Consider the following 57,671-nt stretch of genomic DNA (forward strand, 5'->3'; position numbering starts at 1 on the left):
CCTATTCCACCTGGGCCCTCCTCGATGCCGACGCGACGGGCACCCCTCCCATTGGGCGCGCCATCGCCAACTCCCAGGTGTACCTGCTGGACCGCTTCGGCCAGCCGACTCCCTTCGGCGTCCCGGGCGAAGTCTTCCTCGGGGGTGAAGGCCTGGCCCGTGGCTACCTCGGCCAGCCTGCGCTCACTGCGGAGCGCTTCGTCCCCAACCCCTTCAGCACTTCGCCCGGCGCGCGCCTCTACCGCACGGGTGACCTTGCCCGCTGGCGCGCGGATGGCCAGCTGGAGTTCCTGGGTCGCAATGACAACCAGGTGAAGCTGCGCGGCTTCCGCATCGAACTGGGCGAGATTGAGGCCGCGCTGGCCCGCCAGCCTGGGGTGCGGGAGGTGGCCGTCCTCGTCCGTGAGGACGTGCCCGGCGACAAGCGTCTCGTCGCGTACCTCGTCCTTGCTCCCGACGCGCCTTCCGTCAGTGAGCTGCGCCGTGCCTTGCAGCAACTGCTGCCCGGCTACATGGTGCCTGCGCACCTGCTGCCCTTGGACGCGCTTCCGCTCACGCCCAACGGCAAGCTGGACCGGCGTGCTCTGCCCGCGCCGGATGCCCGGCCCTCGCTGGACACGGGCTTCGTCGCTCCGCAGAGCGCTCTGGAGGTGCAGCTTGCCTCCGCGTGGCAGGCCGTCCTTCGCCTCGACAAGGTCGGCGTCCACGACAACTTCTTCGACCTCGGCGGCAACTCGCTGCTGATGGTCCAGCTACACGCGCAGCTGCGCGAGGCTTTGAAGCTCGACGTTCCTCTGGTCGAGCTCTTCCAGGCTCCCACCATCCGCTCACTCGCGAAGCTGTTGAGCCGTGACGGCTCCGAGCAGCCCTCGCTCGAGAAGCATCAGGAGCGGGCCACCAAACAGAAGCAGGTCATGGATCAACAGAAGCGGCTGCTGATGCGCATGAAGGAAGGGAAGAAGAATGGATAGCCTGGTCGAGGAGGGTCCCCAGGATGGCATGGAGACCATTGCCATCATCGGCATGAGCGGGCGCTTCCCCGGTGCGCAGAGCATCGAGGCGCTCTGGGAGAACCTCTGCGCGGGCGCCGAGTCCGTCTCCTTCTTCTCCGACGCAGAGCTGGCCGCCGCCGGTGTCGACGCTTCCGTGCGGGGCCAGCCCGACTACGTGCCCGCCCGCGGCGTGCTCGCGGAGATCGACCAGTTCGATGCCTCGTTCTTCGGCCTCGCTCCCCGCGAGGCCGCCACCATGGATCCCCAGCAGCGCCTCTTCCTGGAGTGCGCCGCCGAAGCCCTCGAGCGCGCGGGCCACGGGGCTCCCGCCGCCGACAACCGCACTGGCGTCTTCGCCGGTGTGAGCATGAACACCTATCTCCTGCACAACCTGTACGGCCACCCGGAGCTGCTGGCCGGTGCCTCGGGGTACCAGGCCGCGCTGGGGAACGATAAGGACTTCGTGGCGACGCGCGTGGCCTACAAGCTCGGCCTGCGCGGCCCCAGCCTTACCGTCCAGACCGCCTGCTCCACCTCGCTCGTCGCCGTCCATGTCGCCTGCCAGAACCTGATCAGCTACCGCTGCGACATGGCGCTGGCCGGGGGCGCCTGCGTCCAGGTTCCGCAGGCCTCCGGCTACGTCTACGAGCCGGAAGGCATCCTGTCGCCGGATGGCCACTGCCGTACCTTCGATGCCAAGGCCCAGGGCACCGTCAGCGGCAACGGCGTCGGTGTCGTCCTCCTCAAGCGCTTCTCGGATGCCCTGCGCGACGGCGACACCGTCTATGCCGTCATCAAGGGCTCGGCCATCAACAACGATGGCGCTCTCAAGGCCGGCTTCACGGCTCCCAGCGTGGATGGCCAGACCGAAGCCATCACCGAAGCGCTCGCCATGGCCGACGTGGAGCCTGCGTCCATCTCCTATGTCGAAGCGCACGGCACCGCCACACCCCTGGGCGACCCCATCGAGCTGGCGGCCCTCAAGCGTGCCTTCCGTTCGTCCTCGCGCGCCACATGCGCCCTGGGTTCCGTCAAATCCAACCTGGGCCACCTGGATGCCGCGGCGGGTGTCACCGGCCTCATCAAGACGGCGCTCGCGCTTCACCACCGCAAGCTGCCCCCCAGCCTTCACTACTCCGCGCCCAACCCGCAGCTTGGCCTGGAGGACAGCCCCTTCTACGTCAATGCCTCGCTGCAGGACTGGCAGCCTCCTGCGGGTGTGCCTCGAAGGGCGGGCGTCAGCGCCTTCGGCATCGGCGGCACCAACGCCCACGTCATCCTCGAGGAAGCCCCCGCGCGGGAGGTCGCTGCTTCCACGAACGCACCGCAGGTGCTGGTGCTGTCGGCGAAGACGGCGTCCGCGCTGGAGAGCGCCACCGCCCAGCTCGCCTCGCACCTGCGGGCCCACCCCGAGCTGCCCCTGGCCGACGTCGCCTTCACCCTCCAGGTCGGTCGCCGCCTGCTGCCCCACCGCCGCTTCCTCGTCGCTTCCGACGCCCTCCAGGCCTCGCAACTTCTCCAGGCCCCCCTGCCTTCTGTCTTCGACGAGTCCGACGACAGGCCCGTCGTCTTCATGTTCCCGGGGGGCGGCGCCCAGTACGCCCTCATGGGCCAGTCCCTCTACGCCTCCCTTCCCCTCTTCCGCGACACCGTCGACCGCTGCGCCTCCCTCCTGCTGCCTCTTCTCGGCCAGGACCTGCGCGCCGTCCTCTACCCCGAGGCCTCCCGCGCCGATGCTTGCGCTTCCCTCCTGCGCCAGCCCCGCCTCGGCCTTCCGGCCCTCTTCGTCACCTCCTACGCGCTGGCCCAGCAATGGCTCGCCTGGGGACTCAAGCCCCAGGCCCTCATCGGCCACTCCCTCGGCGAGTACGTCGCTGCATGCCTCGCGGGCGTCTTCTCACTGAAAGACGCGCTCGCCCTCGTCTGCCTCCGTGGCCGCCTCTTCGAGCAGCTTCCTGCGGGCTCCATGCTCAGCGTCGCCCTCTCCGAGGCTGACGTCCTCCCCTTGCTGGGTGACTCGCTCTCCCTGGCCGCCGTCAACGCTCCCTCCCTCTGCGTTGTCTCCGGCCCTACCGACTCCATCGCCCAGCTCGCTGAGCGTCTTCGCGCCTCCTCCGTCGAGCACCGCGAAATCGCCATCGACGTCGCTGCACACTCCTCCATGGTGGAGCCGCTTCTCGCGGAGTTCACCCGCGCCCTCTCCTCCCTCTCCCTTCAGCCTCCTTCGCTTCCCTTCCTCTCCAACGTCTCCGGCACCTGGATTACCTCCAGCGAAGCCACCAGCCCCGAGTACTGGGCCCGTCACCTTCGCCAGACGGTGCGCTTCGCCTCCGGTGTGCAGACGGCGCTCGCCTCTCTGCCTTCGCCCCTCTTCCTTGAGGTCGGCCCTGGCCAGACGCTCACCCGCCTCGCCCACCTCTCCACTCGCTCGCACCCGGACGCCCTCGTCCTCTCTTCCATGCGTCACCCGCAGGAGGAAGCAGACGACGTGCATGTACTGCTCTCGTCTCTTGGCCGTGCGTGGCTCTCCGGCGTCCCCATCTCCTGGCCTGCCGTCCACGCCACGCCTCCTCGCCGCGCGCTCCTCCCCACCTACCCCTATGAGCGGCAGCGCTTCTGGGTGGAGCCGGGCCACGCCTCCCTGACTGCTCTCGCGGATCCGCTTCGCAAGCAGTCCCGCGTCGAGGACTGGTTCTATCTGCCCTCCTGGAAGCGCTCGCTTCCTCCCGCTGCATCCGTCTCCCCGTCCCGCCGCTGCCTCGTCTTCGTCGACCCGCTCGGCCTCGCCTCCGCCCTCGTCTCGCGCCTCGAAGCACTCGGTCACTCCGTCGTCTCCGTCTCCATGGGCGCGGAGTACCGACGCGAGGGCAGTCACGGGTTCGTCATCGATCCGCGCAACCGCGCGGACTACGGGCGGCTCCTGGGTGAGCTGAGCGCCGGCCAATCCCCACCGGACCTCATTCTCCACGGTTGGGGACTCACGCGTCCGGACGCCGACGTTCTCCAGCGGTACCTGGACCTCGGCTTCTACAGCCTGCTGTTCCTCACCCAGGCACTCGGGAGCCAGCACCTCTCGGAGTCGCTGGGCATCGTGGCGCTGTCGAATGGGACGCAGGAGGTCACCGGCCATGAGCCGCTGAACGCCGCGAAGGCGGCCGTCCTGGGCCTCTGCAGCGTGATTCCGCAGGAGCACCAGAACCTCACCTGCCGGAGCATCGACGTGGAGCTCCCAATGGATGCGGCGGGCACCGCCACGCTCGCGGCCCGGCTCGTGAAGGAAGTGCTCGCCGACGTGAAGGACGCGGAGGTCGCCTACCGCGGCAGCCACCGCTGGGTGAGGACCTTCGAGCAGGTTCCCTCGCGTCCCTCCACCGAAGCCGCCCTCCCGCTCCGGCAGCGCGGCACCTACCTCATCACCGGCGGGCTCGGGAAGATCGGCCTCGAGCTTGCGCGACACCTGGCGCGCACCGTCCAGGCCCGGCTGGTGCTCCTAGGCAGGACCGGCGTGCCGACCCGTGAGGAGGCGAGCACGGCGGACGCGCCGACCCGCGAGCGGCTCCGTGCACTCGACGAGTTGGAGGCCCTGGGCTCCGAGGTCCTGGTGCTCCGCGCGGACGTGGCGGACGCGGGGCAGATGTCCGCGGCGCTCGAAGCGGCCACCGCCCGCTTCGGGCCCCTCCATGGCGTCATCCACGCAGCGGGCACGACGGGTGACCGGGCCGTCCGCCTCATCGACGAGGCCGCGCCCACCGACTGTGACTGGCACTTCGATCCCAAGGTGCGGGGCCTCCAGGTGCTGGCCTCGCTGCTGGAGGGACGCGAGCTCGACTTCTGCATCCTGTGCTCGTCGCTGGCGTCGGTCCTGGGTGGACTCGGCTACGCCGCGTACGCGTCCGCCAACCGGTTCATGGACGTCTTCGCCCAGGCTCACGGCCGGACCTCCACGTACCCCTGGATCTCCCTGAACTGGGAGGGCTGGCGGACGGACGCGCCGCCTGTGCGGGACAACGCGCTCGGCGCGACGCTCCAGGAGCTGACCGTCACTTCCTCCGAAGGCGTGAAGGCCTTCGAGCACCTCCTGGCCCTGGAGCCCGTCGCCCAGGTGCTCATGTCCACGGGCTCGCTCCAGGCCCGGCTCGACCGGTGGACCCGGTTCCAGGAGGACGGCGCCGTCCCGGGCGGCACCACCTCCCGCGCGAACCTCGCGCACGCCCGTCCGCAGCTGCGCACCGAGTACGTCGCGCCCCGCGGCGAGCTGGAACAGACCATCGCGGACCTGTGGCAGACGCTGCTCGGGCTCGACCGGGTCGGCATCCACGACAACTTCTTCGAGCTGGGTGGGCACTCGCTGCTGGCCACCCAGCTCACCACCCGGCTGAAGGCCACCTTCAAGGTGGAGCTTCCGCTGCGCCGTCTGCTGGCAAGCCCCACCGTCGCCAGCATCGCGGACGTCGTCCTCGAGGCGCAGGCCGAGCAGGTGGATGACGACACCCTGGCCCGGATGCTCGCCGACATCGAAGCGATGTCCAGCGAGGACGCCGCGGACCTGCTGTCCGAAAGCGAGGCCTCATGAACGCCGTGACACCGCTCCTTCCCCATCCATCCCAACGAGAGGAATCTCCCGTGAACAAGAACGTCCTTTCGGAGCTCATGCGCAGCGGGACCGAGCTCCTCGCCGAGGAAGATCCCGCGCTCTTCGCGCTGCTCGAAGGTGAGTACGAGCGTCAGCAGGACACGCTCGTGATGGTCGCCTCGTGCAGCATCGCCGACCCTTCGGTGCTCGCGTGCCAGGGCTCGGTGGCGGTCAACGTGACCGCCGAGGGCTACCCGGGCAAGCGCTACCACGCCGGCTGCGAGCGCATCGACGGCATCGAGCAGCTGGCCATCGACCGGGCCAAGGCTGCCTTCGGGGCGCAGTACGCGAACACCCAGCCGCACTCGGCGACGTCGGCTAACTACATCGTCATGTCGCACCTGCTGTCGCCGGGCGACACCATCCTGGGCATGGGCCTGCGCGCGGGCGGCCACCTGACGCACGGGTCCAAGGTCTCCATGTCCGGGCAGTACTTCCGCTCCGTCCACTACGGCGTCGATGAGAACGGCTTCATCGACTACGAGCAGGCCGCGCGGATGGCGCGGGAGTTCAAGCCCCGGCTCATCATCTGCGGCGCCACCGCGTACTCGCGCGTCGTCGACTTCCGCCGCTTCCGGGAGATCGCCGACGAGGTGAACGCCTACCTGCTGGCAGACATCTCGCACATCGCCGGGCTGGTCATCACCGGGCTCCACCCGAACCCCATCGACCACGCCCACTTCACCACCACGTGCACGCACAAGCAGCTCTACGGGCCGCGCGGCGGGCTCATCCTGCTGGGGCGCGACCATGAGGCGATGGGTCCGGACGGCAAGCACACGCTGACCGACCTGATGCGCCGCGCGGTGTTCCCCTACTTCCAGGGCGCGCCCATCATCAACGCCATGGCGGCCAAGGCCCGGGCCCTGGCCGTCGCCGTCACGCCCGGGTTCAAGGCCACCGCGGAGCGCATCGTCGAGGACGCGCGCGCGCTGGCGCAGGCGCTCCAGGAGCGCGGCTACCGCATCATCTCCGGCGGCACGGACAACCACATCGTGCTCGTGGACGTCGCGGCGCGGGGCCTCACCGGCATCCTGGCGGAGCAGGCGCTGGAGGCCTGCGGCATCATCGTCAACAAGAACTCCATCCCGGGCGACAAGAACCCGGCGGAGATCGCCAGCGGCGTGCGGCTGGGCACCAACACGCTGGCGGGCCGAGGCTACGGCCCGCGCGAGATGGAGCTGTGCGCCGACCTCTTCCACCGCGTCCTCTCCGGCATCGAGGTGCTGGGGCCGCGCGAGTACAGCCTCAACCCCACCCTCCAGGCCGGCATCCGCGCGGAGGTCCGCGCCCTGTCCCGGCGCTTCCCCCTTCCCCGCTACGCGGCCGCCCACCCCGAGCCGTAGGCGTCACTCCCTCCCGAGCACGACGGACCTCTCCATGAGCGACCTCTCCAAGCGACTCGCCGCCCTTCCTCCCGAGAAGCGCGCCCTGCTGTCACGGCAGCTCAAGAACAAGACCGAGTCCCCCCGGGGTCCGGCCGTTCCCCGGCGGCCCCCGAACGTGGCCGTGCCGCTCTCCTTCGCCCAGCAGCGGCTCTGGTTCCTGGACCAGCTGGAGCCCGACAGCCCGCTCTACAACGTCCCCACCAACGTGCGGCTCACGGGGAAGCTGGACGCGGAGGTGCTGCGACGCAGCCTGAATGAGATCGTCCGCCGGCACGAGGTCCTCCGCACGACCTTCACGCCCCAGTCCCAGGACGGGCGCGCCGTGCAGGTCATCGCACCGGCGCTGTCGCTGGCGCTGCCGGTGGTGGACCTCCAGGACCTGCCCCGCGCCGAACAGGACGCGGCGGTGGAGCGGCACGCCCTCGCCGAGGCACGGCACGTGTTCGCCTTGCAGAAGGGGCCCCTGGTCCGCGCGACGCTGCTGCGCCTGGCGGAGCGGGAGCACGTGCTGCTCCTGAACATGCACCACATCATCTCCGACGGCTGGTCCATGGGCGTGATGCTCCAGGAGATGGGCACGCTCTACGCAAGCCTCGCCGCGGGCCGCGCTTCGGTCCTGCCGGAGCTGCCCGTGCAGTACGCGGACTACTCCGTGTGGCAGCGCGAGTGGCTGAGCGGTGAGGAGTACGCGAAGCAGGCCGCGTACTGGAAGGCGCGGCTTTCGGGCAGCCTGCCGGTGCTGGAGCTGCCCACGGACAGGCCCCGCCCGGCGGTCCAGTCCTTCCGCGGCGCGCACCACCTCTTCCACCTGGATGCGCCCCTCACGACGGCGCTCAAGGACGTGAGCCGTCAGGAGGGCGTCACGCTCTTCATGACGATGCTGGCCGCCTTCAAGCTGCTGCTCCACCGCTACAACGGCCAGGTGGACCTGCTGGTGGGCACGCCCATCGCCAACCGCACCCAGCCGGAGCTGGAGGGCCTCATCGGCTACTTCGCCAACACGCTGGTGCTGCGCACGAGCCTCGACGGAGACCCGAGCTTCCGCGCGTTCCTGAAGCAGGTCGAGGACGTGTGCCTGGGCGCGTACGCGCACCAGGACCTCCCCTTCGATCAGCTGGTGGAGCTCATCCAGCCGGAGCGGAGCCTCAGCCACATGCCGCTGTTCCAGGTCATGTTCGTGTTCCGCAACGACCCGTCGAAGCCGCTGGCGCTGCCGGAGCTGACGATGGCGCCCATGGAGGTGGAGAGCGGGACGTCGAAGTTCGACCTGACGCTCTATCTCATGGAGGTCGAGGGCCGGCTCCAGGTGTCGCTGGAGTACAGCACCGACCTCTTCGACGCGGCCACCATCCACCGCATGGAGGGGCACTTCCGCACGCTCCTCGCCAGCCTGGCCGCGGATCCCGGCCAGCGCCTGTCGCGCGTGCCGCTGCTCACCGCGCCCGAGCAGCAGCAGCTCCTGCGGGACTGGAACGCCACGGACCTGGCGTTCCCGGAGCGCGCGTGCCTGCATGAGCTGTTCGAGGCGTGGGTGGACCGTGCGCCGGACGCCGTCGCCGCCGTGTGCGGCGAGGAGGCGCTGAGCTACCGGGAGCTCAACCGGCGCGCGAACCAGCTGGCCCACCGCCTGCGCGCACTCGGCGTGGGGCCCAACGTCAAGGTGGGCATCTGCGTGCGGCGCTCGCTGGACGCCGTGGTGGGCCTGATGGGCATCGTGAAGGCGGGTGGCGCCTACATGCCGCTGGATCCCGCCTACCCGAAGGAGCGCCTCCAGTTCATGCTGGAGGACGTCCAGGCGCCGGTGCTGCTCACGCAGTCGCCGCTGCTGGAGCGGCTGCCCGCGCAGCGCTCGCGGGTGCTCTGCCTGGACACGGACTGGGCGGAGATTGCCCGGGAGCCGGACACGAACCCGGCCCACGTGGCGACGCCGGAGGACCTCGTCTACGTCATCTACACGTCGGGCTCCACGGGCAACCCCAAGGGCGTGATGCTGGACCACCGGGGCCGGGTGAACAACTTCACCGACTTCAACCGCCGCTTCCAGGTGGGCCCCGGGGACGCCGTGCTGGCCCTGTCCTCGCTGAGCTTCGACATGTCCGCGTATGACGTCTTCGGGACGCTGGCCGCAGGCTCCACCATCGTGCTGCCCGTCGCGGCGCTCGAGCGTGACCCGGCCCACTGGGCGCAGCTCATGGTCCAGCACCGCGTCTCCGTCTGGCACTCCGTGCCCGCGCTGCTGGAGATGCTCCTGGCCAGCGTGGGCACCGACGGCGAGCGAGTCCCCCGCTGGCTGCGCCTGGTGCTCCTGGGTGGCGACTGGATCCCCGTCTCGCTGCCGGACCGGCTCAAGGCGGTGGTCGCGGGTGCTCGGGTCATCAGCCTGGGCGGCGCCACGGAGATCTCCATGGACTCCACCATCTACGACGTCGTGGAGACCGACCCCGCGTGGAAGAGCATCCCGTACGGCATGCCCATGACGAACCAGCTCTGCTACGTGCTGGACGCGCAGCTGCAGCCGGTGCCCATCGGCGTGCCAGGCGAGCTGCACCTGGGCGGCGTGGGGGTGGCCTGGGGCTACCTGAACCGGCCGGAGCTGACGGCCACGAAGTTCATCCCGCACCCGTTCAGCACGCGCCCCGGCGGGCGGCTCTACAAGACGGGGGACCTGGCCCGCTACCGTCCGGATGGCAACCTGGAGCTGCTGGGCCGCATCGACAACCAGGTGAAGATCAACGGGCTGCGCATCGAGCTGGGAGAGATTGAAGCCGCCCTGCGCAAGCTCCCCGGCGTCGACGAGGTCATCGTCGTCGCCCGGGCCGAGGGCTCGGGCCCCAAGCGATTGGTGGCCTACGTCGTGCCCGATGCGGGCCAGGCGCTGACGGCGGAGGACGTGAGGGCCGCCCTCAAGGCCCAGATCCCCGAGTACATGGTGCCCACGGCCTACGTCTTCCTGGAGGCCCTGCCGCTGACGCCCAACGGCAAGGTGGACCGGCGCAACCTGCCGGCACCCCAGTTGATCCGCCAGGACGCGCAGCCGGTGGTGGCGCCGCGCACGCCCGAGGAGAAGGTGCTGGCGGGCATCTGGAGCGCGCTGCTGGGAGTCGAGCAGCTCAGCGTGCACGACAACTTCTTCAGCCTGGGCGGCGACTCGGTGCTGGGCGTGCAGCTGGTCGCGCGGGCGAGGCAGGCGGGGCTCCACCTCACCCCGAAGCAGCTCTTCCAGCACCAGACGCTCGCCGCGCTGGCGGAGGTGGTGGAGCCCGTCGCCGCGCGGCCCGCGGAGGAGGCCTCGGGGCCCCGGCTCACGGCCCGGCAGCAGCAGGTCGCGGACCGGATGCGCGCGGAGGACGCCAGCATCGAGGCGCTGTACCCCGTCTCCCCCATGCAGCGGAACATGCTGACGCGGGACCGGGGGCCGCATGCCCCAGGGCTCTACGTCGTCCACGCCAGCATGCAGCTCCCGGGTGACCTCCACGTGGAGCGCTTCCGGGAGGCCTGGCAGCGCGTGCTGGCGCACCACCCGGTCCTCCGGACGGGCTTCGTCTGGGAGGGACTGGACGAACCGTTGCAGGTGGTGCGCCGCGCGGTGGACGTGCCGCTCGAGGCCCATGACTGGCGGCACCTGTCCCTGGACGCGCAGCGGGAGCAGCTGGCGGCGCTGCTGCTGGCGGACCGGCGGCGCGGGTTCGAGCTGTCACAGGCGCCGCTGATGCGGCTGCTGCTCATCCACGTGGACGCGAGCACGTACTACTTCACCTGGAGCAACCACCACGCGCTGCTGGATGGCTGGTCCCGGGCCATCGTGCTGAAGGACGTGTTCCTCACCTACCGGGCGCTCCTGGCGAACGAGGCCCCGCCGCTCCAGGCGCGGCGCTCCTATGCGGACTACATCGGGTGGATCCAGCAGAAGGACGCCGCCGCGTCCGAGCAGTTCTGGCGGCAGCAGCTGAGCGGTTTCTCGGGTCCGGAGCCCCTGGTCCTCGGGCCCGCCCCTGCCCCGCTGGCCCTTCAGGAGGACCGGTTCGACAAGCAGAGCCTGACGCTGTCCGCGGCCACCACCGCGGCGCTCCAGGCGATGGGCCGACAGCACCAGCTCACGGTGAACACGCTGGTCCAGGGCGCCTGGGTCCTCCTGCAGCACCACCATGGACAGGGCGGGAAGGACGTCGTCATCGGCGTGACCTCCTCGGGCCGGCCCACGGACATGGCCGACGTGGAGACGGTCGTCGGGCTGTGCATGAACACACTGCCCCTGCGCATCCAGGTGGACCCTGGCACGCTGCTCGTGCCCTGGCTGAAGGAGCTGCAGACCCGTCAGGTCGATGCGCGCCAGCACGAGTACACGCCCCTGCCGCGCATCCAGCAGCTCGCGGGCATGTCTCCGGACACCGTCCCCTTCGAGAGCATCATCGTGTTCGAGAACTACCCGGTGGATCCGGCGCTGCTCGAGGTCGGGAAGGGCTGGGTGGGCAAGCATCCGCTCGCCCGGGAGAACTACGACGTCGCACAGACGGAGTTCCCGCTGCGCGTCGAGGTCATCCCCGGCGCGGAGCTACAGCTGGTCCTCTCCTACTACCGGAGCCGCCACGGCGCGGAAGCCATCACCCGGCTCCTGGAGGAGTTCCAGGCCCTGCTGGAAGGCATGATCGCTGGACCGGAGCAGCCCCTCCGCTCACTGGTCCAGCGCCACCTGTAGCTCGGCCGCGTACCCAGAACTCTCGCTGCTCAGTCGTCACGCGTAAGCGCATGACTACTGAGCAGCGAAGAGCGGCTGTCCCTGGAGCGGCGCACCCGCCGTGACCTGCAAATAGAACGGCGAGGCGGGATTGACGATGGCGGAGTAGATGCGCGTCGCCCACTCCTTGACGCCGCCTGCCTGTGAGAACGCGCCATCAACCGTCAGCTTGCCGGCCACACCGTTCCAACGGCCGCTGGCCTTGGACCAGTCAATACTGCCCAGTCGCTTGAGGATTTCGGCCTGCGGCAGCCTCTTCGTCGAATCCGACTCCAGGTGGACGGCATGCCCCACGGCTCCAAGCGCGGCGAGCACCTGGGGCGTGGACGCAACACTGTCGCGACGGGTGAGCTGCTCACCCAGGGTGGCGGTCAACGCCCGCATCCACTCGGTGGCGCTTTCGCGCAGGCGCTCCAACTCGTCCTCGTCCATGTCGTCGGGGATGTTGGACTTCTGGACGCCGGAGAGGCCCAGGAGGATGCAGGCCGCGAACTGGGAGAGGCTGCCCAGGGTGAGGGGCTTCTCGTCGGTCGCCTGCCGCCGCTTCGGATCCAGTGCGGCCGCGACGGCGGGCTGCTGCTCCAGGATGGACTGCACCGTCGCAATCAGCGGATCATCCTGGTTGTTGAGCGACTGTCCCGAGTGCTTGATGCCCCGCCGGTTGCGGATGAAGAAGCTGTGCTTGGCCCAGGCAAGCGTCGCGTCGAAGTGCAGCTCGTAGGTGATGGAGATGGAGTCCAGCTTCCTGCGCAGCTCCTTGAGCCGCTCCACCTCCTTCTGGTCTCCAACCCGGCTCGCGCCCGCGCTGCGCTCGCTAATCCGCTGCATCAGGAGGAACAACGCAGCGGCCTGGGTCTCCGAGTCGGTGTTGACGACAATGGAGCCGTGGTTGATCCAGGCGGTCGCGAGTCCCAGCGGGCCGTAGCCATCCGGCTCCTGCTCCAGATAGCCGCCGTTCTCCACGTCCACGAGGCGCGTCAGGACGGGATCCGGGGTGTAGAGCGACTGGGCAGGAAGACTGTAGTGCTGCTCGGAGAGCACTCGCCGCTCGATGTAGTCCGCGTACTTCTGGACGTTGGTCAAACGGGCGCCCGTGAACTCGCGCTGGACCTGCTCACGCAACGCTTCGACTTCATCAAGCTGGGCGAAGCTGGCGTCCAGTCGGGCTTTCTTGCTCGCCCTCTCCAGGTCCATCGGGCTTGCGTGAAGGAGCGCCGTTCGGAACACCGAAAACGGAACGGAGCCTACGATCTTCTTGTGCGACCCATTGATCTCCAGGGTGCCATCCAAGCGCACACCCATCCTGCGGAGGTTCATGACCGTCTGTTGCATGGTGGTGGCTGCCTTCTTGAAGTGAGCGGTGCAGGCCGCTCCGATCGCGATTCCGACCGGTCACTTTCAATTAGCGCTCCGCCGTGGGGGCGCCCATCCCCCGTCGGAGGGATGGACACCCGCGCAGATGGCCACCGCGCTCAGTTCGAACGCGCGGGCTCCAGGAGGCCGAACTCCACGCCGGTCGGATCCGTCAGCACCGCGAGGCTTCCACCCGCGGGGCCTGCCCTGCGTGGGACCAGGACCTTCGCGCCCAGTCGCACGGCGTGCTCACGCGTTGCGTCCAGGTTGTCCACCCGGAGGTGCGTGCGCCAGTGCTGCCTTGCGTCCGGGGACTCCTCCGCGCTGGCGACCTGGCCTGCCGGGGTGCTGTCCGCCGCGAAGAGGGTGCCGCCGTCAGCCGAGGACTGCAGCCTCCAGCCGAAGACCTTTCCGTAGAACTCCTTCGCCCGGGCGACGTCGGGGGTGATCAGCGTCTCCCAGCAGAAGGCTCCTACCTCCGCCTTCGGCGGCACCGGGGTGCCCGGCGGGCTCTTCACCGCCGCGAGCATCGCCTCCGCGTAGTCCACCACCCGGGCCACCCTCCCCAGCCCGGGCACTTCCCTGAGCCCCGGCAGCGCCCCGCCCCCGTCCGCGGAGGCGATCACCACCGAGGCGTCCACGTTGTCCACCGAGACGAAGCTCACCCAGCCCGTCCCGAACCCCACCCGCTGGGCCTGGCGGATGGCCCCCAGGGGCTGCTCCGCCAGCCGGATGGTCGTCCCCGCCCCCGGTGCGGCCTCCTGGTACGTCCAACCGAAGAGGTCGGCGTAGAAGGCCTTCGCCTTCTCCGGCTCCGGCGTCGTCAGCTCCCGCCACACCACACGCCCCAAGATGGCCCTTCCCTCACGCATCTGGCCCTGCCTTTCGCTCCGTGAATGGGGTCGTCTTCCACTCTCCGACACTGGTCCCGCCGCCGGGCCGCCAAAGCCGTGCTTTTTCGCTGCGTGGCCCTTAGGTTCCGGATCAGGATGGTCGCGGCCCCTGCATGTGTCTCGGGCGTAAAGGTACCAGGAGGAAACATGGCTGGCACGGATGTACTGGATATCGGGGATTCCAATTTCAAGAAGGAAGTCTTGGAGTCAGACGTTCCCGTGCTCGTGGACTTCACGGCCGCCTGGTGCGCTCCCTGCCGGGCCATTGCTCCCGCCGTCGCGGAGCTGGCGACCCGCTACAAGGGTCAGATGAAGATCGCCAAGCTCGACGTCGACGCCAACCAGGACACGTCCCAGGAGTACGGCATCCGTTCGCTGCCGACCCTGCTGGTGTTCAAGGGCGGCAAGGTCGTGGAGCAGATCGTCGGCGCGGTGCCCAAGAGCCGGCTCGAAGGCGCCATCACGAAGATCCTGTCGCCGCAGGTGTGATTGCTGGGAGCCACGGGCTCCCTGAACTCAAGGCTCCATCGCCCGCATGTTCCGGACGATGGAGCCTTTGTTTTTTCTAGCGGTCCTGGAGCGCGGGCGTCCCCAGCACCTGTCCCAGCGCCGCGTCCAGCTCCGCTCCGGACAGGCCCTCCACATAGGCGCGGATGCGCTCCAGGTCGCCCTCCGGGGTGTCTCCCGGCGGGGGCGGCGGGGCCGGGGTTGGGGCCTCAGGCTGCTTCACCTGGACAGGGGCGGGCTCCGGGGCTTCTTCCTGGAACAGGGTGCGCACCCGCTCCGCGTGCTCCGTCATGAAGTACGTGGCCAGCATGTCGAGCGTCATGTTCTCGAAGAGCAGCGTGGCCGGCAGCTTCCCGAAGTCCTTCTCCAGCTGCTTGATGACCGACAGGTTCACCAGCGAGTCCACGCCGTAGGTCTCGAAGGTCGCCTGCGGATCGAAGCGCTCGGGCGCGATCTTCAGGAGCGTGGAGAACACGCCGGTGACGTGAGCCAGCGTCCGCGCGCGCAGGTCCAGGACCGGCGTGGGGGCCGGCTTCCGCTTCGTGGGGACGGGCTTCTCCCGGCGGGTGGGCTCGGGCGCGGGGGCCGTCCGGGCGGCGTGCACCACCTGCCCCGTGCTCCGGGCGATCACCACGTCCTGCCCTGCCCCCGTGGCGTGCGGGACGAAGGCGGCCTTCGCGAAGCCCGCCTGGCCCAGCAGCGCGGTCCACCCGGCGCCGTCGAGCAGCGGCGAGTGCTCGATGCGGCCCTCGCCCTCCTCGTAGAGCCACCAGCCCTGCGTCATGCCGAAGACGAGCGTCGTGAAGTCCCATACGCGGGTGAGCTCGTTGATGACCACCAGCCCTCCCCTGCGGAGCATGCGCTGGATGTGGCCCAGCGTGCGGCCCATGTTCCGGGTCGCGTGCAGCACGTTGGTGGCGAGCACCAGGTCCACGCTCCCGGGCTCGATGCCCTGCGCGCCGGGGTCCGCTTCGATGTTCAGGACCTTCGGCTCCAGGAAGGCGTGCGCCGTGCCGTACTTCTCCGCTCCGTACCGGACGAACCCCGCAGAGACGTCCGTGTAGACGTAGCGCACGTGCTGCCCCAGCTCCTGGAGCGCGGTCAGGACGTGCTCGCTGGTGCCTCCGGTTCCGGCTCCCACTTCGAGGATCCGGACGACGCTCGTCGGGGCTTCCGCCACCCGGGCCTGCACGTACGCGCGGATCGCGTTCGCCACCAGGCCGTTGAAGAAGTCCGCGATGGGGTTGCCCTTGTAGACGCGTTCGACCTTCTCCATGGACCCCTGCGGGAAGAGCACCGCGGTGGCCTCGCGGCGGCCGGTCAGCACGTCCGGGTAGGCGTCCAGACAGAGAGCCAGCAGGGAGATGAGGTGCCCCAGGTCGGGATGCGCGGTGAGCAGCCGCTGCTTCCACGTCTCCAGCCCGCTCGCGTCGGGTGCCTGGGAGGCTTCCGGCCTCACGTGGATGCCGGTGCCCTGGCGCTCGACGTAGCCGCCCCGCTCCAGCACGCCCATCAGCGCCTGCCAGAGGCGGGAGTGCTCCTCCACCACGCCGACCTTGCGGGCCTGCGCATGGAGGTCCCACTCCTCACCCGCGCTGCCCACGGCGCCCAGGCGCTTCAGCGCGCCCAGCAGCACCGCCCGGCCCCACTGTTCGACGTCGGCGTAGGCCGTGGCCGCGCCGCGCAGGTTCGACTCCGCCCGCCGGCCCCAGGTGCTTGCCTCCTCCAGCGCTCTTGCATCGAGCCTCTTCGCACCGGGCGCGTACACGTCCACGCTCCGGCTGAAGTCCACGCCCAGCCGCTCCAGGAGGGGCCGCGTGGCCTTGAAGAGCATGACCTGCGGCGTCGCTCCCGCGAGCACCGCCTCCATGCCGTCCATGCCCTCCGCGACCTCGATGGGCAGGATGCCTTGCTGGGCCAGCCGCTGCTGATGGTGCGCGTTGGCCACCGCGCCCACGCTGCCCCAGTAGCCCCAGTTCAGGACGAACGCGGGGAGGCCCTTCGCCTCACGCACCCACGCGCCAAACGCGTCCTGGAACGTGCTCCCCGCAGCGTAGTTCGCCTGCCCCGCGTTGCCCCAGATGGACTGGCCCGAGGAGAAGAAGACCGCGCACTCCAGCGGCTCTCCCTCCAGCGCCGCGTGCACCGCCACGCTCGCCTTCACCTTCGAGTCCAGCACCGAGCGCAGCACGTCCTCCGTCATGCGCTCGAGCGCGCAGTCGTGGAGGACCATCGCCAGGTGGAAGACGCCGTGCACGGTGCCGAAGCGCTGCTTCGCTTGCGCCACGACGCGCGCCGCTTCACCCGGCTTCGTCACGTCCGCCCGCACGTACTCCACTTCGGCTCCGGCGGCCTCCAGCCCCTTCAGCTTCTGCGCGAGTTCTCCTGCCGCCTCGCGCCGTCCCACGATGACCAGCCGCGCCGCGTACTTCCTCGCCAGCCACTCCCCCACCGCCAGCCCGATGCCTCCTCCTCCTCCCACCAGCAGGTACACGCCCCGCTGCCTCAGCGGCACCCGCCCCTGCTGCAGCCGCTTCACCGGCAGCAGCCGCCTCGCGTACCGGCGCCCCTGCCTCAGCGCCACGTCCGCTCCCTTGCCGTCCCCTTCCTCTCCCACCACGCCTTCCACCCACTGGCTCCGTGCGATGTCCTCGACACCCACGTCCACGTAGCTCACCCGCAGCGCCGGGTACTCATTCGCCACGGCCTTGGCGAAGCCCTGCACGCTCGCGCCCCAGGGACGCGGGCTCTCGCCCTCCACCACCCGGTGCGCTCCCACCGTCACCACCCTCAACTCCAAAGGCTTGAGCGCCCAGCCATGCGCGCTCAGCGCTTTCACCAGACTGAAGAGGGCCACCACACCCCGCTCCTGGCTGGCTTCCAGTGCAACTTCGTCCTCCACGCTGGCCGTGGGCTTCGCGTCCGCGCCTCCCAGGAAGTACAGCCGCGTCAGGCCTCCGGCCTCTTGCAGCCACTCCTGCGCTCCGGCTTCGTCACGCCGGTTCCACTCCCACTGGCCCGGGCCGTGCCGGTGCGTGCGCTCCGACAACTTCACCCGCACCACGCCCTCCGCCGCGTGCGCCTGCGCCAGGGCCTCTTCAAGCTCCGCACTGCCTTCGTGGCCTACCAGCACCACACGCGCGCCCGATACGTGGCCTGAAGTCCGCGTTTCTTCCGGCTTGGCGCTGCGTTCCTGCCGCACTGCTGACGCGCCCCTCTGTGTGGCTGGAGCCGGCTCCCACTTCGGCACGTACAGGAGTGCTTCGGCCTTGGCTGGCACTTCCGACGCGGACTCTCGCCACTCGCGCAGTGCCACTTCCTTCAGCTCGACGCAGGGTTCGCCATCGCGGTCCAACAGCGTGATGTCGTAGCGCAGCCCTCCCGATGACTGGACGTGGACGTAGACCTCCGGTGGCACAGGGCCGCGCACCGCGACCTCTTCCACCGCGAAGGGCACCGCGAGACCGTCGCTCGCCCTCAGCCCCAGGATGCTCTGCAACGCTCCATCCAGGACGCCGGGGGGCAGCGCCCAGCGGCCCCAGGCCTCTTGCTGCGCGGCGCTGGCTTCCAGGCGCGCGAGGACCTCTTCCTCACTGCTCCACAGCTCACGCACCGTCTGGAAGCCTTCGCCGTAGCGCAGACCCAGGGCCTCGAAACGCGCGTACACCTCGCTGGCTTCTAAATGACGGGCGCAACGGCCACGCACCTCGTCCAGCGACACCGCCGCGTCGTCGCTCTCCTCGAAGCCTTGGGCCAGGACTTCACCGCTCGCGTGCGTCGTCCACTCGGCGGCCCCGGGCTGCTGGCTTCGGACCTCGAACTCCAGCCGGTCCGCTTCGTCCTTGCGGAGCGTCAGCCGCACCTCGCGCCCTGCCCCGTCCACGACCAGCGGCTGTGACCAGCGCACCCGCCGCAGCGTGTACTTCCCGGGGCCCAGCGCCTGACGCGCCGCCGCGGTGGCCATCTCCAGGTAGGCCACTCCCGGCAACATGGCGCGGCCTCGGACCTGGTGCTCCGCGACCACCCAGGCGGAGTCTGACAGGCGCTGCTGGAAGACCAGCCCGCTGCCCAGGCTCGCCTCCGGCTTCAACCGCCCGAGCAGCGGATGCGGCCCCACCAGGCCTCCCTCCATCGCGGCGGCGTCCACCCAGTGCCGCTCGCGCGCGAAGGGATACGTGGGCAGCGACACGCGCCGGCAGGCCTCGTGCCCCGGCAGGCGCCAATCGATTGCCGCGCCTTCCACCCAGGCCTCCGCGAGACTCGACAGTCGTCCTCGCTGCTGCCAGCCCTCCAGCAGGCGCCGCGCGTCCTCGTCCGAGCTCAGCAGCGCGGACTTGCGGCCCGCGCCCCGATACAGCCCGTCCGCTGCACGACCCTCCAGGAAGGCCTCCAGCTTCGTGAGCAGCGCCGCCTTGCTGTCGGCCACGATGGCCAGGCGCTCCTCCATCGGCTCGCGTCCGACCTGGAGCGTGAAGGCCACGTCGCAGGGACGGACGCCTTCCGGCTCCATGCGCTCCCGCACGTAGCGGACCAGTCGCTCCGCGGCTTCCCGCAGCCGGTCCGGTCCCTTCGCGGACAGCGGGAACAACCACGGGCCTTCCGGCGCCTGTGCCCCGGTCTTCTCCTCGCGGAACTCCTCCAGCACCACGTGGGCGTTCGCGCCTCCCGCGCCGAAGGAGCTAACGGCCGCCCTTCTCGGGCCGTGTGCCTTCACAGGCCACGGGGCCAGTTCCTTCTGCACGACGAGGGGCGCGTCCGCGAAGCGGATGTTCGGATTCGCGGGCTCCGAATGGAGCGAGGGCACGAGCTGCCCGTGCTTCAACTGCAACAGGACCTTCGTCACCCCCGCGATGCCCGCCGCCGCCTCCAGGTGGCCGATGTTCGACTTCACGGAGCCCATGGGCACGCGCCCCTGATCCGCCGAGGGTGCTCCGAAGGCGCGCGTCAGCCCGGTGACTTCGATGGGGTCCCCGAGCGACGTCCCCGTGCCGTGCGCCTCCAGGTAGCCCAGTTCCCGCGCGTCGACCTTCGCACGGCGCAGCGCCTCGGCGATGACGTCGCCCTGGGCGTTCGGGTTGGGCACCGTGTAGCCATTCGTCTTGCCGCCGTGGTTGAGCGCCGAGCCCTTCACCAGCGCGTACACCCGGTCCCCGTCCGCGAGCGCCTTGCGCAGGGGCTTGAGCAGCACCGCGCCCACGCCCTCGCCGGGCACGTAGCCGTCGCCCCCTGCTCCGAACGAACGGCACCGTCCGTCGCTGGAGGCGAAGCGGCCCTGGCTCAGCAGCGTGTACTTGTGCGGATGGATGGACAGGTTCACCCCGCCCGCCACCGCCACGTCACACTCGCCCGAACGCAGGGACTGGCAGGCCAGGTGGATCGCCGTGAGCGACGACGAACAGGCCGTGTCCACCGCCAGGCTGGGGCCCTGGAAGTTGAAGAAGTAGGAGATGCGATTGGCGATGGACCAGTGCCCTGACTGCGCCCGCGAGGCCTGGCCCCGGAGCGCGGCCTCCACGCCCAGCCATTCGTACTGGCCGTACATCACTCCGACGAACACGCCCGTCCTGGGCGCCTTGGGGGCCAGGGTGCGCCGCGTGTAGCCCGCGTCCTCGAACAGCGACCAGACCGTCTGCAGGAAGAGGCGCTCCTGCGGATCCATCCCCTCCGCTTCCCGCGTGGATATGTTGAAGAAGAGCGCGTCGAACGCCGCCACGTCCGACAGGAAGCCGCCCCACTTCGAGTAGCTCCGGCCCTCCGCGTCCTTGTCCGCGTCGAAATAGGGCGGGTACTCCCAACGCCCCAGCGGGATCTCCGTGATGCAGTCTCGCCCCGCCTTCAGGTTGTCCCAGAAGGCCCAGAGGTCGTCCGCCATCGGATAGCGCCCGCTCACGCCCACGATGGCGATGGCATCCTCCATCGGGTCCGCGCGCTCCCACGCGGCCGGGCGCACATCGCGTTTGGCCTCTTGCACCGGGGCTGCCGGGGTCCGCGCCTCCGTGACGGCGGCGCCCACCAGCTCCTGCATCCGGGGGCCGTGCTGACGGACGAAGTACTCGGCCAGCTCGCGCGTGGTCTGGTACTCGAACAGCAGCGTCCGGGAGATGTCACCGAAGTGCTGCTGCAACGCCGTGTTGACTCCGACGATGACCAGGGAGTCCACGCCGTAGCGCTCGAGTGGCTCGGTCGGATCCAGCTGTTCGACGGGGACCTTCGTCTCCCGCGCGATCAACGTCTTCAGGAAGGACTCGGTGCGCGCCAGCAGGTCACTGGATCCGGCGGCGGGCTCCGGCTCCACGGGTGCACGCGGTGCGGGGGATTCCGCGCCGGGCAGCCCGAGGGTGCGGCCTGCCTTCTGCCGGTCTCCTTCCACGACCACGAACTGGGACAGCGGCGAAGCCAGCCCGTCCATGAACGCCTGGATGCCGGTGGCGGTGTCGATGGGGTTCAGCCCCATGACCTGCGTCATGTACTTCTCGGACGCGGCATCCAGCGTCATGCCGCCCTCGCGCCAGAACGGCCAGTTCAGCGACAGCGTCCTGCCGGTGCGCTCGCCCCGGGCGCGGAGCCGTTCACGGCGCTCCGCGAAGCGGTCCAGGAAGGCGTTCGCGTATGCGTAGTCCGCCTGCCCCACGTTGCCGATGACCGCCGACAGCGACGAGAAGAGGACGAAGAAGTCCAGCGGCTCGTCCTTCAGCGCCTCGTCGAGCGCCATCACGCCCTGTACCTTGGGGGCGAGCACGGCGCGCATGTCCTCGCGCGTCTTCTTGATCAGCAGCGCGTCGCGCAGCACGCCCGCGGAGTGGATGAGTCCGTGCAGGGGCCCGAACCGGGCCTTTGCCCGCTGGATCATGCCCTGGACCTGGGCCCGGTCCGACACGTCCGCGCGGAGGTACTCCGCCTCACCGCCCAGGCCTCGCAGGCGCTCCAGCAGCTCCGCCGTGCGCGCATCCGAGACGGAGCGGCCCACGAGCACCAGCCGCGCATGGACCTGCTTCGCCAGGAACCCGGCGAACAGCCGGCCGATGCCCGCGGCTCCGCCGGTGATGACATACGTCCCTCGCTCACGGAGCAGGGACTGCTGCGAGACACCGTTGCTCGTCACCGACATGGCTCAGCGCTTCTCCCGCAGCACGCCCAGGCTGCTCACGTAACGACGCCCTTCCCGGTACTGGATCTCCACGTCCTGCCCATCCACGCTGCCCAGCTCCCGTAGGAGGACCGCCAGACTCCGCGCGGCGGTCAGCGACGGACGCTCGGCGTCCGCGAGTTCCACGCTCCGGAGCGCGAGGGCCGGACTCTCCATCCTCGCGGTGCGCAGCAGCCCCGCCACGGCGGCGTGGAGCGGTTCGCTGCCGTCCCGCCCGGAGGCGTGGGCATGCAGGAGCTGGATCCGCTGCTTCGGCTTGCGGCTCGCCAACGCCCGGCAGAGCGACGCCACCGAGTAGAAGCCGAGGAGCAACTGCTGCTCCAGGTCCTCCGCGTCCGTGCCCACGGGAGGCTCGGACCAGAGGTGGAGGAGCCGCCCCGGGAGCCGTCCTTCGCCCAGCGCGTCCAGCAGCCGGTCGAAGTCCTCCTCGCGTCCTGGCGCCACCGTGAAGACGTCCCGCCCGATGCGCTCGAACCGCTCGCCGGGCCGCACGAAGAGGACCTCCGTGCCGTCCACGCCCAGGGCTTCCAGGTGCGTCCTCACCCGATCCACCGAGGCCGCATCCGGACCGAAGACGAGCAGCGGTCCCTTCGTGTCCGGGATGGCTTCGGGCGTCTGCGCGTGCGACAGCTCCCATCGCCGCTCGCAGTAGAACGGCGCCGCGGGCCGCGCGAGGCCTCGCTCCAGCGGCTTGACGGACAGGCCTCGCAGCCGCGCGACGTGACGGCCTTCCAGATCGAGGACCTGGAGGTGGAACGTCCGGAGGCCGTCGGCGGGCGGCGCCGCCACCTCCTCGGCGCGGACGTAGCAGTCGGGGGGCAGCGGGCCGAACAGCTCCAGTTCCTCCAGCGTCACGGGCACGTAGACGAACGCTCCGGGCCGGAGCAGGCCGGCGAGCGACTGGAACGCACCATCCATCAGCGCCGGGTGCAGCACGAAGTCCTGGCGGTGCTCCCTCAGCGAATCGGGCAGACGCAGCCGCGCGATGGATTCGTGATCACCGCACGCGAGCTCCTCGATGACTCTCAGGCTGGGGCCGTAGTCGGAACCTGACTGGCGGAGGGCCTCGTACCATGTGGTCCCGGGCTTCCGGTCATGGCACCTGCTCAGCACCGAAGCGACGTCGATGGGCGCGGGTGGCGCACGGTGCGTGCCGAGGAGCAACCGGCCTCGGGCGTGCTCGCGCGCGCCCTCCCCGTCCATGGTGACCTCGAAGTCCAGGCCGTCTTCTCCGCCACCGAATCGCAGCGAGACCTCTCGCGGTGCGTCGACCACCACCGGCCTGCGCCAGCTCACCTGACGCAGCCCCCGCACGGTCGCCGTGCCCAGCAGCTCCACGGCCGCCGCTCGCGCCAGCTCCAGCGACACCGCTCCCGGCAGCAGCCGCTGGCCCTGGATGACGTGGTCGCGCACGAAGAACTCATCCCCCGACAGCTTGTGGGTGAAGCGCGTTCCTTCCGCGCTGGAGGCGCGCGTTCCCAGCACGGCAGGCGGGGCGTGGGGGGTTCCGGCTTCGGCCCAGTAGCGGGTGCGGGCGAAGGGATAGGTCGGCAGGGGCACCCTTCGCGGTGGGGCCTCCGCGTACCAGCGGGACCAGTCCACTTCGGAGCCCAGGGCCCAGGCTTCGGCCAGGGGCGCGGCGTGGTGGTGCTTCAGGTGGCCTTCCAGGGCCGGGGCTTCCGCCTTCGCGCCCAGGGCCTTCAGTGCCTCCGCGCTTCGCTTGCGGTGGCCCTGGTACAGTCGGCCCGGCAGCGCCTGTCCGTGCAGGTAGGCGTCCAGTCCTTCGCGGGCCTCGCTCGCGTTTGATGCCACGAGCGCCAGCCGCTCGTCGTGGGCATCCCTTCCCACCTGCAGCGTGTAGAGCACCGACGCGAAGTCGTCCGGGGTGAGACCTTCGGACCTGACCACTGACACGGCCTGCGGACGCTTCCGGGCGATGCGTTCGACGAGCGCACCCAGTCCTTCCACGCCCACGAACTCCGAGGGCAGCAGGAAGACGTCCCACTTCTCCTCGATGCGCTCCACCAACCTTCCGATGACGTTGCGCTGGAGCAGCGCGCCGAGGATGGAGTCGTCCGCGAGGACCTCCGCCGCGTCCACGCCCAGCAACTCCGCGCACAGCGCCGCCACGTCCTCCCGCAGGCCTTCGGAAGACGCTCCAGCCCGTGGCACCGCCGAGCTTCCCAGCGCGTCGCGCAACAGCGTCGCGTAGGCCCGCAGCCGCTCCGGATCCCTCGCCGAGAGGACGAGCACTCCGGGTTCGCTCCGTCGCGCGGGTTCACGCTGGGGCGGCGGGAGGTATTCCTCCAGGACGACGTGCGCGTTCACGCCGCCGTAGCCGAACGAGTTCACACCCGCGCGCCGGGGCACGACGTTCCCCTTCGCGTCGCTCAGGCGCTGCCAGGGACGGGCTTCCCGGTTCAAGTAGAAGGGGCTGCCTTCCAGTTGGATGCGCGGGTTCACGTCGCGCACGTGGAGGGTGGCCGGGAGGACTCCGTGCCGGAGGGAGAGCAGCACCTTCACCAGGCTGGCCATGCCCGAGGCGGGCTCCAGGTGGCCGATGTTCGTCTTCACCGAACCGAGTCCGCAGTGCGGCTGCGTCGCGGGCGGATGATCCCAACGCCGATACAGCTCCGCGAACGCCTTCTTCAGCGCGTTAAGCTCGATGGGGTCTCCCAGCGCCGTCCCCGTGCCCATCGCTTCGACGTAGGTGACGGTGGCGGGATCGATCCGTGCCTCGGTGTAGGCCTCGACCATGGCCTCCGCCTGGGCCACGGGGTTCGGTGCCGTCAGCGACGTCGAACGGCCGCCGTGGTTGATGGCGACGCCACGGATGAGGCCATGGATGGTGTCGCCGTCCTTGCGCGCCTTCCGCAGCGGCTTGAGCACCACCACCGCGACGCCCTCTCCTCGCACGTAGCCGTTGGCGCTCGCGTCGAAGGTCTTGGAGCGTCCATCCGGGCTCAGCAGTCCGCCCTTGTCCGCGATGACGAACAGGTCCGGGTCGAGCATCACGTGGACGCCCCCCACCAGGGCCTGATCACATTCGCCTCGCCGCAGGGCCTGCACCGCGCGGTGCAGCGCGACGAGGGCGCTGGAGCAGGCCGTGTCCACCGCTTCGCTCGGGCCACGCAGGTTGAGCAGGTACGAGAGGCGGTTGGGCAGGATGGAGCGCGACGAGCCCGTCACCGACTGCGGCACGACGGGTGAGCCCTGGCGCGCGAGCACGCTCGGGTAGTCCGTGGCGGCCATGCCCACGAAGACGCCGGTCCTGGAGCCCCACAGCTCCGCGGTGCGGTGGCCGGAGTCCTCGATGGCCTTCCAGGCGGTCTCCAGGAAGAGGCGCTGCTGCGGATCCATGACCTCGGCCTCCTTGGGGGAGATGCCGAAGAACAGGGCGTCGAACCGGTCCACGTCGTCAATGAAGCCGCCCCACTTCACGCGCGTCTTGCCGGGCTCCTTCGCGGGGTCGCCGAAGTAGGCACGCCAGTCCCAGCGCTCGGCGGGGACCTCCGTCACCAGGTCATCGCCCGCGAGGAGGTGCTCCCAGAACGCGTCCACCTCCAGGGATTGTGGGAACCGGCCCGCCATCCCGACGATGGCGATGGGCTCATCCGTCGGCGCTTCGGTGGGCACCTGAGACAGGTCCGTGGCTTCGGCATCACGCGTGGGCTCAGCGCTGGCTTCCGCGATGGCAGCCTGAGGCTCGGGGAGTGTGTCACCGCGCAGGGCGGACTCCGGCAGCAGGCCGTGCAGGTGATCCGCGAACGACAGCAGCGTCGGGTGCTCGAAGAAGACGGTCGCGTCGAGCTCAACGCCGTAGACCCGCTTCAGGGTGCTTACCAGCTCCGTGAACAGGATGGAGTCGAAGCCGTAGACGCTCAGCGGCTTGCGAAGGTCCAGCTCACGCGGATCCAGCTTGAGGACCTCCGCCGCGAGCCGCGCCAGGTCCTTGCGCAGGCGCTCCCTTGAATCGTCCTTCGGGGCTGCTGCCGCCGGTGGGGCCTTCGCGGCGAGCACAGGCGCCGCGCTGCGCTCCGTCACGGGCTTCCCTGCGCTGGCGATGGGGCCACCCGGGGTACTCCCCGGCGTCGGCGACACGGAGTGCGCGGCACTCCCCGTCATCGGTGACGGATGCGGGCCGGGCAGGCCGTAGCGCTCGCCCTCGAACGGGTACGTGGGCAGGGACACGCGACGGCGTCCTCCACCATGATGGAGCGTCTCCCAGGGCAGCGCATAGCCCTGGAGGTAGAGGTCCTTCAGCGCGAGGAGCCCGTTGCGGCAGGCGGTCTCCGCGTCCGGCGCCAGCGCCGCGGTCTCCGCGAGCAGCGCCTCTCCGCGAGACTGCCGCGCGGCATCCCATGGGACCGGATTCGACTCCAGGTTGGCCGAGCCCGCTCCCTCCACCGCCTCGCCCCGGAGGACGGCCTGGAGCTGGGCCTTCAATTCGGCGGCATCGCGCGCGACCAGCGCGCAGCGGACGGGGAAGTGGCTGCGGCCCACCTGCAAGGTGTACGTGACGTCCTCGAGCGAGCGCTCCGACAACCCCTCCGGCAACCATGCCAGGAACCGCTCCAGCACCCGGCGCAGGCCGGAGTCCGTCTTCGCGGAGAAGAGGGCCAGGTGGACGGGCCACGGGCGGCCGTCCTTGCGCGCCGGGGCCTCCTCCAGCACCAGGTGCGCGTTGGTGCCGCTGAAGCCGAACGAGCTGATCGCCGCGCGCCGGGGCCGGCCTGCCTCCGCGGGCCAGTCCCGCGTCTCCGTGGGGACGTAGAACGGGGTCTGCGCGAAGTCGATGTGCCGGTTCGGCTTGTGGAAGTGCAGCGAGCGCGGGATGCGGCGGTGCTTCAGGCACAGCGCCGTCTTGATCACCCCGGCCACCCCCGCCGCCGCGATGGAGTGACCGATGTTCGTCTTCACCGCGCCGATGGCGCAGAACTGCTTGCGGTCCGTGAACCGCGAGAACGCGCCGCTGAGCGCCTGGATCTCGATGGGGTCTCCCAGCTTCGTCCCCGTGCCGTGGGCCTCCACGTAGCCGAGCGTCCCCGGGTCGATGCCGAAGCGCGTGTAGACCCCCGTCTCCAGCGCGAGCTGCGAAGGCGCGCTGGGCGCGGTGATGCCGTTGGTCTTCCCGTCCTGGTTGATGCCCGTGGCCTTGATGACCGCGTGGATGCTGTCGCCGTCCGCCAGCGCGTCCTCCAGCGGCTTGAGCACGACGACGCCCACGCCCTCCGCGGGGACGAAGCCGTTGGCCTCGTCGTCGAAGGTCTTGCAGCGCCCGTCCGTGGAGAGCATCCCCATCTTCGACGCCAGCACGTGCACGTCCGGCGTCATGAAGAGGGACACGCCCGCCGCCAGCGCCATGCGGACCGTGCCGCTCCAGAGGCTCTCGCAGGCCAGGTGGATGGCCACCAGCGACGCGGAGCAGGCGGTGTCCACCGTGAGGGCGGGGCCGCGCAGGTTCAGGAAGTACGCGATGCGGGCCGCGAGGATGGCGCCGGAGATGCCGCCCAGGGCGTAGCCCTCCGGCACCAGGTCGCGCTCGGCCATCGCCAGCCGGTAGTCGCTCCAGCCGAAGCCGACGTAGACGCCGCAGGAGCGCTCCGCCAGCCCCGTGTCCGAGTAGCCCGCGTCCTCCAGCGCCCGCCACGCCTCCTGGAGGAACAGCCGCTGCTGCGGGTCCATGAGCTGCGCTTCGCGCGGAGAGATGCCGAAGAACTCCCGGTCGAACCGGTCCACGTCCGACAGGAAGCCGCCCCGGTTGCACGTGCTGCGGCCGGGCACGCGCGGATCCGGATCGTAGAAGGCGTCGCCGTCCCAGCGGTCCTTCGGGATGGACGTGACCGAGTCCCGGCCTTCCAGCAGGTTCTCCCAGAACCGCTCGACGTCCGGAGCGCCGGGGAACTGGCCCGACATGCCGATGATGGCGATGTCGCGCGAGCCGGTCCCGCCGTGCGCCGCGACGGGGGCGACGGGCCGGGGGCCAGGCGCGGTCTCCTTGAGCAGGCGCATCGCCTCCTCGCGCGACAGCTCCCTGCGCGCCACCTTCTCCAGGATGTCCCTGCGACGGAGGGCTTCCCTATCCATGTCTGCGCTCCAGGAAGTCATCGACCTCGTCGATGGACACGTCGCCCGATTCGAGCGCCGCGAGCATCGAGAGCATTTCGTCCTCGCCATTCACGGGGGCCCGTGAGGGCGCGCTCCCGCGCAGCTCCAGGATGTGTCTGGCGAGCTGACGGACGGAGCCGTAGTTGAACAGGTCCGTGCTGCGCAGCGCGACGGACAGGGCCCGGTTGAGCTTGTCCGACAGGTCCACCGCGAGGATGGAGTCCACCCCCAGCTCCGCGAAGGGCAGCTCCGGGAGCAGCTCGTGCTCCGGGATGCGCAGCACCACCGCGGCCACCTGGATGATCTCCCGCTCCACCTGCCGGCGCTGCTCCTCGCTGGAGCCCGTCACGCGAGGCGTGGCGGCCGGAGGCTTCGGCACGGGCGCCGGAGGTGCCTCCGGACGCGGCGGCGCGGGAGGCTTCGGGGGCGCGGACACCACGGGAGCCGGCGGCTGCGCGGACACCATGGCGGGAGCGCCCACGCACCCGTCGCTGACTCCCAGCATCACGTGCTGGGCAAGGCCGTGCCCCAGCCCGCCGGGCTGTCCGCAGGCCACGAGCGGCCGGAAGCCCGTGTCCTGGAGCGCCGCGCTCCAACCCGGGATGCTCAGGAGGGGCGCGTCGGGGAGCCGGTCCGCCACGTCCTCGAAGAGCCACCAGCCCTTGAGGAAGCCGAACGTCAGCGTCGTGTACTCGGGGACATCCGTGAGCTCGCTGATGGCGAGCCAGCCGTGGTGCTTCATCAGCACCTTCACCTGCTCCAGCGTCCTGCGGATGTTCTTCGTCGCGTGGAGCACGTTGGTCCCCATCACGAGGTCGAAGGAGCCCGGCACCAGGCCCTGGGCCTCCGGGCGCTTCTCCACGTCGAGCACCTGGAAGGTGGCGAAGGGATACGCGGCGCCGAACTGCTTGCGGGCCGCGTTGACGAAGCCCAGGCCCACGTCGGTGAAGACGAACTCCACCGCGCCGACGTCCTTGAGCGCCTCCAGCACGAACGCCGTCGTGCTCCCCGTGCCGGCGCCCACCTCCAGGATGCGGACGGGCTCCTGGCTCCCGGAGCGGCGGCGCTCCTCCACGAACCAGCGGCACATGATGGCCACCAGGCGGTTGAAGTAGTCCGCGAGCGGGTGGCCCCGGTAGTAGGCCTCCACGAGCGCGCTGGAGGAGTCCGGGAACAGCACCTCCGTTGGCAGCAGCTCCCCGCGCAACACCTCATGGGCCCGGGACAGCGTCGCCCACATCAGGTCCAGGTGCGGCTTGAACTCCGGATGCGTGACGAGCAGGTGCTCCCGCCAGGCCTCCAGCTCGCGCGCGTCCGGTGACGTCTCCGCGCGGGGCGTGACGCGGATGAAGGTGCCACGGCGCTCCACGTAGCCGCCGCGCTCCAGCACGCCCAGCATCGCCTGCCAGAGGCGCGCGTGGTCCTCCACCACGCCCACCTGCCGCGCCCGTGTCTGGGCGTCCCACTCCTCGCCCGCGTGGACCACGGCGCCCAGACGCTTCAACGCGCCCAGAAGCATCGCGCGGCCCCAGGCCTCCACCTGGGCATAGGCGTCCTCGACACCGGGCAGCCGGCCACCGGCCCGCTGTTCCCAGACCGGCGCCTCCTGGAGCGCTCGGGCTTCGAGGCCAGGGGTCGCCGGTGCGTACACCTCCACGCTCCGGCTGAAGTCCACGCCCAGCCGCTCCAGCAGTGGGCGCGTGCCCTTGAAGATCATCATCTGCGGCGCCGCCCCCGCGAGCACCGCCTCCATGCCCTCCATGCCCTCGTGGGCTTCCATGGGCAGGATGCCCTGGTTCTCCAGCCGCCTGCGCAGCCCCTCGTCGGCCACGAGGCCCAGGCTTCCCCACGAGCCCCAGTTCAGCGCGAACGCGGGCACGTTCTTCACCTCGCGCAGCCACGCCGCGTAGGCGTCCTGAAACGTGCAGCCCGCCGAGTAATTCGACGCGCCCACGTTGCCCCAGAAGGACTGGCCCGAGGAGAAGAAGACCGCGCACTCCAGCGGCTCTCCCTCCAGCGCCGCGTGCACCGCCACGCTCGCCTTCACCTTCGAGTCCAGCACCGTGCGCAGCATGCCTTCCGTCATCCGCTCCAGGAGTTGGTCCTCGATCACCACGGCGAGGTGGAAGACGCCGTGCACGGTGCCGAAGCGCTGCTTCGCCTGCGCCACGACTCGCGCCGCTTCACCCGGCTTCGTCACGTCCGCCCGCACGTACTCCACTTCGGCTCCGGCGGCCTCCAGCCCCTTCAGCTTCTGCGCGAGGTCTCCCTCCGCTGCACGCCTTCCGACGATGACCAACCGCGCTGCGTACTTCCTCGCCAGCCACTCGCCCACCGCCAGCCCGATGCCTCCTCCTCCTCCCACCAGCAGGTACACGCCCCGCTGCCTCAGCGGCACCCGCCCTTGGTGCAATCGCTTCACTGGCAGCAGCCTGCGCACGTACCGGCGCGCCTGCCTCAGCGCCACGTCCGCTCCCTTGCCGTCCCCTTCCTCTCCCACCACGCCTTCCACCCACTGGCTCCGTGCGATGTCCTCGACACCCACGTCCACGTAGCTCACCCGCAGCGCCGGGTACTCGTTCGCCACCGCCTTGGCGAAGCCCTGCACGCTCGCGCCCCAGGGACGCGGGCTCTCGCCCTCCACCACCCGGTGCGCTCCCACCGTCACCACCCTCAACTCCAAAGGCTTGAGCGCCCAGCCGTGCACGCTCAGCGCCTTCACCAGACTGAAGAGGGCCACCACGCCCCGCTCCTGGCTGGCTTCCAGGGCGGCTTCGTCCTCCACGCGAGCCGTGAGCTTCGCGTCCACGGCTCCCAGGAAGTACAGCCGCGTCAGGCCTCCGGCCTCTTGCAGCCACTCCTGCGCTCCGGCCTCGTCGCGCCGGTTCCATTCCCACTGACCCGGGCCGTGGCGGTGCGTCCGCTCCGACAACCGCACCCGCACCACACCCTCCGCCGCGTGCGCCTGGGCCATTGCCTCTTCCAGCTCGGCGCTGCCTTCGTGGCCCACCAGCACCACTCGCGCGCCTTGCGTCGCGGCGTTCCATTCACGGGCTCTCACCGGTGCAGGTGCGGGTTCCCACCTGGGCGCGTACAGCAGCGCTTCGGCCTTCACGGACGGCTCGGGCTTCGCGGCGGCTTGCGGCTTCGTGTCGCGCCACTCCCGCAGCGTCACCTCGTTCAGCTCGACGCAGACCTCTCCCTTCGCGTCGAGAATCGCGACGTCGTAGCGCAGGCGTCCGAGCTGCTTGATGGCGGCGAAGGCCTCGGTCGGGACGGCGCGGCGGAGCACGACCTCCTCCACCGCGAAGGGCATCACCGTGGTCCCGGGCGCCTGCTCCACCACGCCGAGGACGCTCTGCATCGCGCCGTCCAGCATGCCGGGCGGCAGGCCCCACTGGTTCCACTCCTCCCGCTGCTTCCCGCTCACCGCCAGATGCGACAGGGCCTCCGTCGCGCCGCAACGGACCTCCCTCACGCTCCGGAAGCTCTCGCCGTAACGCAGGCCGATTCCCTCGTAGCGCTGGTACAGCTCCGGCGCGTCGAGCCGCCGCTCACACCGCGCCCGCAGCTCCTCCAACGACACGTGCGCGCCCACCTCGGGCTGCGAGCCCGTGTGGACTTCTCCCTGCGCGTGGGTCGTCCAGCCATCGCCTTCGGTCCCCTGGCTCTGCACCAGGAAGTCCAGCCGGCCGGACTCGCCCCGGCGCAGCGTCAGGCGGACGTCGCGCCCCGCGCCTTCCACCGCCAGCTTCTGCAACCACACCACGCGGCGCAGCGTGTACTGCCCGGGCCCGAGTGCCTGGCGCGCCGCTTCGTGCGCCATCTCCAGATACGCGACGCCGGGAAGGATGGCGTGTCCCCGCACCCGGTGCTCCGCCACCACCCAGGCCTCCTCGGGAAGGCGCCGCGTGAAGACGAGCCCCGTGTCCAGCGTGCCTCCCGCCTCCACGGCTCCGAGCAACAGGTGCGCGTCGCGCGCGGGCTCGCCAATCCAGTGGCGCGTCCGGGCGAAGGGATACGTCGGCAGCGATACGCGACGGCGCTCACGACCCGCGAACAGGCGCGTGCCCTCCACGGAGCCGCCCTTCAACCACGCCGTGGCGAGCGCGTGGAGCTGCTCCGCGAAGCGCGCTCCCGAGGCGCGTGCCTCCCGCCAGCGCGCCTCGTCCGCCGCCGCGTCCATCGGCGGACGCGAGGTGACGTTGGCCACCTCCGCGAACCATGTCCCTCGCGCGCCCGTCGGCTGCCGCAGGGCCTCCCGCAGCTGCTCGCGCAGTTCGGCGACGTTCCGGACGATAAAGGCGGCCCGCACCGCGAAGTGGCGGCGGCCCAGGAGCAACGTGTGGCTGACGTCCTCCAGCGAGGCCACCGCGCCCTCCGCCTCCAGCCATCCATCCAGGTCCCGCATCCGGCGCAGGAGGGCTTCCTCCGTCCGGCCCGACAGGACGATGAGGGCGTGGGAGTCCGGCACCTCTCCCGTGGCACGGGCCTCGACGGGCGCCTCCTCCAGCACGAGGTGGGCGTTGGTGCCGCTGAATCCGAACGAGCTGAGCGCCGCCCTGCGCGGACGGCCTTCCTGGCGCGGCCACGGCTGGAGCTGGCGGACGACGTAGAAGGGGCTCGACTGGAAGTCGATGTGCTCGTTCTCGCGCTCCAGCCCGAGGCTTGGCGGCAGCGAGCCGTGCTCCAATGACAGGAGCAGCTTGATCAGCCCGGTGACACCAGCCGCCGCGGCCGTGTGGCCCACGTTCGTCTTCACCGAACCCAGGCCGCAGAAGCGCGTGCGGTCCGTGGATGCTCGGAAGGCGTTCGTCAGGGCCTGCACTTCGATGGGGTCTCCCAGCCGGGTGCCCGTGCCGTGCGCTTCCACGTAGCTGATGGTTTCGGGGTGCACGCCGGCCCGTTCGTAGACGGAGCGCTCCAGTTCCTCCTGCGACAGGGCGCTGGGCGCGGTCAGGCCGTTCGTCTTGCCGTCCTGGTTGACGCCCGTGCCCTTGATGACGCCGTAGATGTGGTCGCGGTCGCGCAGGGCCGCCGCCAGCGGCTTGAGGACGACCGCCGCCGCGGCTTCTCCGGGGACGAAGCCGTCCGCGCCGTCGTCGAACGTGCGGCACTGGCCGCGCGGGGACAGCATGCCGGCGTTGCTGGTCTTGATGTAGAACGACGGCGTCACGGCGATGAAGACGCCGCCCGCCACCGCCATCTCACAGTCGCCCGCGAGCAGGCTCCGGCATGCGAGGTGGATGGCCGTGAGCGAGGAGGAGCAGGCGGTGTCGAGCGAGATGCTCGGGCCCTTCAGGTTGAGGAAGTAGGACAGCCGCGCGGGGATGACGGAGCAGTCGTTGCCCGCCAGCGCCTGCGCTTCGGTCTGCACTCCGGCCTGCTGGAGGTTGAGGGTGTAGTCGCCCGCGTTCACTCCGGCGAAGACGCCCACGCGCAGCCGGGAGGCTTCGTCGGTGGCGTAGCCGGCGTCTTCCAGCGCGCTCCAGCACTCCTCCAGGAACACGCGCTGCTGCGGTTCGGCCAACTCGGCTTCTCGGCCGGTGATGCCGAAGAAGCGCGCGTCGAACTTGTCGATGTCGGTGAGGAAGCCGCCCCACTTGCAGTGGGTCTTGTCGCGCTTCATCGGATCCGGATCGTAGTGCCGGGTCCAGTCCCAGCGGCTCGCGGGGACCTCGGTGATGGCGCTGCGGCCGGACTCCAGCAGCTTCCAGAAGGCACGCGCGTTCGGGGCTCCCGGGAAGCGGCCCGCGAGCCCGATGACGGCGATGTCCGACGACGCCACGGGTGAGGGCTCGGGCGTCGGGAGGTGGGCCTCTAAGACCTGGCGGTCCGCGAGCGCGACCTCGGGAGGCGCGGCCTGCGGCGGCGGCGCCTTCGCGGCGAAGGCCTTCTCCACGGCGCCTGCGTGGGTCTTCAGGAGGAAGTCCCGGAGGCGGAAGACGTTCGGGTAGTCGAAGAGGGTCGTCGTGCGCAGGGACAGGCCCAGGGTCCGGTTGAGGCTGTTGACCAGACCGATGCCCATGATGGAGTTGATCCCGTACTCCGCGAACTGCTGCTCGCGGTCGATGCGGTCCTCCGGCATCCCGAGGATCTCCGCGACGAGGCGCACGATTTCACCCTCGACCGCCCGGCCCAGGTCCACCGGGGGCTGCGCCGCCACGGGCCGGGGCGAAGACGCCGCTGGGGGGCGCGCCGACGCCGTGCTTGCCGGCGCGGTTGCACCAGGTTTCCCGTAGGCGGGCGCCGACGCCGTTCTCGGAGCCTCGACTGCGGGGGGCGCGAACGCAGGCATCGTCGTTGGCGCGAACCCCGACGGCGTTGCCATCGTCGCGGGTGCGAACGCCGAGGTCGGCGGCACTGGCGCGTACGCGGGCGGTGACGCCACCGTCGCTGGCGCGAACACGGGCGCGGGGCCGTGGCCCGAGGGGCGTTCGAACGCCGGAGGTGTCACCTGCCCAGCGCGCGGTGGCGCTGCTTCCGGGGCCATGCCGGCCTGTGCCAGTGGCGACGGGACGTAGGTCCGGGCCACCTTCGGCGCATCCAGCCAGTAGCGCTCCTGCGCGAACGGGTACGTCGGCAGCGGCATGCGCCGGCAGCCCTCGCCCTGCGGGAGGACCGCCCAGTCGATGCCCGCCCCTCCGACCCACAGCTCGGCGAGCCGGGGCAGCTTCCCCTTGCGTGCCCAGCTTCTCAGCATCACCTGCGCGTCCTCGTCGTCGCTCAGGAGAGTGTTGCGGCGGCCCGCGCCCTTCGCGCTGCCCACGAAGGTCTCCCCGTCCTGACGCCCCGACAGGAACGCGCGCAGCCTCTGGAGCAGCTCCGCGGCGCTCCCCGCCACGATGGCCAGCCGCTCCTCCATCTCCTCACGGCCGACCTGCAACGTGTACGCAATGTCCGCGAGCGGAAGCTCCGCCACCGGGCCCTGCGCCGCCTGCGCGGCCGCGCGGCCCACGCCCCGCGCCTCCAGCGCCTGGACCAGGGGCTTCAACGACAGGCTTCCACTCAGCACCGACGAGGACAGCTCCACGTCGCAGGCCTCGTTCACCCGACCCAGCAGCTCCGCCACCCCCGCGGGCCCCAGCGCCGTCGCGCCCCAGTCCTCCTCGCGGCGCAGCTCGTCCACGGCAATCCCGAGCACCGCGGACGCAGCGGACAGCACGATGTCCTCCGCGCTCCCCTTCACCGCGCCAGTGCCTGCCGGGGCAATGCCCAGGCGCTCCTCGATGAATCGGATCAACTGCGCCGCTTGGTCCTTCAGCCGGTCCGCGCTCCGGGCGGACAGGGGGAAGAGCCAGGGGCCGGACGACGACGCGACGCCCTGGGGCCGGGCCGTCACGTACTCCTCGAGCGCCACATGGGCATTGGCGCCTCCGAAGCCGAAGGAGCTCACGCCCGCGCGCCGGGGAATCATCCGTCCCTCGGCGTCCGTCAGGCGCGTCCAGGGCTGCGTCTTGTGGACGATGTAGAAGGGGCTGCCCTCCAGCCGGACCAGCGGGTTGAGCTTCTGGACGTGGAGGCTCGCCGGCAGCTCGCCGTGGCGCATGGCCATCAGCACCTTCACCACGCCCGCGAGGCCCGCGGCCGACTCCAGGTGCCCGACGTTCGTCTTGATGGACCCGATGCCGCAGTAGTTCGCCTGCTTCAGCGCCCGGCCGCGCCGCCGCGCGAGCTGGGTGAAGGCCGCCTTCAGGCCCTCCACCTCCACGGGGTCTCCCAGCTCGGTGCCCGTGCCGTGCGCTTCCATGTACGTGACGGTCTCCGGCTCGAAGCCCGCGTCGTCCAGCGACCCGAGGATGAGCTCCGCCTGGGCCTTCGGGTTCGGCGCGGTCAGCGAGTTGGCCCGGCCGCCGTGGTTCTGCCGGGAGCCTCGGACGACCGCGTGGATGGGATCCGCGTCCGCCTCCGCCTGATCCAACCGCTTGAGCACCACCACCACCGAGCCCTCACCGCGCACGTAGCCGTTCGCCGACGCGTCGAAGGTCTTGCAGCGCCCGTCGCGGGAGAGGATGCCCACCTGCGCGAGGTTCTGCGTCACCTCCGGCAGGGCCAGCACGTTGACGCCTCCGGCGATGGCGATGTCGCACTCACCGGACCGCAGCGACTGCACCGCGCGGTGGAGCGCGACGACGCTGCTCGCGCAGGCGGCGTTGTGGACCTCGCTGGGGCCCCGGAAGTTGAAGAAGTAGGAGATGCGGTTGGCCAGCATCGTCAGGGCGTTGCCGGTCTCCACCTGCGCGTGCAGGAGGCCGTGATGCGACAGGCGGTGGTGGTAGTCCTGCGACCACACGCCCATGAAGACGCCGACGTTGCGCCCCGACAGCTTCGAGGGCGGCAGCCCCGCGTCCTCCAGCGCCTTCCAGGTGCTCTGCAGCAGCATGCGCTGCTGCGGGTCCATCAGCTCCGCCTCGCGCGGGGAGGCACCGAAGAACGACGCGTCGAAGCAGTCGAACCCGGGCGCGAATCCGCCCCAGCGCAGGTAGGTGCCGTCCTCCTCGCCCCACGCCTTCCAGTCCCACCGGTTCGTGGGCGCTTCGGAGATGAGGTGCTCCCCCGCGCGCAGGCTGCGCCAGAGCTCGTCCACGTCCCGGGCGCCGGGGAACACACCGGACATCCCGATGATCGCGACGCCCCGCTCCGTGCCCATGTCCCGCTGGAGTCCACGGGCCTCGGGAGCCGTAGCCGTCGTACGCGGAGCTTCCGTAGCGACCATCGCGGCGGCCAGGGGCGCCGCGTGTGTTGAAGGCCCGGGTGCTGCGGCAGACGCCGGTGCTCCGGCGGAGGCAGGCGCTGCGACAGCCGTGGGTGCTTCCGCAGGGGCTGCGCCAGACGCGGGTGCTGTGGCGGGCGTGACGTTCGCGGGAGCCTGGGCCCGCGCGAGCTCCTCGCCGTACTGCTCCCAGAGGTGCTCCGCGATGCTCGCGATGGTCGGGTGCGAGAAGAACAGGGACGGGTTGAAGTCCACCTTGAACTGACGCTCGATGCGGGCGGCGAAGTCCTTGAGCCCCAGCGAGTCGAAGCCCACGTCCCCCAGGCTGTCGTGCGCCCCGAGGGCTCCCGCGTCGACGCGGAGGATCTCCGTGCCGGCGGCCAACAGCTCCGCCTCCACCTTCCGGGTGAAGGCCCGCGCGTCAATCGCCGGAGCGCGAGGTGCCGGAAGCGACGGCGCGGCGGATGCGACCTGCTGGGCAGGAGGAGGCGAGGACTTCGACACGGCGGGCACCTCTCCCTGGGCAGGCACGGAAGACTTCGGAGCGGCAGCGTTCACGGACACCCGGCCCTCGCGCTCGGCGCGCAGCGGCGAGTCTTCAATCCAGTGCCGGCGACGCACGAACGGGTACAGCGGGAGGGCGACCTTCGCGTAGGCGCCGTCCGGATAGAGCGCGTCCCAGCGCACGTCCACGCCCCGGAGCCACAGCTTCAGGGCCGTGTCCCAGAAGCTGTCATCCAGGGTGCGCGCCTGGGCGGGCAGCACGGTGAGTTCCGCCGGACGCGCCAGGGTCGTCTCCCCCAGCGCGAGGCACGCGAAGTCCTCTCCTGCATCGGGCGCCTGCTGGAGCGCCTGCGCGCGACCCAGCCATTGCGCGAAGTCCCCCGCCTCGTGCAGCCGCCCGCTGCGTCCCTCCAGCAGCGGGCACACCGCCCCCGGCCGCAGCCGGCGCTGACGCGCGTGCGCCAGCGTGGCGATGCGCTCGAAGTCCGGCTGCTCCACCGCGAGCAACTCCACCAGCTCCCTGCGAGGAATCACCTCGCCGGACACCAGCTCCAGCAGCTCCCGCAGGACGGGGTCCAGCCGCTCCAGCGCGGTGTCCAGCTCCCACTTCTGCTGGAGCGACCGCAGCAGCACCGCGCTCACGAACGCGAACAGCAGCCGCTGGTGCCGGTCCTCGACGTCCTTCAGCGGATGGGTGCCATCCAGCAGTGAGGTGAGCCCCGCGTGCAGCCCGCCCAGGGCGGGAGCCCACTCGGCCGCGAGCTTGCGGAAGGAGTGCTGCTTGCGGATGAGCAGCCGCGCGCTCTCCACCCACGGCACGAGCGTGTCCCCCACGCCATGGGCCCGCGCCACCAGGTCGCGCAGGTAGTCCGCGTCCAGCGCGTACCGCATCCACACCCCGCCGCCCACGGGATCGACGAAGGGCACCGATGGCCGCGACAGCTCCACCGCGCCCGGCGACAGCTCTCCGCGCAGCACGCGCAGCGCGTCCGTCAGCCGCACGACCCCGCTGACGACCAGGGCCGGCCACACGCCATCGCCGTGGCCCGTGATGCGCTCGGGAACGAAGCCCGTGGCCAGCAGCCCGGCGACGTAGGCATGGGCCGCCACGAAACCGCCCTCCGGCGTCGCCAGCGCCTCCGCCTGCTGCGCCTCCTCCACCCACCGCCGCAGCGCTCCCCCCGGCACGAGCCGCGAGGCCGCCCCCTGCCCTCCCACGCCGGACCCCACCCGCAGCAACCAGGACCGCGGCCCATGGCGCTCCGCCTGAGGGGCCTGCGCCAGGAACCGGCGGACGCCGTCCCGCGCCTCCACGACGACGCCCAGCCGGTACGGCAGCGACTGCCGTCCCCGCGCGAGCGTCCCGCACACGTCCTCCAGCCGCTGCCCGTCGAAGTCCTTCCCCGACGCGAACGTGCTCCACGCCTCCACCAGATGGGAGAGGCTGACCGCGGAGTTCGCCGACAGCGTGAAGACCTGGGGGCCCTGCTCGGCCTGTTCACGGTGCGCGGTGTCCGGCGGCGCGGCCTCCACCAGCACCTGTGCGTTCACGCCGCCGAAGCCGAAGCAGGTCATGCCCGCGCGCAGCGGGACGTCCTCCCGGACGCTCTTCCACGGCGCCGAGGCCCGCGCGAACTGGAACGGGCTGGCGTCGAAGTCCACCAGCGGGTTCACCGTCTTCACGTCGATGCTGGGCGCGATCCATCGGTGCCTCAGCATCAGCAAAATCTTGATGAGGCTCGCCACGCCCGACGCGGGCTCCAGGTGGCCGACGTTCGGCTTCACCGACCCCAGCTGGCAGAAGTTGCGCGCCTGCGTGTGCTTGCGGAACGCCTGTGTGAGGCCCTCGAACTCGATGGGGTCTCCCAGCGACGTGCCCGTCCCGTGGGACTCCATGTAGCTCACGGTGTCCAGGCCGAAGCCCGCGTCCTCGCTGGCGGCCAGCGTCACGTCACGCAGGGCCGGCATGCTGGGCGCGGTGAGGCCGCGGCCGTGCCCGTTGTGGTTCACCGCCGTGCCCCGCACGAGCGCGAGGACCCGGTTGTGCTCGGCCCGCGCGTCGCTCAGCCGCTGGAGCAGCACCAGCCCGATGCCCTCGCCGGGCGCGTAGCCGTCCGCGTCCACGTCGTACGTCTTGCTCTTGCCCTCCGGGCTGAACAGCCGGAGCTGTTCGAAGGCGTCGAACTTCCACGGGTGGAGGTTCAGGCTGGCGCCGCCCACGAGCGCGTAGTCGCACTCGCCGCGCAGCAGCGCATCCTTCGCCTCGTGCAGCGCGACGAGCGACGAGGTGCAGGCGGCCTCCACTGCCATGCTGGGCCCCCGGAAGCCGAACACGTACGAGACGCGGTTCGCCACGATGCACGCGAAGCCGCCCGTGGACGCGTAGCGGCTCGCCGTGACGCCCGCCATCCCCAGCTCCTGGAGATAGTCGCTGCTCATGGTGCCGATGAAGACGCCCGTCTTCTTCTCGCGCAGCCGCTCCAACGGCACGGCCGCGTCCTCGAAGCAGTGCCAGGCCTCCTCCAGCACCAGGCGCTGCTGGGGGTCCATGTTGTCGGCCTCCGCGGGCGAGATGCCGAAGGCGGCGGCGTCGAACGAGTCCACGTGCTCCACGAGCCCGCTCCACTGGCCCTGGCTCGACGGCTTCGTCACCCAGCGCTCGCGCGGCAGGGGCTGGATGGAGCTCACCCCCGCGACGAGGTTGTGCCAATAGGCCTCGACGTCCTTCGCCCCCGGGAACCGGCAGGCCATCCCGATGATGGCGATCGACTCCCCTGGCACACCAGACTTGCTGCGCATGCTGCCTCCTAGAACCAACCTTCGATGCGCTCCCGGACCTCGGGGAGGGTGAACGTCGTCTCCTGCATCCGAAGCTCCGCGTCGACGGCGTCCGCCAGCTCCGCGCGCAGCCGCGCCGTCAGCCGCTGCTTCAACAGCTTGAGGGACACGAGCGGCTTGTCCGCCAGCTCCTCCGCCTTGGCCATCGCCACCGCGAGCACGTCCTTGCGCGGGACGATGTGCATGGGCGCGCCGCGCTCCTTGAGCTGGGCGCCGGTGTAGTTGGACGCCGTGAAGAGCATCTCGCTGGCGAGCACGTCGCCGAACTTCCGGGGGATGACGCAGGTGGCGCCGAACCCCGGCGTGAAGCCGTACCGCATGAAGTTCGTGCAGTAGATGGCCTCCAGCGCCATCACGATGACGTCCGCGGTGCAGCCGAACACCAGCCCGCCACCAATGCCGTGCCCCTGCATGGCCGACACGACAGGCAGCTCGCACCGCAAGAGCAGGTCGTAGAAGGCCATGTCGGTGAACCGCATCCGGCCCTCGTTCATCGCGAGCAGCTCTTCCTTGTTCCCGCCGCAGCAGAAGTAGGTGTCGTAGCCCGTGAGCACGACGACCTTCAGGTCCGGCCGCCGCGCCACCTGCGCGAACGCCCCCTGGAGCCCCTCCACCAGCGCTCGGGAGAAGGTGTTCTTCTGGGCGCGCTCCTCCATGCGCACCACCGCGATGCTCCCCTCCACCGTCAGCTTCACCACGTCGTCCATCACACGCCCCCTTTCCCGCGCCTCAGCGGTCCTTCGCTTCCCAGGGAAGGAGCTGGTGCTCCACGAAGTCCCGCAGGTTCTTCTGGAAGTCGCCGTGGACCATCAGCCGGGAGATCTCCGACACGGCCAGTTCCTCCACCTCGTCGGACAGCACCCAGACCTGGCGGAAGTAGCGCTTGAGGTTCCCCACCGTCGCGGGCTGCACGCGCGACAGCCGCGCCTTCAGCCGGCGCAGCGCGGCCTCCGGTGAGTCGCTCACCTCGTCGACGAGGTTCATCGCCAGGGCCGCTTCGGCGGACACCGGCTGCGTGGTGAGCGCCATGCGGTACGCGGGCTGATAGCCCACGCGCCGGATGAGGTACGGGATGACCATGGCGGGCATGAGCCCCCAGAGCACCTCCGACAGGCTGAAGCGCGAGCGCGGCGTGGCCACCACCAGGTCGCTGGCGGCGACGAAGCCCACGCCCCCCGCCAGCACCTCGCCGTCCACGTGCGAGATGATCACCCGCGACATCGTCGCCATGCGCCGCAAGAGCCGCATGTACGGACGGGTCAGCACCTCCTGCTCCGCGGCGGTGGCGTCCGGGCGCAGCGTGGACACCTCGTCGAAGTCCATGCCGGTGCAGAACGTGCCCGGCTGGCCCTTGAGCACGATCAACTGCTGGCGCGCGTCCGCCTCCACGGCGTCCAGCACCGCGTGCAGCTCCTCCAGGAGCACGGCGTTGATGCTGTTGCGCGCCTCCGGGCGGTGGAGCGTCACCGTCACCACGCCGTCCGCCGCGTCCACGCGCAGCGTCTGGAGTCCGCCATGGCCGCTCAGGTCCATGCGTACTCCCGGTGGAAGCCCTTCACGCGGACGAGCCGCAGGCGCTTGCGGCCCTCGAACTGGCGCGCGTAGAGGCTGGAGAGGTCCCCCACCTGGACCTCGGCGTCCTTCGTGCCGAAGCCGATCTCCATGCTGCGGTCGAGGATGCGCTCGTACTCGTCCATGGACAGCGAGTGCCGGCGCGTCAGGTGCCCGCCGATGTCGAAGCGCGCCTGGACCCGCTGCGAGTTCCGGTCGAACGTGCCGCTGTAGAACTCCGACGAGCAACCGGAGCCGTAGGAGAAGAGGCCCACGCGGTGGAAGTCCTGCGCGTTGGCGTGGTCGATGAGGCCGCACAGCGCCAGGAAGACGGTGGCCGAGTAGATGTTGCCCACCTGCGTGCAGTAGCGCGTGGCCGGGCCGATACGGCGCTGGAAGTCCTCCTCAATCTGCGCGGCGCCCAGGCCCGGTCCCCCGAAGGCGCGCATCATCTTGCGGTGCGCGCCCTTCACCATGCCGGCGAACGGCGTGTGGAACGCGAGGTAGTCGAAGCTCGTGCGGAAGTCCGCCCCCTCCACGCGCTCCGCGTAGCCCTTGAAGCTGTTCTGGAGGCAGTCCAGGTAGGCCAGGAGCGACACGTCCGGGTCGCCCGCCTCGATGCCGACCTGGGGCCGGCACGTGTCCATGACCTCGTAGCTGTAGTAGCCGTTGGCGCCCAGGTCCATGCTCAGGACCTTCGGGTCGGAGCCCACGAGCAGCGCCACCGCGCCGGTGCCCTGCGAGGGCTCGTGGTACGTGTTGCGCGAGCCGTTGCGCGCCTCGTCCGTGGCGATGACCAGCGCCTTGGCGCCCGGGGACACGCCCGACGCGACGAAGCCCAGCGCCATCTGGAGCGCGGCCGTGCCGCCGTAGCAGGCCTGCTTCACCTCGAAGACGCGGCACCGGCGGTGCAGCCCCAGGTGGTCGTGGATGTACGTGCTGATGGCCTTGCCGAAGTCGACGCCGGACTCCGTGGAGGCGATGACCAGCTCGATGCGGGCCTGCTCCTCCGGGGTGAGCGCGTCCACCAGCGCCTTGGCGGCGTTCACCCCGTTGGTGATGGCGTCCTCCCAGGGCATGCCGACGGCCTTCTTCTCCATCAGGAGGTTGTCGAAGCGGGTCAGGTCCAGCCCCCGCTTCTCGAAGAGCGTGCGGATGTCCAGGTAGGCCTCACCGCCGTACGCGTTCATCGCCTCGATGCCGAACTCCATGCGCTGCGCCTCGTGTCCGTTCATGAGCCGCGGATGACCACGCTCGTGTTGATGCCGCCAAAACCAAACGAATTGCTGAGCGCCACACCGATGGACTGCGCGGTGGCCGCGTCGCCGCAGAAGCGGCAGTCCCGGGCGAGCGGCTCGCGCAGGTTCGCGTTGCGGTGCAGGAAGCCCCCGCGCAGCTGGAGCACCGTCGCGATGCACTCCACGACGCCCGCGGAGAACAGGCAGTGGCCCAGGAGCCCCTTGGTGGCGTTGAGCCACACCCGGCCCAGGTGCCCGCCGAACACCTCGCGCAGGGCCTGCACCTCCGCGTCGTCACCGGCGGTGGACGCGCTGGCGTGCGCGTTGACGTAGTCCACGGCCTCCGGCGCCACGCCCGCGCGGGACAGGGCCTTGCGCATCGCCGCGGCCTCGCCCACGACGTCCGGCGCCGCCGAGTGGCTGGCGGACAGCACCAGGCTGGCCCCCGCGAGTTCCGCGTGCATCGGCGCCCCGCGCCTCAGCGCCGAGTCCTCGCGCTCCAGGACGACACAGGCCGTCCCCTGCCCCAGCACGAACCCGTCGCGACCAGCGTCGAAGGGCCGGCACACCTGGTCCGCCTCGCGGCCGCCGCCCGGGCTCAGCGCGCCCAGGTGGTGCAGCGCCCGCAGCTCCATGGGGGACAGGTCCGCCAGCGGGCCCACCACCACGCAGGCGTCCACCTCACCCAGCTGGAGCAACTGCCACGCCTTGAGCAGGGCCACGTTCCCGCTGGCGGACGCGCCGCCCACGGTGAAGCCCTCGCCCCGGATGCCCAGCACCTCGCTGAGGACGCCGACGTGGTCCGTGTCCAGGAAGCGCATCGCGTAGCGCGGGTCGATGAACTCCGGGCCCGCCGCGAACTTCTTCGCCGTGTCGTGCTGGAGCCGCAGCGACAGGTTGCTGCCCGCGACGATGAGCCCCACGCGCTCCGCGGGCACGGGCGCGGTGTGCAGCCCCGCGTCCAGCCACGCCTCCAGGGCGCTGAAGGTGGCGCACTCGATGGAACGTGGCGCGCGCTGGGCCAGGCGGCGGGCCTTCTCCAGGAGCGGCCCGGCTGCCTGCGGGAGTGACTTCAGGGCGTCCGCGAGCATGAAGCCGTCCAGCTCCGCCGCGGCCGGGAGGCCGGCCAGGGCGGGCTGCAGGGGCGCACGGATGGCGACGCGGCCCTCGCGCAGTCCTCGCGCGAGCGCGGGCACGCCGACGCCCTGGGCGGTCAGCGCCCCCATGCCGGTGATGATGATGCGGCGGTCGCTCACGGTTCGTGGCTCAGGAGCGCTGGGCGAAGTGCCGCTGGAAGATTCCCAGCAGCGAGCCGATGTCCTTGGCCTGGCTGAGCTCCGTCACGGGGACGTTGATGCCCAGGTCCTCCATCGTGCCCATGACGATCTCCATCCGGTCGATGGAGTTCGCGCCCAGCTCCTTCAGCTGCCGCTCGGGGGTGATCAGCCGCGCGTCCACGTCCGGCAGCACCTTGAGGATGTTCTCCGAAATCACCTGGAAGAGGTCCGTGCTCATCGTCGTTGTTCCTGTCCTGCTCAAGCTGCTGCGTGAACGTTGCCGCGCGGGAGCGCACCGAAGGCGCGCATCCGGTCGGTGATGACCTGGGCGGTCTGCTGCATGAGGAGTTCGCCAATCTCCGCGACGCGCCGGTTCTCCCAGCGCTCCATTGGCGTGCCCTTGACCCACTGGTTGAAGGCGCCGAGCGCCGGCCCGCTGTGCACCTGGTAGTCGATGCGGCTCTCCTTGGAGCCGCCCAGCGCCAGTCGCGTGCTGTGGCCGAAGTACCACTTGAAGATGAGCGCCATCTTGTACTTGGGCAGGGCCTCCGCCTTTTCAATCTCCGAGGGCGGGTAGTAGGCCTTCACGTCCTCGTAGACGGCGTCAAAGCTCTTGCGGAAGTAGGCGGTCTGCAGGTGCTCGCGGGTCTTCGCGTCGATCTGCTCCAGCGAGTCGTGGAAGCGATAGAGGTCGTAGAGCTTGTTCGCGCGGGCGGAGAAGAAGAGGCCCTTCTTCACCACCTGGACGCGCGCGCCCAGCTCGAACAGGTCTCCTGCCGGGGCGTAGTCGAAGTCCTGGACGTTGAGGCCCTGGAGCAGCTCCTTCACCTCGTTGCTGGTGCCCGCCTCCACCGTGCACTGGTTGATGGAGCCGGTGAGGATGAAGTCCGCGCCCAGCATGAACGCCGCCGCGGCGGCTTCCGGCGTGCCGATGCCTCCGGCCGCGCCCACGCGCACGCGCTTCGCGTAGCCGTACTGGGTCATCATGCGGTCGCGCAGGCGGATGATGGCGGGCGTGAGGGCGTACGCGACGCCCTGGTCCGTGTGGCCGCCGGAGTCCGCCTCCACGCAGAGGTCGTCCGCCAGCGGGACGCGCTGGGACCACTCCGCCTGCTCCGGGGTGATGCGCCGCTGCTCCACCAGGCGCCGCACCAGCCGCTCCGGCGCGGGACGCAGGAAGGCCTCGGCGATCTCCGGGCGGGAGACCTTGGCCACGATGTGGTTCTTCGGGACGACGTTGCCGCGCGCGTCCCGCTCCAGCCCCACCAGCCGGTAGCGCACCAGCGCGGAGGTCACGGCCATGTAGGACGCGGCCTCGATGTGGCGCACGCCGTGGCGAAGGAAGAGGTCGACGGTGTCCTCCTCCAGCTGCGGGTTCTGCGGGCTGCTCAGCAGGTTGATGCCGTAGGCCTGGCCTCGCGACAGCTCCCGCTGGATGTGGAGGATGGCGGCCTCGGTGTCGCGGAGCGGGACGCCGCCGGAGCCGAAGTAGCCGAGCATGCCGGCCTTGCCCATGGCGACGACCAGCTCCTTGGACGCCACACCCCGGTACATCGCGCCCGCCACGTAGGCGTACTTGATGCCGTGGTCGGCGCGGAACTCCGCGCTGCCCAGCGACGCCGCGGAGAAGCCCTCCTGTGCCACCGGAGCGGACTCGCGCGGCTCGTGCCGGTGGACTCCGTTGCGTCGCGGCTCAGGAGCCGCGGGTGGAGGTGCCACAGGCATGCTCGCCTCGGGCACGTATGGCGTTGGGGCCTGGGTGGGTGCCGGCGCCGCGACGGGCGCGGACGGAGCCTCTCCCTCGAAGTCCCTCAGCATGTTGGCGAGCACGATGCCGGGGCCCACCTCCACGATCTTCATCCCCGGCTGCGCGAGCAGGTAGCGCACCGTGCCCGCCCAGTTCACCGGCCTGGCGATCTGGATGGCGAGCAGCTCGCGGCACCGCGCCGCTTCGTAGGGCCGCGCCTCCACGTTGGAGATGACCGGGATGCGGGGCGGCTGGAAGTCGAAGCCCGCCAGGAACCGGCGGAACGTCTCCGACGCCGCGACCATGTAGCGCGAGTGGAAGGCCGCGCTCACCTTGAGCAGCACGTACGCCTTCGCCCCCGCCGCCTCGAAGGCCGGGCTCGCGCGCTGCACCACGTCCGCAGGCCCGGCGATGACCACCTGGTTCGGCGTGTTGAAGTTCGCCACGTCCAGCGCGCCGAACTCCTCCGACGAGCGCAGCACTTCCTCGATGCGCTCGCGCGACAGGCCGACCACGGCCGCCATGCCGCCGCCCTTGGCCTCTGCCATGATCTCGCCACGGCGCTTCACCAGCCGCAGGCCCGTCTCGAAGTCGAAGCTGCCCGCGGCGAAGAGGGCGTTGTACTCACCCAGGCTGTGGCCGGCGACGAAGTCCGGCTCGCCGTCCTTCGCCTTCTTCTCCAGGTACGACAGCGCGTTGACCACGTACAACGCCGGCTGCGTGTACTGCGTCTGCCCCAGCCGGTTGTCCGGGTTCTGGAGGCACAGCTCCTCGATGGAGTAGCCCAGGATGTCGCTCGCCTTGTCCGTGAGCGACCGGTACGGCTCGAACAGGCGCGCCCCCATGCCCTTGCGCTGCGTGCCCTGCCCCGGGAAGACGTACGCGATCATGCTCTTCTTCTCATGCTGGAGTGGAGGTGGGGACACGGCGGGAGGAGGCACGAGCGCGCGCTCCAGCTGCTTCAAGCGCTCCACCTCGCCGTGGGCCGGCGTCATCAAGGAGAACACCGCGGGGCGTCCGCTCTTCGCGACGCCCGCCTTCAACAGGTTCGCCAGCGAGCTGGAGGGACCCACGTCGATGAAGGCGTACTCGCCCTGGGCCACCAGTCCGCGAACGGCGTCGGAGAACGCCATGGGGCCCCGGATGGCGCCCCACAGGTGCTCGGGAGGCAGCTCACGGCGGACGCCGCCGTCCAGCCCGGACACCATCGGGATGCGGGCGGGCCGCTGCGGCAGCCCCCGCAGGTCCGCCAGGTAGCGCTCCCGCGCGGGGTCCATGAACGACGAATGGAACGCGTGCGCCACCGGCAGCTCGAAGGTGGTGATGCCGCGCGCCTGGAGCCGCGCCTCCACCGCGCGCAGCGCCTCCACGCGGCCGGACACCACGAACTGGAAGGCGTCGTTGCGCCCCGCGAACTCCACGCCCTGGAAGAGGCCGGGCTCGCGCTCCAGCAGCACCGGATCATGGAGGACGGCCAGCATCCCGCCCGCCTCGCACGCGCCCTCCACCGCCCGGGCCAGCCGGACGCACGCCTCCAGCGCGGCCTCCGGCTCGTAGATGCCCGCGATGGCCGCCGCGACGATCTCCCCCAGGCTCACGCCCAGCGTCATCGCCGGCTCCAGCCCCCGCGCCATCAGCGAGCGCGCCAGCGCGTACTCCACCGTGAAGATGGACGCGTTGCTGTGCAGCGCGCGCGGCAGCGGCGCGCCGGAGCGGCCGTCTCCGTACAAGAGCCCCACCACCGACGTGCCGATGAGCGGCGTCGCCACGCGGTCCAGCCGCAGCACCCACTCCCGGAACACCGGGTCGTGGCGGTACAGGTCCACCCCCATCTGCAGGTACTGCGACCCCTGTCCCGAACAGAGGAAGACCAATGGCGCGCTCATGACCTGCCCCCTCGAACCCTGTCGCGCTGGCCGATAGCCAGACATGCACCCGGTGACGAAACAATTTCTGTCATCGCAAACCCGCCGTTATGGTCTCTCCCTGTAGTCCGAGGAAAACACCATGACCATGACAAACCGACTCGCAGTCTCCCTGACGTGCCTGACCCTGCTTTCCGCCCAGGCGGCGCTGGCCGCGGAGCCCCAGGCTCCCGCCGCGAAGCCCGGCGCCACCCCCGCCGCGCCGGCCGCAAAGCCGGGCGCGAACACCGCCGCTCCCGCGGCCCCCACCGCCGCGCCGCCCGCTGGCGCCGCGCAGCAGGGTCCGCCGCCCGGCCTGCCGCAGCCCTCCCCGCTGCTCGCGCAGCTGAAGGACTTCGAGGGCAAGTGGAAGTGCTCCGGCACGCGCGTCCCGATGCCGGGCGTGCCCGCCTACCCCATCGAGACGACGTGGACGGGCAAGAAGGACCTGAGCGGCTTCTGGGTCTCCATCCGCCTGGAGGAGAAGAAGACGGCGAAGAACCAGTTCCCGGTCGTCGGTGACTACGCGCTCGGCTTCGACCCGGGCAGCGGCCAGCTGCTGGCGCTCTGGCACGACAACTTCGGTGGCCGCAGCGAGCAGCTGTCCACCGGCTGGCAGGGCGACACCTTCACCTGGGTGGGCGAGTACAACATGGGCGGCATGAAGTCCGGCGCCCGCGGCGTCTTCCACCGCAAGAGCGCGAAGGAGATGTCCCACACCGGCGAGGCCAACATCGGCGGCCAGTGGGTGGTGATGGTCGAGGAGACCTGCAAGCGCTAGCAGGTCCCACGCGGAGCCCTGGCCGGCACGCTCGAACGTGGCCGGCCGGGGAGTCCCGCGGCGCGCTGGGGAAGGTCCGCGGCGCATGTCAGTCCTTCAGCTCGACGAACTGACCGGGGTTGGCGCGGATGTACTTCGCGACGGTGTGGATGTCCCTCGCGAGCGTCTTCGCCAGCAGCGCGTCGTCCTGCTCCTTGCCCTGGATGGGCCGGTTCGCCGCGCGCGCCTCGCGCAGGTGCTTCTCGAAGGCCTCCGTCTGCGCCAGCAGCTCGTCCAGGTGCAGGTGCTTGGCGGCCAGCTTGAGCTCCAGCCAGAACGAGTCCTCGCCCACCAGGTGCGGCAGCTCCGCGCACATCTGCGTCCAGCCCCGGCCGTGCGCGTAGAGCACCCAGAACATGAACACCGCGCGCTGGCCGGGCGTGAGCGCGCCGTACACCTCCTCGCGCACGTCGCTGCCCCGGCCGCGCATGGCCAGCGCGGCGGGCTGCACGCATTTCTGGCAGAGCGCCGTGTCGTCCAGCGAGGCCAGCTCCTGGCGCGTCATGCGGATCAACGTCGTTCCCATGGCCGTGTCCCCTAGCTGTCCAGCTGCACGAACTGGCCCGGATGGGCGCGGATGAAGGCGGAGAAGCGCGGCAGCTCGCGGCGGATGAGCTGGGCGAGCGCGGCGTCGAGCTTCGCGATGGCGTCCTCGTTGCCCTCCTGGTCGCGAAGGGCGAGGAACGCGTCGGTGAGCGTCACCAGCTCCGGCACGCCCACCAGCCGGCCGGCGGCGCGCAGCCCGTCCCAGAACGAGTCCTCGTAGACCAGGTGCGGCAGCTGTTCGTGCAGCTGCGTGAAGCCGCGCGGGCCCCGGGCGTTGAGTACCCAGAACATGAACACCGCGCGCTGGCCCTCGGTGAGCGAGCCATAGACGCGTGAGCGCGTCTCGTTGTCGGTGCCGCGCATCTTCATGCTCGCGTCCCAGACGCACGCCCGGCACAGCGACAGGTCGTCCATGGACTCGAAGTCCTCCATGCTCATCTTCACCAACTCGGGCTGCATCGCGTTCCTTTCAGGGTGGCTCATGCCCGCGCTCCGGGTGCCACGGTGGACAGGTGGGCCGCCAGGCTGGAGACGGTGGGGTGCGCCAGCACGACGAACAGCTCCACGTCGACCTTCAGCACCTCGCGCAGGCGGGAGACCATCTGCGTCGCCAGCAGCGAGTGGCCGCCCAGCTCGTGGAAGCCGTCGTCCGCGCCCACGCGGTCCACGCCCAGGAACTCCTGGTAGACGGACGCGATGGTGCGCTCCATCTCGTCACGCGGCTCGACGAAGGGCGTGTCCAGGTCCGGGCGCTTGAGCACCTCCGCCGTGCCGGGCTCCTGCCGGACGGCCTCCAGCTTCACCCACTTGTCGTAGCGGGCCTGGAGGTCCGTCGCGCACACCGCGACCTGCGTGGAGTCCGGGATGGCGAAGAGGCGGTGGAAGGACTCCAGCCCCTCGGGCTCGGTGAGGACGCTGGGCGCCAGCCGCTCGTACATCGACGGGTGGACGATCTCCTTCGCCTTCTTCCACTCGATGTCCCACGAGTCCCAGTACTGGACCACCCACTTCTGCGCGTGCTGGCGGTTCTGGAGGACGGTGTAGTTGGACGCGAGGCTGCTGGCGCTCGCGATGGCGATGAAGCCCAGGCCGCCCAGCACCGACCCCAGCGAGCTCATCATCACGCGGAAGCGCAGGTCGCGCTCGCGCAGCAGTTCGTCCAGCATCCGCAGGCTGTGCGGGATGGAGGCGAAGTGCTGCTTGCACAGCTCGCGGTCCGCGTCGCGCAGGGGCTTGATGCGCTCGAAGTTGGACGCGCCGGACGCGTGGAGCAGCCCGCGGATGGGGCCGGCTTCCGCCTCGGCCTCCGCCAGCACGCGCCGCATGGCCTCCACGTCGTCCAGCCGGGCCTTCCGCAGCACGAAGTCATGGCCCGCCGCCTGGAGCCCCACCGCGTTGCCCACGCGGACGCCAATCGGCTCGCGGCGCTTCGCGCCCAGCCACTGCCCCCACTCGTCGGGCTCCGGGAAGTCCGGCTCCTCCAGGATGATGAGCCGCGCGCCCTGCTCCAGCATGCGCCGCGCGGTGAGGAACCCGATGCCCTCCAGGCCGTAGTAGACGAGGTACGTCTCGCCCTTGTGGACGAGCGGCGGCTTCGGCGCGTCGGCCGTCACGCGCACGGGCTCGTAGAACTGGATCCACCGGCGGGTGCCCCGGTACGCGCAGAGCACGTCCCCGATGGAGGACAGCACCTCGCGCTCCAGCGCGTCCGCCAGCGCGTCCACCTTCCAGGCGCCGCCTTCCGGAACGCAGAGGTCCACCGCGCGGCAGTGGAGGTTGTTGTACTCCTGCTGGAGCACCTTGCAGATGCCCGACACGGAGCTCTGCTCGTAGCGCAGCGCCTCCTCGCCGGTGACGTCGAAGACGTCGTTGGAGAACGCGAGCAGCCGCATGGACCGCGTCACCGCGAGCTGCCCCAGTGCCTGGCCGAAGTACAGCAGGCTGAAGAGGCCCTGCTCCTGCGAGGCCACCAGCGCGTCCAGGTCGTTGGCGGGCCGGGGCGCGTCCACGGACTGAAGGCCCCAGAAGTGGAGCACGCGGTCCGGCAACAGCTGGCGGCTCCTCAACTCCAGCACGAGCAGCTCGTACGCCTTGCGGTCCGACACGGGCAGGCTGAACGCCGCGTCGCCCTGCTTCGAGAACGCTTCGCCCGGCGTCACGGTGACGACCGTGCCCCGGCGGCCCAGTCGTTCGATGAGCTTCCGGGTGAGCGGCGCGCCGTCGGAGAAGACGAGGTACGTCTCGCGCGTCGCGGGCACGGGCTCCAGCGGCAGCGCGGACTGCTTCCACTGCGCGCGGTAGAACCAGTCCGCCATGTCCGGGCGCTTGCGCCAGAAGGCGTCCTTGTCCTTCGCGAGGGCCTGGGCCTCCGGGGCGCGCGGCTCCACCCACATCCGCTGCCGCTCGAAGGGATAGAGCGGCAGGCGGACGCGGCGGGGCGAGGCGCCGTCGTGCAGCATGGACCAGTCCACCTCGTCGCCCGCGAGCCAGGGCCCGAGCAGGGCCTGCCACGAGGCGGGCACCGAGCCCGCGTCCGGGGACGCGAACCGGCGCTCCCGGAGCGCGCGGACCGCTTCAGGGAGCGTGCGGGCGCGCACGGCCCGCCGGTACGTGAAGGCGCGGCGGCCGCGCTGGAGCGTGAAGGCCACGTCGCGCAGGGACAGCTCCGGGTGCGCCTCCAGGTGATCCGCCAGCAGGACGGTGACGCGATCCAGCGCCTCCGGGCTTCGCGCGGACAGCACCAGCAGCTGTTCGTCCTGCGAGGCCTCTTTGCGCGCGGGCCTCGCGGGCGCCTCCTCCAGGATGACGTGCGCGTTCGTGCCGCCGATGCCCAGCGAGCTCATGCCCGCGCGAAGCGGCGTCTCCCCGCGCTTCCAGTCGGTGAGCTCGGTGTTGACGAAGAAGGGGCTGTTGTCGAAGTCGATCTTCGGGTTGGGCGTCTGGAAGTGGAGGCTGGGGGGCAGCTTGCGCTCCTCCAGCGCGCGCACGACCTTGATGAGGCCGGCGACGCCCGCGGCGGCGTTGAGGTGCCCGATGTTGGTCTTCACCGAGCCGATGGCGCAGAAGCCCTTGCGGTCCGTGTGCAGGCGGAAGGCCTGCGTGAGCGCGGCCAGCTCGATGGGGTCCCCCACCTCCGTCCCCGTGCCGTGGGCCTCCACGTAGCTGATGGACTCCGGGGCCACGTCCGACGTCGCGAGCGCCTGGACGATGACCTTCGCCTGGCCCTCCACGCTGGGGGCCGTGTAGCCCACCTTGGTGGAGCCGTCGTTGTTGATGGCCGAGCCCTTGATGACCGCGCGGATGTCGTCGCCGTCCGCGAGCGCGTCCGCAAGCCGCTTGAGGACGACCACGCCGCTGCCGTTGCCCCACAGCGTGCCCCGGGCCTGCGCGTCGAAGGCGCGGCAGTGCCCATCCGGGGACAGGATGCTGTCCTGCACGTGGTGGTAGCCGGCGAGGTGCGGGACATTGAGGGATACGCCCCCGGCGAGCGCCATGTCGCACTCGCCCAGGATGAGGGCCTGGCGGGCGAAGTGCAGCGCCACCAGCGACGTGGAGCACGCGGTGTTGACGTTGACGCTGGGGCCGGTGAGGTTGAGCTTGTAGGAGACGTGCGTCGGCAGGAAGTCCTTGTCGCTGGCGATGAGCAGCTGCTGCAGGCCGATGTTGCGCACGAGCGCTTCGTCGCCCAGCACGTTCTGCAAGAGGTACGTGTTGAGCCCCGCGCCCGCGTAGACGCCGATGGTCCCCGCGAAGCCCTCCGGCGTGTAGCCGGCGTCCTCGAGCGCGTGCCAGCACGACTCCAGGAAGAGGCGCCGCTGCGGGTCCATCACCTTCGCCTCCAGCGGGCTGAAGTTGAAGAAGCTCGCGTCGAAGGACTCGATGTCGTCCAGCACCGGCGAGGCCCGGACGTAGTTCGGATCCTTCAGCGCCGCGGGGTCCACGCCGGCCGCCAGCAGCTCCTCGTCGGAGAAGACGCGGATGGACTCCACGCCGTCGCAGAGGTTCTTCCAGAACTGCTCCACGTCCTTCGCGCCAGGAAGGCGCGCGGCCATGCCGACGATGGCGACATCCAGCCCGTTCACTGACTCGTTCGAATCGTCACGCACGCTTCGCACTCCATCCCGCCAGGCCCTCCACCCGAGGACCCGGCGGCTTCAAAGGTCTGTTTCCAGTTCCAGCCGTGCCTGTCGTCGCCTCAGGCCCGTGGGTCCTCGGGGCGCGCCGCGAGCGCGGCGAGCATCCGCCGCTGCCGTTGTCCGCGCCGTGCGCTCTCCGCCAGCCCGCGCTCCTGCGCCCCGGGAGAGAGGTGACGGGCCAGGGCCTCCACCGTGGGGTGTTCGAACAGGGCCACCACCGGCACGTCCCGGCCCAGCGCCGCGCCCAGGCGGATGGCGGCTTGCGCGAGCTGGAGCGAGTGGCACCCGAGGTCGAAGAAGTTCTGCTTCCGCCCCACCGCGCGTCCGCCCAGCAACTGCCGCACGATGCCGGCGATGGTGCCCTCCAGGCCCGGACGTGCGTCCTCGCCGCGCGAGGCCTCGTCCGAGGCGGTCCCCTGCTCCACCGGAGGCAGCGCGCGGGTGTCCACCTTGCCGTGCGCCGTCTGGGGCAGCGCCGGGAGCCGCAGGAAGGCGGACGGCACCATGTACTCCGGCAGCCGCTGGCCCAGCAGCTTCCGGAGCGCTTCCGGCGTGTACGGCTGGGCCGCATCACCCGCCCAGTACGCCACCACGCGGTCGTGCCCTGCGCCCTCCGGAGCGGGCATGGCCACGACGAAGGACTGCTGGATGCCGGGCAGCGCGCAGAGCGCGGCTTCGATTTCGCCCAGCTCGATGCGCAGCCCGCGCACCTTCACCTGCCGATCCAGGCGCCCCAGGTACTCCAGGTTGCCGTCGGGCAGCCAGCGCGCCAGGTCGCCCGTGCGGTAGAGCCGCTCGCCCGGCGCGAACGGATGGGCGACGAAACGCTCCGCCGTCAGCGTCGGGTTGTGGAGGTAGCCGCGCGCGAGGCCCACGCCCGCGATGCACAGCTCCCCCGGCACGCCGATGGGCTGCATGCGCCCGCCCCGGTCCAGCACGAAGAGCTGGATGTTGTCGATGGGCCGGCCGATGGGGATGCGCTCATGGGTCTGCTGCTCGGAGCAGTCGAAGTAGGAGACGTCGATGCTGGCCTCGGTGGGCCCGTAGAGGTTCGCCAGCCGGGTGCCGTTCTGGCGGTGCAGGAGCGTGTTGAAGCGCTCCACCTGGGACACTGTCAGCGCCTCGCCGCTGGCGAACACCTGGCGCAGGCTGGACAGCGACGACACGTCATCGAGCGTCCGCGCGTACTCCAGGAAGACGCCGAGCATGGACGGCACGAAGTGCAGCACCGTCACCTGCTCGCGCGCGATGGCGTCCGCGACCTGCCGTGGGTCCCGCTCCGCGCCCGGGGCCAGGAGCGCCACGCTGGCGCCCTCCAGCGACCACCAGAACAGCTCCCAGACGGAGACGTCGAAGGTGTACGGCGTCTTCTGGAGGATGACGTCGCCCCGGCTCAGGGGATAGCGGTTCTGCATCCACTTCAGCCGGTTGATGAGGCCGCGATGCTCCAGCATGGCGCCCTTCGGACGGCCGGTGGAGCCCGACGTGTAGATGACGTAGGCGAGCGAGTCCGGCCGGGCCCGTGGCGCAAGGTTCGCGCCGTCACCGCTGAACGTCGCCGCGTCGCGCAGGTCGAACACGCGCCCGGTGAAGCCCTCCGGCGTGAAGCGCGCGTCGCTGACGAGCACCACGTCCGTGCGGCTGTCGTCGAGCATGTAGCGGATGCGGTCCGCCGGGTAGCGCGGATCCACCGGCAGGTACGCACCACCGGCCTTGAGGACGCCGTACAGCCCGACCATCAGCTCCAGCGAGCGCTCCGCGACGATGCCCACGATGGAGTCCGGACCCACGCCTGCCTGCCGCAGCGTCGCCGCGAGCCGGTTGGCGCGGGTGTTCAGCTCTCCGTAGGTGAGCAGGCGGCCCTCGAAGGTGACGGCCACGTCTTCCGGACCGTGCGCCACGCGCTCCTCGAAGAGCTCGTGGACGCACTTCTCGCGGGGGAACGGCCGCGCGGTGCGCCGCCACTCCGTCTCCAGTTGGTAGCGCTCCACGGGCCCCAGCAGCTCCAGCGCTCCGATGGGCTGGCGCGGGTCGCGCAGCGCCGAGCGCAGCAGGGCCTCGTAGTGCGTGGCCATGCGCTCGACGGTCGCGGCGTCGAAGAGGTCGGGGGCGTACTTGAAGAAGGCGTGCACGCGGCCTTCGGTCTCCACCAGCTCCAGCGAGAGGTCGAACTCGCCCTGCTGCTGGAGGTCCAGGATGGCGTCCAGCGCGAGGCCGTCCGACGCGCCCGTGCCCAGGCCGTCCTGGGCGAGCCAGTTCTGGTAGACGAACTGGGCCTGGATGAGCGGCATGAGGCCGCGGTCCCGTGCGCCTCCCGCCTCGCGCACCATCTCCGTGAAGGGGAAGTCCGCGTGCTCCTGCGCCTCCAGGTGGGTGGACTGGAGCGCGCGCGCGTAGTCGAGGAACGGCAGGTCCGACGCCACGCGGCTGCGCACGCAGACCACGTTGACGAAGTAGCCGACGACGTCCTCGAACTCGGTCCGGGGCCTGCCGGCCACGGGCACGCCGACAGCCAGATCCTCCTGCTGCGTGTAGCGGTGCAGCAGCGCCTTGAAGGCGGCGAGGAACAGGCTGAAGGGATAGATGCGCTGCGTGGCGCCCAGACGGCGTGTGTCCAGGGCCAGCTCCAGCGGGAGCGTCGTCGCGTGGACCCGGCCTTCCAGCCGCCGCTTCGCCGGACGCGGCCGGTCCGTGGGCAGTTGGAGCGCGGGGGGCGGCGGCAGCAGGCGGCTTCGCCAGAACTCGCGGTGGCGCAGGCCCTCCTCGGACGCGAGCATCCGCTCCTGCCACGCGACGAAGTCCGCGTAGGTGGCGGACAGCGGCACGAGCGCCGCGTCCCCGTGCGTCCGCTCCGCGCGGTAGAGCGCCTCCAGGTCCCTCACGAGGAGCTGGAGCGAGCTTCCGTCCATGACCAGGTGGTGCGCCGCGAGCACCAGCAGCGGTTCGCGGCCCGGCCGCTGCACCAGGTGCACCCGCGCGAGCACATCCCGCGAGAGGTCGAACGGCTTGAAGCCCAGTCGCGCCAGGAAGGCCTGTTCGTCTTCCGGCGACGCAGCGGGCAGCGCGTGGATTTCGAACGGCACCTCCGACGACGCGGGAGCCATCGCCAGCAGGGGCTGGGCGTCCTCCACCACGACGCGGGCGCGGAGGCTGGGATGCCGGGCCCAGAGCCGCTGGAGCGAGGCCTTCAGCGCGGCGACGTCCAGCGTGCCCCGGATGCGGAAGGCGCACGGCACGTTGTAGGCACTGCTCTCCGGGGAGAGCTGCTGGATCATCCACAGGCCCAGCTGTCCCGCGGACATCGGATGACGGGAGGGGCCGGGCTTCACCTCCACGGCGACGGTCCGCTCACGCACGGGCGTGGGCAGTGAGACTGGAGCCGGTGGCGGTGTGGGGACCACCGTGGCCACCATCCCCGCGCCCATCTCCCGAGCGACGAGCTCCGCCAGCCGCCGGAGCGTGCCGGCTTCGAGGAGCGCCGCGTTGGTGAGCTCGACGCCGTGGGTTTCTTCCAGGCGGCGGAGCAGCCGGGCACCAATCAGCGAGTTGAAGCCATAGACCATCAGCTCCTCGTCGGGATGGAGCGTGGCTTCCGGCAGCTTCAGCAGCGAAGCGATCATCCCGCGAAGGACAGGCAGCACGCCCTCCGTCGGCACGGCGGCGAGAGACTGGGCCGTAGCGGACGCGGGCGAAGCGTCCAACGCCGTAGCGGAGGACCGCAGCGCGGGTGAACCTTCCGGTGCTGCGGCGGAAAAGCGCGCCGAGGCGGGTACTGGGGAGCCTTCCAGCGTTGCGGCGGAGAGGCGCGGCGCGACGGGTGCTTGCGCCAGCGAACCTTCCGGCGATGCGGCGTCGCTCCACGGTCCGCCTTCCGACCAGTAGCGCTCACGGGCGAAGGGATACGTCGGCAGCGGGATCCGCCGGGTCTCCGCGCCATGCGCCCCGCGCCAGTCCAGCGCGTAGCCCTTCACGTACAGACCGGCCACCACGCTCATGCGGCGCCAGGCTTCGGCCTCCGCCATGGGCGCGCGCGAACCGGCCAGCAGGGTGTTGCCCAGCGTGAGCAGTCCGGCGTCCTTGCGCGCGGCGGGCTGCGCTCCCGCAGTGGACACCCACAGCCCCTCCGGCCTTTCGCCGCGCAGCGCCGCGTCGAGCAGGTCCTTCAGGTGGCCCGTGCTCCGCGCCAGGAAGGCGGCGCGCAGGGCGAAGTGGGTGCGGCCCACCTGGAGCGTCAGCGCGAGGTCGTCCAGCCTTGCCTGGGCTCCTTCCGTGTCCAGCCACGTCCGCAGGTCCGCCATCCGCTGCCGCAGCGCCTGCTCCGAGTGCGCGGACACGGGGAGGACGTGGAGCCGCTGCGCCGTGGGCGCCGGACGCGCGGGAAGCTCCGGGGCCTCCTCCACCACGAGGTGCGCGTTGGTGCCGCTGAAGCCGAACGAGCTGAGCGCGGCCCGGCGCGGCTGGCCGTCGGTGCGCCACTCACGCGTCTCCGTGTTGACGAAGAAGGGCGTGCTGGGGAAGTCCAGGTGCCGGTTCGAGCGCGTGTAGTGCAGCGATGGCACCAGCGTGCGGTGCTGGAGGCACAGCAGGACCTTGATGAGGCCCGCCACGCCCGACGCCTCCATCGTGTGCCCGATGTTCGTC

21 protein-coding genes (1 of these 21 running past the window's edge) are annotated in these 57,671 nt (G+C 70.8%); 6 read left to right on the plus strand and 15 right to left on the minus strand.

All coding sequences use genetic code 11. The annotated features are described in order from the left end of the window. The 4 genes from AABA78_RS36485 to AABA78_RS36500 all read left to right on the plus strand — a co-directional run. The coding region (locus tag AABA78_RS36485) for a non-ribosomal peptide synthetase (RefSeq protein ID WP_338270093.1) at positions 1-971 on the plus strand (971 nt) is incomplete at its 5' end. After that, positions 964-5,565 (plus strand): type I polyketide synthase, encoded by a 4,602-nt coding sequence (locus AABA78_RS36490; protein WP_338270094.1) that lies wholly within the window; start codon positions 964-966, stop codon positions 5,563-5,565. The genes AABA78_RS36485 and AABA78_RS36490, both read left to right, overlap by 8 nt. Positions 5,566-5,615: 50 nt before the next feature. After that, positions 5,616-6,971: a serine hydroxymethyltransferase gene (gene glyA, locus AABA78_RS36495; protein WP_338270095.1), complete on the plus strand. Its 1,356-nt coding sequence runs from the start codon at positions 5,616-5,618 to the stop codon at positions 6,969-6,971. Positions 6,972-7,005: 34 nt separating this feature from the next. Next, on the plus strand, positions 7,006-11,709 hold the full coding sequence (locus tag AABA78_RS36500) for a non-ribosomal peptide synthetase (protein WP_338270096.1): 4,704 nt from the start codon (positions 7,006-7,008) through the stop codon (positions 11,707-11,709). Between the two features lie 54 nt (positions 11,710-11,763). Here AABA78_RS36500 and AABA78_RS36505 read toward each other — a convergent pair whose 3' ends face one another. Then, positions 11,764-12,942, minus strand: a complete 1,179-nt coding sequence (locus tag AABA78_RS36505; protein ID WP_338270097.1) for a DNA sulfur modification protein DndB — start codon at positions 12,940-12,942, stop codon at positions 11,764-11,766. Between the two features lie 278 nt (positions 12,943-13,220). Beyond that, positions 13,221-13,943 carry a VOC family protein gene (locus AABA78_RS36510; RefSeq protein WP_338270228.1) on the minus strand — a complete coding sequence of 241 codons (723 nt, stop codon included), beginning with the start codon at positions 13,941-13,943 and terminating at the stop codon, positions 13,221-13,223. A gap of 198 nt (positions 13,944-14,141) precedes the next feature. Between AABA78_RS36510 and trxA the strand changes: the two genes are divergently transcribed. Then, complete coding sequence (gene trxA, locus AABA78_RS36515) at positions 14,142-14,483, plus strand: thioredoxin (protein WP_171419872.1); 342 nt, start codon at positions 14,142-14,144, stop codon at positions 14,481-14,483. Between the two features lie 76 nt (positions 14,484-14,559). On the opposite strand, the gene AABA78_RS36520 is transcribed toward trxA, so the two are convergent. The 9 genes from AABA78_RS36520 to fabD are packed head-to-tail and all read right to left on the minus strand — an operon-like array spanning position 14,560 to position 47,510. Further along, positions 14,560-21,609, minus strand: a complete 7,050-nt coding sequence (locus AABA78_RS36520) for an SDR family NAD(P)-dependent oxidoreductase (RefSeq protein WP_338270098.1) — start codon at positions 21,607-21,609, stop codon at positions 14,560-14,562. A gap of 3 nt (positions 21,610-21,612) precedes the next feature. Then, positions 21,613-27,735, minus strand: a complete 6,123-nt coding sequence (locus AABA78_RS36525) for a beta-ketoacyl synthase N-terminal-like domain-containing protein (protein ID WP_338270099.1) — start codon at positions 27,733-27,735, stop codon at positions 21,613-21,615. Continuing rightward, positions 27,728-39,772, minus strand: coding sequence for an SDR family NAD(P)-dependent oxidoreductase (locus tag AABA78_RS36530; protein ID WP_338270100.1), 12,045 nt, complete (start codon positions 39,770-39,772; stop codon positions 27,728-27,730). Before AABA78_RS36530 ends, AABA78_RS36525 begins: the two co-directional genes overlap by 8 nt. Positions 39,773-39,780: 8 nt before the next feature. Continuing rightward, the gene (locus AABA78_RS36535) at positions 39,781-40,518 is read right to left on the minus strand and encodes a polyketide synthase (RefSeq protein WP_338270101.1); all 738 of its coding nucleotides are present in this window, start codon (positions 40,516-40,518) and stop codon (positions 39,781-39,783) included. A gap of 22 nt (positions 40,519-40,540) precedes the next feature. Further along, positions 40,541-41,344, minus strand: coding sequence for an enoyl-CoA hydratase-related protein (locus tag AABA78_RS36540; protein WP_338270102.1), 804 nt, complete (start codon positions 41,342-41,344; stop codon positions 40,541-40,543). Beyond that, the gene (locus AABA78_RS36545; protein ID WP_338270103.1) at positions 41,335-42,597 is read right to left on the minus strand and encodes a hydroxymethylglutaryl-CoA synthase family protein; all 1,263 of its coding nucleotides are present in this window, start codon (positions 42,595-42,597) and stop codon (positions 41,335-41,337) included. Before AABA78_RS36545 ends, AABA78_RS36540 begins: the two co-directional genes overlap by 10 nt. After that, entirely contained in the window at positions 42,594-43,856 is a 1,263-nt protein-coding gene (locus tag AABA78_RS36550) for a beta-ketoacyl synthase N-terminal-like domain-containing protein (RefSeq protein ID WP_338270104.1), read from the minus strand. Before AABA78_RS36550 ends, AABA78_RS36545 begins: the two co-directional genes overlap by 4 nt. Before the next feature lie 10 nt (positions 43,857-43,866). Then, positions 43,867-44,115: a phosphopantetheine-binding protein gene (locus AABA78_RS36555; protein ID WP_338270106.1), complete on the minus strand. Its 249-nt coding sequence runs from the start codon at positions 44,113-44,115 to the stop codon at positions 43,867-43,869. 20 nt (positions 44,116-44,135) lie between these two features. Then, positions 44,136-47,510 (minus strand): ACP S-malonyltransferase, encoded by a 3,375-nt coding sequence (gene fabD, locus AABA78_RS36560; RefSeq protein WP_338270107.1) that lies wholly within the window; start codon positions 47,508-47,510, stop codon positions 44,136-44,138. Between the two features lie 127 nt (positions 47,511-47,637). Here fabD and AABA78_RS36565 point away from each other — a divergent pair, with 127 nt between their 5' ends. Further along, the gene (locus tag AABA78_RS36565) at positions 47,638-48,309 is read left to right on the plus strand and encodes a DUF1579 family protein (RefSeq protein ID WP_171413985.1); all 672 of its coding nucleotides are present in this window, start codon (positions 47,638-47,640) and stop codon (positions 48,307-48,309) included. An 88-nt stretch (positions 48,310-48,397) separates the two neighbouring features. Here AABA78_RS36565 and AABA78_RS36570 read toward each other — a convergent pair whose 3' ends face one another. The 4 genes from AABA78_RS36570 to AABA78_RS36585 form a co-directional block, all read right to left on the minus strand. Further along, positions 48,398-48,874 (minus strand): hypothetical protein, encoded by a 477-nt coding sequence (locus AABA78_RS36570; protein WP_338270110.1) that lies wholly within the window; start codon positions 48,872-48,874, stop codon positions 48,398-48,400. Between the two features lie 11 nt (positions 48,875-48,885). Further along, entirely contained in the window at positions 48,886-49,377 is a 492-nt protein-coding gene (locus tag AABA78_RS36575; protein ID WP_338270112.1) for a hypothetical protein, read from the minus strand. Next, positions 49,374-53,000, minus strand: a complete 3,627-nt coding sequence (locus AABA78_RS36580) for a type I polyketide synthase (RefSeq protein WP_338270113.1) — start codon at positions 52,998-53,000, stop codon at positions 49,374-49,376. The genes AABA78_RS36575 and AABA78_RS36580 overlap by 4 nt, the downstream gene beginning before the upstream one ends. 89 nt (positions 53,001-53,089) lie before the next feature. After that, positions 53,090-57,671: the 3' portion of a non-ribosomal peptide synthetase gene (locus AABA78_RS36585; RefSeq protein ID WP_338270114.1), read on the minus strand. Its footprint extends 1,028 nt past the window's final position; 4,582 of the gene's 5,610 nt are visible here — the last part of the coding sequence; its start codon lies beyond the right edge, outside the window; it ends in the stop codon at positions 53,090-53,092.

This window comes from Corallococcus caeni (genome assembly GCF_036245865.1).
Taxonomy (GTDB): domain Bacteria; phylum Myxococcota; class Myxococcia; order Myxococcales; family Myxococcaceae; genus Corallococcus; species Corallococcus caeni.

Excerpts from the sequence above, each read along its gene's own strand:
- AABA78_RS36490 (WP_338270094.1), top strand. The coding sequence starts at position 964 with ATGGATAGCCTGGTCGAGGAGGGTCCCCAGGATGGCATGGAGACCATT.
- AABA78_RS36500 (WP_338270096.1), top strand. The coding sequence starts at position 7,006 with ATGAGCGACCTCTCCAAGCGACTCGCCGCCCTTCCTCCCGAGAAGCGC.
- AABA78_RS36505 (WP_338270097.1), bottom strand. The coding sequence starts at position 12,942 with ATGGACCTGGAGAGGGCGAGCAAGAAAGCCCGACTGGACGCCAGCTTC.
- trxA (WP_171419872.1), top strand. The coding sequence starts at position 14,142 with ATGGCTGGCACGGATGTACTGGATATCGGGGATTCCAATTTCAAGAAG.
- AABA78_RS36520 (WP_338270098.1), bottom strand. The coding sequence starts at position 21,609 with ATGTCGGTGACGAGCAACGGTGTCTCGCAGCAGTCCCTGCTCCGTGAG.
- AABA78_RS36525 (WP_338270099.1), bottom strand. The coding sequence starts at position 27,735 with ATGGATAGGGAAGCCCTCCGTCGCAGGGACATCCTGGAGAAGGTGGCG.
- AABA78_RS36530 (WP_338270100.1), bottom strand. The coding sequence starts at position 39,772 with ATGCGCAGCAAGTCTGGTGTGCCAGGGGAGTCGATCGCCATCATCGGG.
- AABA78_RS36535 (WP_338270101.1), bottom strand. The coding sequence starts at position 40,518 with ATGGACGACGTGGTGAAGCTGACGGTGGAGGGGAGCATCGCGGTGGTG.
- AABA78_RS36540 (WP_338270102.1), bottom strand. The coding sequence starts at position 41,344 with ATGGACCTGAGCGGCCATGGCGGACTCCAGACGCTGCGCGTGGACGCG.
- AABA78_RS36545 (WP_338270103.1), bottom strand. The coding sequence starts at position 42,597 with ATGAACGGACACGAGGCGCAGCGCATGGAGTTCGGCATCGAGGCGATG.
- AABA78_RS36555 (WP_338270106.1), bottom strand. The coding sequence starts at position 44,115 with ATGAGCACGGACCTCTTCCAGGTGATTTCGGAGAACATCCTCAAGGTG.
- fabD (WP_338270107.1), bottom strand. The coding sequence starts at position 47,510 with ATGAGCGCGCCATTGGTCTTCCTCTGTTCGGGACAGGGGTCGCAGTAC.
- AABA78_RS36565 (WP_171413985.1), top strand. The coding sequence starts at position 47,638 with ATGACAAACCGACTCGCAGTCTCCCTGACGTGCCTGACCCTGCTTTCC.
- AABA78_RS36570 (WP_338270110.1), bottom strand. The coding sequence starts at position 48,874 with ATGGGAACGACGTTGATCCGCATGACGCGCCAGGAGCTGGCCTCGCTG.
- AABA78_RS36575 (WP_338270112.1), bottom strand. The coding sequence starts at position 49,377 with ATGAGCCACCCTGAAAGGAACGCGATGCAGCCCGAGTTGGTGAAGATG.